Origin of the sequence: Blautia sp. AF14-40 (assembly GCF_003479665.1) — a bacterium.
Taxonomy (GTDB): Bacteria; Bacillota; Clostridia; order Lachnospirales; family Lachnospiraceae; genus Fusicatenibacter; species Fusicatenibacter saccharivorans.
In genome coordinates this window covers 7,622-63,836 of sequence record NZ_QUHK01000001.1, presented here as the reverse complement: position 1 = coordinate 63,836, position 56,215 = coordinate 7,622, and the positions used below count along the sequence as shown (strand labels likewise).

63 protein-coding genes and 2 pseudogenes (1 of these 65 only partly in view) are annotated in these 56,215 nt (G+C 49.6%); 5 read left to right on the top strand and 60 right to left on the bottom strand.

Annotation, left to right across the window (positions count from 1 at the left end):
• Positions 1-357, bottom strand: the 5' portion of a protein-coding gene (gene nrdR / locus DWW13_RS00370) for a transcriptional regulator NrdR (RefSeq protein ID WP_022462512.1). It extends 96 nt beyond the left edge of the window; 357 of the gene's 453 nt are visible here — the first part of the coding sequence; the start codon lies at positions 355-357; its stop codon lies beyond the left edge, outside the window.
• Positions 358-499: 142 nt separating this feature from the next.
• On the opposite strand from nrdR, the gene DWW13_RS00365 reads away from it, so the two are divergent.
• Entirely contained in the window at positions 500-751 is a 252-nt protein-coding gene (locus DWW13_RS00365) for a YlmC/YmxH family sporulation protein (RefSeq protein ID WP_022462511.1), read from the top strand.
• On the opposite strand, the gene DWW13_RS00360 is transcribed toward DWW13_RS00365, so the two are convergent.
• The 3 genes from DWW13_RS00360 to DWW13_RS00350 all read right to left on the bottom strand — a co-directional run bounded on the left by DWW13_RS00360 (position 752) and on the right by DWW13_RS00350 (position 4,985).
• Positions 752-1,057, bottom strand: a complete 306-nt coding sequence (locus tag DWW13_RS00360) for an acylphosphatase (protein ID WP_022462510.1) — start codon at positions 1,055-1,057, stop codon at positions 752-754.
• 27 nt (positions 1,058-1,084) lie between these two features.
• Entirely contained in the window at positions 1,085-2,251 is a 1,167-nt protein-coding gene (locus tag DWW13_RS00355; RefSeq protein WP_118718960.1) for a GNAT family N-acetyltransferase, read from the bottom strand.
• A 193-nt stretch (positions 2,252-2,444) separates the two neighbouring features.
• Positions 2,445-4,985 carry a heavy metal translocating P-type ATPase gene (locus DWW13_RS00350; protein WP_118718958.1) on the bottom strand — a complete coding sequence of 847 codons (2,541 nt, stop codon included), beginning with the start codon at positions 4,983-4,985 and terminating at the stop codon, positions 2,445-2,447.
• Between the two features lie 253 nt (positions 4,986-5,238).
• Between DWW13_RS00350 and DWW13_RS00345 the strand changes: the two genes are divergently transcribed.
• On the top strand, positions 5,239-6,126 hold the full coding sequence (locus tag DWW13_RS00345) for a LysR family transcriptional regulator (protein ID WP_055228469.1): 888 nt from the start codon (positions 5,239-5,241) through the stop codon (positions 6,124-6,126).
• 99 nt (positions 6,127-6,225) lie between these two features.
• Here the strand turns inward: DWW13_RS00345 and DWW13_RS00340 are convergent, their stop codons facing one another.
• The 16 genes from DWW13_RS00340 to DWW13_RS00260 form a co-directional block, all read right to left on the bottom strand.
• Positions 6,226-6,507, bottom strand: a complete 282-nt coding sequence (locus tag DWW13_RS00340; protein WP_055218286.1) for a hypothetical protein — start codon at positions 6,505-6,507, stop codon at positions 6,226-6,228.
• A 35-nt stretch (positions 6,508-6,542) separates the two neighbouring features.
• Positions 6,543-7,235 (bottom strand): YoaK family protein, encoded by a 693-nt coding sequence (locus DWW13_RS00335; RefSeq protein WP_226906306.1) that lies wholly within the window; start codon positions 7,233-7,235, stop codon positions 6,543-6,545.
• Between the two features lie 250 nt (positions 7,236-7,485).
• Positions 7,486-9,384 (bottom strand): ABC transporter ATP-binding protein, encoded by a 1,899-nt coding sequence (locus DWW13_RS00330; protein WP_118718956.1) that lies wholly within the window; start codon positions 9,382-9,384, stop codon positions 7,486-7,488.
• Between the two features lie 2 nt (positions 9,385-9,386).
• Complete coding sequence (locus DWW13_RS00325) at positions 9,387-11,159, bottom strand: ABC transporter ATP-binding protein (RefSeq protein WP_158579729.1); 1,773 nt, start codon at positions 11,157-11,159, stop codon at positions 9,387-9,389.
• The gene (locus tag DWW13_RS18750; protein ID WP_158579728.1) at positions 11,156-11,353 is read right to left on the bottom strand and encodes a hypothetical protein; all 198 of its coding nucleotides are present in this window, start codon (positions 11,351-11,353) and stop codon (positions 11,156-11,158) included. Before DWW13_RS18750 ends, DWW13_RS00325 begins: the two co-directional genes overlap by 4 nt.
• Before the next feature lie 136 nt (positions 11,354-11,489).
• Complete coding sequence (locus DWW13_RS00320; protein ID WP_055267079.1) at positions 11,490-13,016, bottom strand: Na+/H+ antiporter NhaC family protein; 1,527 nt, start codon at positions 13,014-13,016, stop codon at positions 11,490-11,492.
• A gap of 34 nt (positions 13,017-13,050) precedes the next feature.
• Positions 13,051-14,298 (bottom strand): 3-isopropylmalate dehydratase large subunit, encoded by a 1,248-nt coding sequence (locus DWW13_RS00315; RefSeq protein WP_118659114.1) that lies wholly within the window; start codon positions 14,296-14,298, stop codon positions 13,051-13,053.
• A gap of 18 nt (positions 14,299-14,316) precedes the next feature.
• The gene (locus tag DWW13_RS00310) at positions 14,317-14,808 is read right to left on the bottom strand and encodes a LeuD/DmdB family oxidoreductase small subunit (protein WP_118659113.1); all 492 of its coding nucleotides are present in this window, start codon (positions 14,806-14,808) and stop codon (positions 14,317-14,319) included.
• A 45-nt stretch (positions 14,809-14,853) separates the two neighbouring features.
• Positions 14,854-16,104: a 3-isopropylmalate dehydratase large subunit gene (locus tag DWW13_RS00305; RefSeq protein ID WP_118718952.1), complete on the bottom strand. Its 1,251-nt coding sequence runs from the start codon at positions 16,102-16,104 to the stop codon at positions 14,854-14,856.
• A 5-nt stretch (positions 16,105-16,109) separates the two neighbouring features.
• Positions 16,110-16,592: a LeuD/DmdB family oxidoreductase small subunit gene (locus DWW13_RS00300; protein WP_055218301.1), complete on the bottom strand. Its 483-nt coding sequence runs from the start codon at positions 16,590-16,592 to the stop codon at positions 16,110-16,112.
• Between the two features lie 134 nt (positions 16,593-16,726).
• Positions 16,727-17,371, bottom strand: coding sequence for a pyroglutamyl-peptidase I (gene pcp, locus DWW13_RS00295; RefSeq protein ID WP_022462497.1), 645 nt, complete (start codon positions 17,369-17,371; stop codon positions 16,727-16,729).
• Between the two features lie 48 nt (positions 17,372-17,419).
• Positions 17,420-17,692: a hypothetical protein gene (locus DWW13_RS00290; protein ID WP_055228473.1), complete on the bottom strand. Its 273-nt coding sequence runs from the start codon at positions 17,690-17,692 to the stop codon at positions 17,420-17,422.
• 333 nt (positions 17,693-18,025) lie between these two features.
• Complete coding sequence (locus DWW13_RS00285; protein ID WP_117509129.1) at positions 18,026-19,021, bottom strand: asparaginase; 996 nt, start codon at positions 19,019-19,021, stop codon at positions 18,026-18,028.
• 416 nt (positions 19,022-19,437) lie between these two features.
• Positions 19,438-19,653 carry a hypothetical protein gene (locus tag DWW13_RS00275; protein WP_022462490.1) on the bottom strand — a complete coding sequence of 72 codons (216 nt, stop codon included), beginning with the start codon at positions 19,651-19,653 and terminating at the stop codon, positions 19,438-19,440.
• 270 nt (positions 19,654-19,923) lie between these two features.
• Positions 19,924-20,292: a hypothetical protein gene (locus tag DWW13_RS19220; RefSeq protein ID WP_226906283.1), complete on the bottom strand. Its 369-nt coding sequence runs from the start codon at positions 20,290-20,292 to the stop codon at positions 19,924-19,926.
• A gap of 133 nt (positions 20,293-20,425) precedes the next feature.
• A complete protein-coding gene (locus tag DWW13_RS00260; RefSeq protein ID WP_117760423.1) occupies positions 20,426-21,727 on the bottom strand; it encodes an MFS transporter in 1,302 nt (433 codons plus the stop codon).
• A 630-nt stretch (positions 21,728-22,357) separates the two neighbouring features.
• On the opposite strand from DWW13_RS00260, the gene DWW13_RS00255 reads away from it, so the two are divergent.
• Positions 22,358-23,194 (top strand): 4Fe-4S binding protein, encoded by an 837-nt coding sequence (locus DWW13_RS00255; RefSeq protein WP_055218396.1) that lies wholly within the window; start codon positions 22,358-22,360, stop codon positions 23,192-23,194.
• 89 nt (positions 23,195-23,283) lie between these two features.
• Here the strand turns inward: DWW13_RS00255 and DWW13_RS00250 are convergent, their stop codons facing one another.
• From DWW13_RS00250 to DWW13_RS00205, 10 genes are all read right to left on the bottom strand, one after another.
• Positions 23,284-24,318, bottom strand: a complete 1,035-nt coding sequence (locus DWW13_RS00250) for an alcohol dehydrogenase (protein WP_118718950.1) — start codon at positions 24,316-24,318, stop codon at positions 23,284-23,286.
• 4 nt (positions 24,319-24,322) lie between these two features.
• A complete protein-coding gene (locus DWW13_RS00245; RefSeq protein ID WP_118718948.1) occupies positions 24,323-24,973 on the bottom strand; it encodes a vWA domain-containing protein in 651 nt (216 codons plus the stop codon).
• A 189-nt stretch (positions 24,974-25,162) separates the two neighbouring features.
• The gene (locus DWW13_RS20090; protein ID WP_330420938.1) at positions 25,163-25,315 is read right to left on the bottom strand and encodes a hypothetical protein; all 153 of its coding nucleotides are present in this window, start codon (positions 25,313-25,315) and stop codon (positions 25,163-25,165) included.
• A gap of 123 nt (positions 25,316-25,438) precedes the next feature.
• Positions 25,439-26,179, bottom strand: a complete 741-nt coding sequence (locus DWW13_RS00240) for an O-acetyl-ADP-ribose deacetylase (protein ID WP_330425583.1) — start codon at positions 26,177-26,179, stop codon at positions 25,439-25,441.
• Positions 26,180-26,646: 467 nt separating this feature from the next.
• Complete coding sequence (locus tag DWW13_RS19795) at positions 26,647-26,811, bottom strand: oxidoreductase Fe-dependent alcohol dehydrogenase family (RefSeq protein WP_022462483.1); 165 nt, start codon at positions 26,809-26,811, stop codon at positions 26,647-26,649.
• Between the two features lie 138 nt (positions 26,812-26,949).
• On the bottom strand, positions 26,950-28,293 hold the full coding sequence (locus DWW13_RS00230) for an MATE family efflux transporter (protein ID WP_118601192.1): 1,344 nt from the start codon (positions 28,291-28,293) through the stop codon (positions 26,950-26,952).
• A 20-nt stretch (positions 28,294-28,313) separates the two neighbouring features.
• Positions 28,314-28,508: a DUF4224 domain-containing protein gene (locus DWW13_RS00225; RefSeq protein WP_022462481.1), complete on the bottom strand. Its 195-nt coding sequence runs from the start codon at positions 28,506-28,508 to the stop codon at positions 28,314-28,316.
• A gap of 113 nt (positions 28,509-28,621) precedes the next feature.
• Entirely contained in the window at positions 28,622-29,512 is an 891-nt protein-coding gene (locus tag DWW13_RS00220) for a LysR family transcriptional regulator (protein ID WP_022462480.1), read from the bottom strand.
• Between the two features lie 302 nt (positions 29,513-29,814).
• Positions 29,815-30,732 (bottom strand): radical SAM mobile pair protein B, encoded by a 918-nt coding sequence (locus DWW13_RS00215; protein WP_118718946.1) that lies wholly within the window; start codon positions 30,730-30,732, stop codon positions 29,815-29,817.
• A gap of 254 nt (positions 30,733-30,986) precedes the next feature.
• Entirely contained in the window at positions 30,987-31,490 is a 504-nt protein-coding gene (locus DWW13_RS00205) for a flavin reductase family protein (protein ID WP_118601190.1), read from the bottom strand.
• Positions 31,491-31,644: 154 nt separating this feature from the next.
• On the opposite strand from DWW13_RS00205, the gene DWW13_RS00200 reads away from it, so the two are divergent.
• The gene (locus DWW13_RS00200; RefSeq protein ID WP_055218319.1) at positions 31,645-31,998 is read left to right on the top strand and encodes a winged helix-turn-helix transcriptional regulator; all 354 of its coding nucleotides are present in this window, start codon (positions 31,645-31,647) and stop codon (positions 31,996-31,998) included.
• 82 nt (positions 31,999-32,080) lie between these two features.
• Here DWW13_RS00200 and DWW13_RS00195 read toward each other — a convergent pair whose 3' ends face one another.
• The 19 genes and pseudogenes from DWW13_RS00195 to DWW13_RS00110 form a co-directional block, all read right to left on the bottom strand.
• Entirely contained in the window at positions 32,081-32,644 is a 564-nt protein-coding gene (locus DWW13_RS00195; protein ID WP_055218321.1) for a DNA-3-methyladenine glycosylase I, read from the bottom strand.
• Positions 32,645-32,647: 3 nt separating this feature from the next.
• Positions 32,648-32,851 (bottom strand): annotated as a pseudogene (locus DWW13_RS20085) (TIGR04076 family protein); the annotation flags it as partial.
• Positions 32,852-33,025: 174 nt separating this feature from the next.
• Positions 33,026-33,952, bottom strand: a complete 927-nt coding sequence (locus DWW13_RS00185; protein ID WP_118601189.1) for a ketopantoate reductase family protein — start codon at positions 33,950-33,952, stop codon at positions 33,026-33,028.
• Positions 33,949-34,791 carry a class I SAM-dependent methyltransferase gene (locus DWW13_RS00180; RefSeq protein WP_055267097.1) on the bottom strand — a complete coding sequence of 281 codons (843 nt, stop codon included), beginning with the start codon at positions 34,789-34,791 and terminating at the stop codon, positions 33,949-33,951. The genes DWW13_RS00185 and DWW13_RS00180 overlap by 4 nt, the downstream gene beginning before the upstream one ends.
• Positions 34,792-34,802: 11 nt before the next feature.
• Positions 34,803-35,576, bottom strand: a complete 774-nt coding sequence (locus tag DWW13_RS00175; RefSeq protein ID WP_055267099.1) for an alpha/beta fold hydrolase — start codon at positions 35,574-35,576, stop codon at positions 34,803-34,805.
• Positions 35,577-35,586: 10 nt separating this feature from the next.
• Positions 35,587-36,081 (bottom strand): hypothetical protein, encoded by a 495-nt coding sequence (locus tag DWW13_RS00170; protein ID WP_118601187.1) that lies wholly within the window; start codon positions 36,079-36,081, stop codon positions 35,587-35,589.
• The gene (locus tag DWW13_RS00165) at positions 36,081-36,782 is read right to left on the bottom strand and encodes an L-2-amino-thiazoline-4-carboxylic acid hydrolase (protein ID WP_055267104.1); all 702 of its coding nucleotides are present in this window, start codon (positions 36,780-36,782) and stop codon (positions 36,081-36,083) included. Before DWW13_RS00165 ends, DWW13_RS00170 begins: the two co-directional genes overlap by 1 nt.
• Positions 36,779-37,654, bottom strand: a complete 876-nt coding sequence (locus DWW13_RS00160; RefSeq protein ID WP_118601186.1) for an MBL fold metallo-hydrolase — start codon at positions 37,652-37,654, stop codon at positions 36,779-36,781. The genes DWW13_RS00165 and DWW13_RS00160 overlap by 4 nt, the downstream gene beginning before the upstream one ends.
• The gene (locus tag DWW13_RS00155) at positions 37,651-38,259 is read right to left on the bottom strand and encodes a class I SAM-dependent methyltransferase (RefSeq protein WP_117760434.1); all 609 of its coding nucleotides are present in this window, start codon (positions 38,257-38,259) and stop codon (positions 37,651-37,653) included. The genes DWW13_RS00160 and DWW13_RS00155 overlap by 4 nt, the downstream gene beginning before the upstream one ends.
• A gap of 1 nt (position 38,260) precedes the next feature.
• Positions 38,261-38,875, bottom strand: a complete 615-nt coding sequence (locus tag DWW13_RS00150; protein ID WP_117760435.1) for a class I SAM-dependent methyltransferase — start codon at positions 38,873-38,875, stop codon at positions 38,261-38,263.
• 361 nt (positions 38,876-39,236) lie between these two features.
• Positions 39,237-39,659, bottom strand: a complete 423-nt coding sequence (locus DWW13_RS00145) for a flavodoxin family protein (RefSeq protein WP_330425582.1) — start codon at positions 39,657-39,659, stop codon at positions 39,237-39,239.
• 49 nt (positions 39,660-39,708) lie between these two features.
• The gene (locus DWW13_RS00140) at positions 39,709-41,217 is read right to left on the bottom strand and encodes a recombinase family protein (RefSeq protein ID WP_117482846.1); all 1,509 of its coding nucleotides are present in this window, start codon (positions 41,215-41,217) and stop codon (positions 39,709-39,711) included.
• 89 nt (positions 41,218-41,306) lie between these two features.
• Complete coding sequence (locus tag DWW13_RS18930) at positions 41,307-41,483, bottom strand: hypothetical protein (protein ID WP_165483719.1); 177 nt, start codon at positions 41,481-41,483, stop codon at positions 41,307-41,309.
• A gap of 133 nt (positions 41,484-41,616) precedes the next feature.
• Complete coding sequence (locus DWW13_RS00135) at positions 41,617-41,886, bottom strand: hypothetical protein (RefSeq protein ID WP_117482847.1); 270 nt, start codon at positions 41,884-41,886, stop codon at positions 41,617-41,619.
• 441 nt (positions 41,887-42,327) lie between these two features.
• Positions 42,328-42,750 (bottom strand): RNA polymerase sigma factor, encoded by a 423-nt coding sequence (locus DWW13_RS00130; RefSeq protein ID WP_181968500.1) that lies wholly within the window; start codon positions 42,748-42,750, stop codon positions 42,328-42,330.
• A gap of 669 nt (positions 42,751-43,419) precedes the next feature.
• On the bottom strand, positions 43,420-45,912 hold the full coding sequence (locus tag DWW13_RS00125) for an ABC transporter permease (RefSeq protein WP_117482848.1): 2,493 nt from the start codon (positions 45,910-45,912) through the stop codon (positions 43,420-43,422).
• Between the two features lie 14 nt (positions 45,913-45,926).
• Positions 45,927-46,592, bottom strand: a complete 666-nt coding sequence (locus DWW13_RS00120; RefSeq protein ID WP_117482849.1) for an ABC transporter ATP-binding protein — start codon at positions 46,590-46,592, stop codon at positions 45,927-45,929.
• 182 nt (positions 46,593-46,774) lie between these two features.
• Positions 46,775-47,806 carry a sensor histidine kinase gene (locus tag DWW13_RS00115; RefSeq protein WP_118718942.1) on the bottom strand — a complete coding sequence of 344 codons (1,032 nt, stop codon included), beginning with the start codon at positions 47,804-47,806 and terminating at the stop codon, positions 46,775-46,777.
• Positions 47,803-48,495, bottom strand: a complete 693-nt coding sequence (locus DWW13_RS00110; protein ID WP_118718940.1) for a response regulator transcription factor — start codon at positions 48,493-48,495, stop codon at positions 47,803-47,805. Before DWW13_RS00110 ends, DWW13_RS00115 begins: the two co-directional genes overlap by 4 nt.
• Before the next feature lie 228 nt (positions 48,496-48,723).
• On the opposite strand from DWW13_RS00110, the gene DWW13_RS00105 reads away from it, so the two are divergent.
• Complete coding sequence (locus tag DWW13_RS00105) at positions 48,724-49,083, top strand: helix-turn-helix transcriptional regulator (RefSeq protein ID WP_036626676.1); 360 nt, start codon at positions 48,724-48,726, stop codon at positions 49,081-49,083.
• Between the two features lie 169 nt (positions 49,084-49,252).
• Here DWW13_RS00105 and DWW13_RS00100 read toward each other — a convergent pair whose 3' ends face one another.
• From DWW13_RS00100 to DWW13_RS00045, 11 genes and pseudogenes are all read right to left on the bottom strand, one after another.
• Positions 49,253-50,668 carry a relaxase/mobilization nuclease domain-containing protein gene (locus DWW13_RS00100; protein ID WP_118718938.1) on the bottom strand — a complete coding sequence of 472 codons (1,416 nt, stop codon included), beginning with the start codon at positions 50,666-50,668 and terminating at the stop codon, positions 49,253-49,255.
• A 79-nt stretch (positions 50,669-50,747) separates the two neighbouring features.
• Positions 50,748-51,038: a CD1845 family protein gene (locus DWW13_RS00095; RefSeq protein WP_005927606.1), complete on the bottom strand. Its 291-nt coding sequence runs from the start codon at positions 51,036-51,038 to the stop codon at positions 50,748-50,750.
• A gap of 175 nt (positions 51,039-51,213) precedes the next feature.
• The gene (locus DWW13_RS00090; RefSeq protein WP_012741672.1) at positions 51,214-51,555 is read right to left on the bottom strand and encodes a plasmid mobilization protein; all 342 of its coding nucleotides are present in this window, start codon (positions 51,553-51,555) and stop codon (positions 51,214-51,216) included.
• Positions 51,555-51,737 carry a DUF4316 domain-containing protein gene (locus DWW13_RS00085; RefSeq protein ID WP_003500078.1) on the bottom strand — a complete coding sequence of 61 codons (183 nt, stop codon included), beginning with the start codon at positions 51,735-51,737 and terminating at the stop codon, positions 51,555-51,557. Before DWW13_RS00085 ends, DWW13_RS00090 begins: the two co-directional genes overlap by 1 nt.
• A gap of 12 nt (positions 51,738-51,749) precedes the next feature.
• Positions 51,750-52,373: a hypothetical protein gene (locus DWW13_RS00080; RefSeq protein ID WP_118718936.1), complete on the bottom strand. Its 624-nt coding sequence runs from the start codon at positions 52,371-52,373 to the stop codon at positions 51,750-51,752.
• 99 nt (positions 52,374-52,472) lie between these two features.
• Positions 52,473-52,874, bottom strand: coding sequence for a cysteine-rich VLP protein (locus DWW13_RS00075; protein ID WP_118686763.1), 402 nt, complete (start codon positions 52,872-52,874; stop codon positions 52,473-52,475).
• The gene (locus DWW13_RS00070; protein WP_003500082.1) at positions 52,875-53,066 is read right to left on the bottom strand and encodes a hypothetical protein; all 192 of its coding nucleotides are present in this window, start codon (positions 53,064-53,066) and stop codon (positions 52,875-52,877) included.
• A 2-nt stretch (positions 53,067-53,068) separates the two neighbouring features.
• Entirely contained in the window at positions 53,069-53,716 is a 648-nt protein-coding gene (locus DWW13_RS00065) for a DUF4366 domain-containing protein (RefSeq protein WP_032521002.1), read from the bottom strand.
• A complete protein-coding gene (locus DWW13_RS00060; RefSeq protein ID WP_005927622.1) occupies positions 53,703-53,969 on the bottom strand; it encodes a DUF4315 family protein in 267 nt (88 codons plus the stop codon). The genes DWW13_RS00065 and DWW13_RS00060 overlap by 14 nt, the downstream gene beginning before the upstream one ends.
• 22 nt (positions 53,970-53,991) lie before the next feature.
• On the bottom strand, positions 53,992-55,659 hold the full coding sequence (locus tag DWW13_RS00055) for a C40 family peptidase (protein WP_118718934.1): 1,668 nt from the start codon (positions 55,657-55,659) through the stop codon (positions 53,992-53,994).
• 279 nt (positions 55,660-55,938) lie between these two features.
• Positions 55,939-56,215 (bottom strand): annotated as a pseudogene (locus DWW13_RS00045) (VirB4-like conjugal transfer ATPase, CD1110 family); the annotation flags it as partial.

Below are 56,215 nucleotides of genomic sequence, written 5' to 3'. Positions count from 1 at the left end.
CAGGTCTTTTAAGTAATGCATGACCTTCTCTCCGATCACAGAGCTTGGAATCTCGCGTTCCTCGCCGTTGAAAAGCTCCGTCTCCACCTTGTTGACCATCTCGTTGATCTTCTCGGCGGACACCGGCCGTTTGTGGCAGGCGCGCAGGATACCGGTCTCGATTTTCGAGCGGTCATACTGCTCGCGGTTCATATCTTTTTTGATGACGATCAAAGGGATCGTCTCCACTTTTTCGTATGTCGTAAAGCGTCTGCCGCAGACATCGCACATCCGGCGGCGGCGGATCGCATTGCTGTCTTCAATCGGGCGTGAATCCACAACCCGGGTATTATCCTGATTACAAAATGGACATCTCATATCTTTCGTCCTCGTTTCTAAATAAGTATTTCGGAAAGTTTTCTACTTTTACAGTATACGCATTTTTCCGTGAAATTCAAGTCAACTGCAGCAACATTTTCGCATATGTTTTTCCATAGGAATCAGTAAAAAGGAGCACCGCATGCGCGTTGTAGATCTCCGCCAGAAAGAAGTTATCAATATCTGCACCTGCAAAACGCTCGGCTGTCCGATTGATGTGGAATTCAATCCAAAAACGGGACATCTTACCGGACTCGTTCTTCCGGGTCCTGTGAAATTCTGCGGCTTTTTCTGCCACGGCGAGGATTTTGTGATCCCATGGGACCGCATCTGCCAGATCGGCAACGATATCATTCTCGTCGAAATTCCGGAAAAAGAGAAAAAGCAGCCCTGATCAACGGATATGAAAACCGAATTCCGATTCCAGCGGAATCTTCGTCCATTTTGCATCCGTGATTTCGATGTAGCTGGAGGTGCGGATCCTTTTGATCATCTCCGTGATCGTCTCCTCATCACCCTGCACCTCCATCTCCACCGTCTCATCCCAGCAGTTTCTCACCCAGCCGGTCAGTCCGAGCTGGTAGGCAGCATAATACGCCCGGTAACGGAACCCCACGCCCTGCACCTGGCCGTAGAAAATCACATGGTACCGGATTTCTTCTTTTTCGTCTCTTCTGTCTCGTTTCGCTGTCTCGTTCATATTTCTCTGCCTCCCAACAGTCATTGCCTAAAATTCGTCTGCCGTCGCACAGTACAGCGGAAGCGGGAACCAGTCGGATGGAATGTTCTTCCAGATTTCAGATGGAACCTTGCTTCCCTTACTTGCCAGCGGTGAAAGAAGCAGTTCCTGCGCCTGCTCCCGGTTGAGTACATCTGCCCCCGGATGGGCTTCCCCTGTCACGGTCACAGTTCCATCTTTTACCGTCACGGTCACCGGCTGCCCCTCCAGTACAGCAGACCACGTTCCATCGCTGATGCCCATCGTCTCTGCTTTCATGGTCAGCATTGCCTCGATAACGTCCGCAAACTCAAAAATGCGGTACATCGCGGAACCGCAGCGCTCTTTTGTGAAACTCTCGCAGACTTCCGATAACGCTGCTGCTTTTCCGGTCTCATACACCGGAATGGAAATGAAAAGAGAGTCAAGCGCATTTTCTTTTAAATAAGCGGCAAGTGCAGGAACGAAATCCTGTTCCTCCAACACTTCTGCTTCCACAACCTGGTTTCCGCCGCAAAGTGCCAGATATCCGATCCGCTCACCGTTTTTCCAGATTGCAATTGCCTGCTCACCGAATGTTTTCAGGCAGGCTTTCACATCCTCTCTTACCACGTAAAGCGGTTTTTCCTCATTCAGCTTCTTTGCAAAGGCTGCCGCCTCTTCGTCCGCTTCGCCGTTTTCCGGAAACAGCGGCGCAAAGGTATAAGCGGAGAGTTCCCCGTTTTTCCAGGTATGGCGCACATTTGCCACATCCAGGTAAAACGTGTATTTTTCACTTCCCGGCGTAAAGCCAAAGTAGGCATACCGCTGTCTCTGACCGTCCAGTGCCAGAAGATCACACGTTCCTTCCAGATCCGTAATCCAGTCGCCAAGAAGACGCTTCATGTGGCCTTCGCCCCTTGCCTTTGGATGCACGGAAACGCTTCCCACATATCCTGCGCGGAGCAGCTTACCCCCTGCTGCCATTTGCTGCGGAAGCACCGCAATCTCGGCCCGGAGTCTGCCGTTTTCCGCAACAGCGACGCGGTGGATCCGTGCCATTTCCGGTCCTGCCTGATAAACCCTTGGAATTAACTGCTCAAAGTCGTGCGGACGGTGTGCCGTGCTGAACACGTAGTTTGCAAGTTCGATGCAGTCCTCCCACTCTTCCGGCTTTGCAAGTCTGTACTCTGTCATAATGTAAAAACCTCCTGATCCTAAAAACCCTTTTGTTTTTGCTCTTCTTTTTCTCTATCCTAACGGATTTTTGTCCTTTTGTCACGAAAATTCCGAACAAATTGCAATATTTTTGCTATATCTGGTAAAAAAAGGAAACGCGCCCGGAAATTTTCATTCCAGGCGCGTTTCCCTTTTCTCAATGTTTCCTGTTTTACTGGATTCCTTTTACGGTGTAATCCTGTGCCTCTACGGCTGTTTTCAGCACATCGTCTGATACCGGGGCTGTCAGTGTTACAACGGCTGTTCCTTTTTCATGGCTTACTTCTGCGGATGCAACACCCTCGATTGCCTCAAGTGTTTTCTTCACTCTTGCCTCGCAGTGGCCGCACATCATGCCCTCGATTGTCATGGTTTTTACCATTCCCTGTTCTGTTGTCATGTTCAGATCCTCCTTTGGAATTTCGTTTTTGATTCTTTTATCTTTTGACGCGTCGTGCATCCGAAACAGATTCAGACGCAGGGCGTTTGTCACAACGCAGAAGCTCGAAAGGCTCATCGCCGCCGCACCAAACATCGGGTTCAGCTTCCAGCCGAACAGCGGGATCCATACGCCCGCAGCCAGCGGAATACCGATGATATTGTAAATGAAGGCCCAGAACAAATTCTCGTGAATGTTCCTGAGGGTCGCACGGCTTAAGCGGATCGCTGCCGGTACATCGGAAAGGCGGCTCTTCATCAGGACAACGTCTGCCGCATCGATCGCGATATCGGTTCCTGCTCCGATGGCAATACCGACATCCGCACTGGTCAGAGCCGGTGCATCGTTGATGCCGTCTCCTACCATCGCTACTTTTCCTTTTTCTTTCAGGCGGCTGATGACCGCTTCTTTTCCATCCGGCAGAACGCCTGCGATGACTTCGTCCACACCTGCCTGTGCGCCGATGGCACGCGCGGTGCGCTCATTGTCTCCGGTCAGCATCACGACACGGATTCCCATATTCTGCAGCTCTTTCACCGCACGCGGGCTGTCCTCTTTGATGACATCCGCAACCGCGATCATACCGAGCATCTTTCCGTCTTCACTGAAGAACAGCGGTGTCTTTCCTTCTTCGGAAAGTTTTGCTGCCTGCTCTTCCATCTGTTTCGAGAGAACCGCTTTTTTCGTAATCAGTGCGCGGTTGCCTCCGCAGAGCTCTTTTCCGTTCCGTTTTGCCACAAGGCCGTTTCCAGGAAGCGCAGAGAAATCACGGACTTCTTCGCGGGCCAGGCCTTTTTCCTCTGCAAGTGCAAGAATCGCACGGGCCAGCGGATGCTCACTTTTCTGCTCCAGTGCAAAGGCACCTTTTAAAAGCTCCTCCTCACTTACACCGTCCGCCGGGACAAGATCGGTTACCTGCGGCTCTCCGCTTGTGATGGTTCCAGTCTTATCGAGTGCAACGATCTGTGTTTTTCCTGTCTTCTCGAGAGAAACTGCGGTTTTGAACATCGTTCCGTGTTTTGCTCCCATTCCGTTTCCGACCATGATCGCAACCGGTGTTGCAAGGCCGAGCGCACACGGGCAGCTGATAACGAGAACGGAAATACCTCTTGCAAGAGCAAAGCCGACGCTCTCTCCTGCAAACAGCCAGATCACAATCGTAGCAAGTGCAATGCAGATAACGGCCGGCACAAAAATACCGGAAACTTTATCGGCCACTTTGGCGATCGGCGCTTTTGTCGCTGCCGCATCGCTGACCATCTGAATGATCTGGGAGAGTGTTGTGTCTTCTCCGACTCTCGTCGCCTCACAGGTCAGGAAACCGGACTGGTTTAAGGTCGCCGCCGATACGCGGTCGCCGGCCTCTTTATCCACCGGAATACTCTCGCCAGTCAGCGCGGATTCGTTGACGGCACTCGTTCCCTCCAGGACAACGCCGTCCACCGGAATATTTTCGCCCGGGCGGACGATGAAATGATCGCCCTTTTTCACCTGATCAATGCCGACTTCCACTTCTTTTCCGTCTCTTAAGAGAACGGCGGTCTTCGGAGCCAGCTTCATCAGACTCTTTAACGCATCGGTCGTTTTTCCTTTGGAAATCGACTCCAGCATTTTTCCGACGGTAATCAGGGTCAGAATCATGGCTGCGGACTCGAAGTAAAATTCATGCATATAGCTCATGACTGCATCCATGTCCCCCTGTACCTGCGCTCCCGTCATGGCAAACAGGGCGTAGACGCTGTATACAAACGATGCGGTAGAACCAAGCGCTACCAGTGTGTCCATGTTCGGTGCTTTATGCCAGAGACTCTTGAAACCGCTGATAAAGAATTTCTGGTTGATGACCATGACCGCAATGGTAAGCAGGAGCTGTACCAGTCCCATTGCGATGTGATTTCCTTCAAAGAATTTCGGCAGCGGCCATCCCCACATCATATGGCCCATGGAGAAATACATGAGCGGAATCAAAAGAAGAACGGAGCTCAACAGACGGCGTTTCATGACCGGTGTTTCCTTGTCTTTCAGCATCTCTTCGTATTCTGCTGTGGAAGCCGACTGTGATGTGCTTCCCTTCTCGCCTTTTTTCGATGCACCGTAGCCTGCATTTTCCACGGCGGCAATAATCTCTGCCGGGGAGGCCGTTCCCTCCACGCCCATGGAATTTGTCAGAAGGCTGACTGCGCAGGATGTGACACCGGGTACCTTTGACACGGCTTTTTCGACACGGGTCTGGCAGGCGGCGCAGCTCATGCCGGTTACATTGTACTGTTCCATCGTATGTCTTCCTTTCTGTAGTTCTGGATTTTCTATTTCATATACCCTAATGGGGTATCTTGTTTTCTTCTACACTATATACCCTGTCCGGGTATTTTGCAAGTGTTTTTTCAAAAAATTTCCACTTCTCTTCTGCCATCCCCCGCACAATCCGGCCGGACCATCCTCAGAAATCCCTTGACAACCCGGCGCATGTATTTTATATTGAAGCAATCATGGATGATTTTTTCTTCTTCATCCTTCGGAGGTTTTTATGATTACATATGATTATTATCGCATTTTTTACTTCGTAGCACAATATCACAGCTTTACAAAAGCCGCGGAAATTCTGAAAAACAACCAGCCCAACATCACACGGTGCATGAACAATCTGGAAAGTGAGCTTGGCTGCAAACTTTTTATCCGTTCCCACCAGGGTGTCACACTGACAGCGGAGGGCGAAAAGGTGTATGAGCGTGTGGCCGTTGCCTACGAACAGCTCCGCACGGTTGAGGAGGAGCTGGCTCTTGAGCGGTCTCTTGAGAGCGGCCTTATCACAATCGGTGCGAGTGAGACGGCACTTCGTCTGATGCTGCTCTCCCGCCTGGAGCACTTCCACACCCGCTATCCGCACGTCCGCCTGCGCATCTCCAACCACTCGACGCCGCAGGCCATCCAGGCGCTCGAAAACGGTCTGGTCGACTTCGCAGTCGTCACAAGCCCGGTGGAAATCCGCAAACCGCTGCACAAGATCCCGATTTTCCCATTCCAGGAAATTCTGATCGGCGGATCGAAATATGCATCCCTTTCCGCAGAGCCGCATCATCTCGGCGAATTGTCAGAATATCCTTTTATCTCGCTTGCCAAAGACACCGGCACGCGGGAGCTGTACGCCGAGTACTTTCTGAATCACAGCCTCGCCTTCCACCCCGATATGGAGGCGGCGACGACGGATCAGATTCTTCCTATGGTCGAGTATAACCTCGGCATCGGATTTTATCCGGAGGAGCTGGCACGCGATGCCTTAAAGAGCCGTACCGTCTGTCGGATTCCGCTCATCGAGGAGGCCCCCAAACGTGAAATCTGTCTTATCATCAACCCGCGGCAGCACCAGAACGCTGCGGCAAAAGAGCTGATCGGGGAGCTTCTGGAACGCGTATAAGATTTTATGAACTTTTGTTTGAAACAGAAAAAGACCCTGCGTACCGGCGGACGGAACATCGCTGCTCCATCCTTCCCGTATACAGGGTCTCTTTTTTATTTATGCCTGCTGTCTGGAAATCTGCTCTTTTTTATGCGGCATGGCAAAGACCATCGCCGTGTAGGAAAGCATTGCGCCTGTGATGTAGAAGAACATCAGAAATCCGCTCCGGTTCAGCACAGCGATGCGGACGATTCCAATCCAGAAACCGACGTTGGACGCCAGGGAGAACACACGCGCAAACATCATGTTTTTCTCCTCACCCTTTGCCAGGCGGACGATCAGCAGCAGCATGGCCGCTGAAAAGAATAGTGTCATACAGCACTCCAGAAATACTTCCATTTTTTCAGCCTTCTTTCTTCACTCTCTCTTATTTCTCAGCGGTACTTTTCCAGTGACATCAGAAGGAAGCTCACCAGAAGAAGTCCGCAGGAAATCCAGATTACGTGGATTCCATACAGCATGGAGAACACGCCTCCGATTCCGGCGCCGATGGCGAAAGCCAGAATCACGCCGAAATAGTATCCGGCCTGACGGAGCTGTTCTTTTTTCTTATCCCGCAGATACATAGACAGCGCTGCGGTTCCGCTTCGCAGGTTTCCGATGCACATGGTGCTTGCATACGAATAACCGCCGACCTTGCGGAAGGTCTGTACCTGAATCGCGCACGCAAACGATACAAGCATCGCCGCGAGCATATTATAAGAAGACGGAATAAATCCGACGATCGCAAGGATCACAATTTCCGCCGCGAGAAGTACCTGCCGCCAGTGCAGCCTCTTTGCATACCGGTAATGCTCCTGGAAATTTTCTGCCAGAAATACACCCATCGCAAAAAAGAGGATCGGGAAGAGATACCGAAGACCTGCCGTAAAGTTTCCTTCCAGAAAGTTCTGGCTCATCAGCACAACGTTTCCCGTCTGGGCATTTGAGAATACTTCATCTCTGCAATTGTACGTGTAGGCATCCTGAAAACCGCCGGACAGCGCCAGAAACATACTGTTGATAAATGCTTCCGACATCTGATTTTCCGAGAGCAGGCGTCCTACAAGGCTTGCTTTCTTTTCCATAAATTTTCCCTTTCTTTCAACAGACGGCCCGGCTTTCTGGTGCCTGCCGTTTTGCTTCCCTTATTATAACCGCCCGCTTTTTGAGATGGAAAAACGGATATCGTATTACGCTCATATTTTTTTCATATGACTATATTGATTTAAAATCATTTTAATATGATACACCGTAAAAAAAAGGAGAAATTTTGTCACTTTGCACAAACAAAATTTCTCCCTTTTTGTAAATTATCTTTATTGTTCTAAAATTTTCTTACTTTCTTCCTCTCTGTTTCTCACTCTGCTCGCGGTGGTACTGCAGCGTGTAGAGCTGGTAATATCTTCCCTGCGCTGCTAAAAGCTCCTGATGCGTTCCATGCTCCACGATTTTTCCGTGGGACAGTACGATAATCTCATCCGCATGCTGGATCGTCGAAAGACGGTGCGCTACGATCAGCATCGTTCCGATGTTCTTCATCTTTTCCATGGAATCCTGGATCAGAAGCTCGGTTTCGGTGTCGATGTTTGCCGTCGCCTCGTCAAGGATCATGACCGAAGGCTTATGGATGATGGTACGCGCAAACGAGAGAAGCTGGCGCTGTCCGGCGGAGAAGTTGTTTCCTCTCTCCCGCACCGGCTCGTCGAGGCCGTGATCCAGCTTGTTGATAAACTGGTCAGCATTCACGTAATGGCAGACGTCCATGATCTCCTCATCGGAAATCCCCTCCTCACGGAGAATAATGTTGCTACGGATCGTTCCCGAGAACAGGAAGACATCCTGCAGCATCTGGCCGAATTTTTTCCGCAGGGAATCGATCTTGATCTTTCGGATGTCGATGCCGTCGATCAGAATCTCACCCTTCTGGAACTCGTAGTTCCGGCAGATCAGGGAAAGAATCGTCGATTTTCCGGAACCGGTGGAACCCACAAATGCGATTGTCTCTTTCGGGTTGACGTGGAACGAAACGCCTTTTAACACCCACTCGCCCGGGATATAGGAAAACCATACGTCGCGGAACTCAATTTCGCCCCTGATGCCGGTAAGCTCGATCGCATCCGGCGCATCCTGCATTTTGGGCTCGAGATCCAGAATCGAGAATACTTTCTCGGCGGATGCAAATGCGGACTGCAGCCAGTTGAACTGCTCCGCCAGGTTCTGGATCGGGTTGAAGAATTTTGAAATATACATGTAAAAGCTGACGATCATACCGCTGGTAAGCGTCTGGCCGAGGAACGACGTTCCATCCAGATAGCCCTTGCCGCCTAAATACAAAAGGCAGAGCACGGAGCTGATATACAGCATGTAGACGAGCGGACGGAAAATACCAAACACGAAAATCTGCTCCTGCTGTGCGCGGCCGAGTGCGTTGCTCTTATCGGTAAACTCGCGCATCTTGGCATCCTCGCGGTTGAAGATCTGTGTGATTTTCATACCGGAAAGGTTCTCCGACAGATACGTGTTGATGTCCGTAGTACAGTCTTTTACTTTCCGGTGTGCTCTTCGCGAGAATTTGCGGAAAATAATCGAGAACAGCACGATAAACGGCACGAAGCAGAGCACCATCAGCGTCAGCTCATAGTTCAGAAACAGCATCGCAATCAGAATGCCGATGATCACGAAGAAGTTCTTCAGAAGATTGACCAGAAGGTTGGTGAACATCAGCGAAATCGCGTTCGTATCGTTTGTCGTTCTCGTGACAAGCTTTCCGACCGGAATCTCATTTAACTGCTCGTGGGAAAGGCGCTCGATGTGGACGAACAGATCCTCCCTCATATTGGAAATGATTTTCTGACCCGTCTTCTGCAGAATCACGGCCTGGAAATACGTGCACGCCATCGAGACAAGAAGGATTGCCGCATAGCCCGCTACCCACAGAAACAGGGTATTCAGCGCGAATTTTCCAACGACGAGCTCCTCAATTTTGCCGACGATCAGCGGCGAAATGATATCGTACGCGATCGAAAACAGCATCAGAAAACCAACAACGATAAACTGGCGGTAAAACGGCTTTGCGTAATCCATCAGACGCTGCATGATTTCACTGTCTTTCATGTTCCGCTCAAAGCCGGTTTCTTTTTCTCCATCTTTCACTACAAACGCGGCCACAATCAGCAGGGTGGAAATCACGCCGATGATCGCGCCGACCCAGAGAATCGGATAATAATTGTGCATTTCTACTCCTCCCCCGCTTCCTCTTCAAGTTTCTGCAGATCGACCATCTTGCGGTACGCCGTGCAGGTCCGGTACAGATCCTCGTGTTTTCCGACTGCATGGACTTCTCCGTCCTCGACGAACACGATCTTGTCCATCTGCTCCACCGTTGAAATCCGGTGTGCGATCAGAATTGTCGTCAGTCCCTCACGTTTTTTGAGATTGTCGAGAATCGTGCGCTCTGTTTTGGTATCGACCGCAGAGACGGAATCGTCGAGAATCAGAATCGGTGCGTGTTTCATCAGCGCACGCGCAATCGAGATTCGCTGCTTCTGTCCGCCGGAAACCGTCACACCGCGCTCGCCAAGAACGGTGCGGTAGCCCTCTTTGAACTCTGCGATATTGTCATGGACATCGGACATCATCGCCGCATCCTCAATGGCCTCCTGGTTTTCGTCATCAAAGGCGAAGGAAATATTGCCGGAAATCGTGTCGGAGAACAGGAAGTTGTCCTGCGGCACGTAGGCACAGCCCTCACGCACGGAGTGGATGGAAACGGTGTTGACATCGTGGTCATCAATGAACAGTGTTCCGTCCGGCACGTTGTAGGTGCGGAGCAGCAGATCGACGATGGTCGTTTTTCCGGAACCGGTCTTTCCGACGATGCCGACACTCTCGCCCGGCTCAATGGTAAACGATACGTTTTTCAGCACATCGTACTCCCCGTCCGGATAGCGGAAGGTCAGATTGCGGAACTCGATTTTTCCATGGATGGACGGCAGATCCTGCACACCGCCGCGGTCCTTCACATCGACTTTTGCGTCAAGCAGTTCCGTAATACGGTTTAAGGACGCTTTTCCACGGGATGTCTTCTCGATCAGCATGGAGACCGCCATGATCGGCCATACAACGGCCGAGAAATAGCCGATATACTCGACAAGCTGGCCGGCGTCGAAGCTTCCGCAGTAAACGAGATAGCCGCCGTAGCCTAAGATTACACAGATAACGGACTCAACGAACAGCGTTACCATAATGTTCAGCAGTGTGGAAATTTTGGTATATTCTACGTTGATGTCCTCGTTCTCGCGGTTCAGTCTACGGAACATCATCAGCTCTTTCGTCTCTTTGACGAATGCTTTGATGACAGCAAGACCGGAATAGTTTTCCTGCGCGAAATCGGACAGCTCGGAAAAGGCCGCCTGGCGCTCTTCCCACTTTTTCATCAGGTATTTGCCGAGCGTTGTGCCGGCGGCCATCAGAAATGCCATCGGGATCATGGAAAGGCCGGTCAGGAAGTGGTTCATGCGCCACATTTTGATCACGGCAAGCAGGCCTAAAAACAGCGCATCGCAGAACATCAGAATACCGTCGCCGAAGCACTCCTGCACGGTATCGAGATCGTTCGTGTAAAGACTCATCAGGTTTCCGACTTTGTTGACCTGATAATACTCCTGGGACAGCTCCTTGCTGTGCGCGAACATGCAGGTACGAAGATCGGTCACCACGCGGATCGCGGAGCCGAAAAAGCAGACCCGCCACAGGAAACGGCCGACTACCATGACGATAATGGTAATAATCATGGGCCGGCAGACCTGATCCAGCAGAAATTCCATATCAAACACCGCCGCCTGGCCGTTGACCAGAACAGAGTCGCCGTTCATGCCGTTGATGACCATGCGGTACAGCTCCGGTATGAAAAGCTGGAAATAATCTACGAGAATCAGCGCTGCAAGACCGAGAATCAGAATGGGCGCATTCTTCAGGTAGTATTTGTTAATGTACTTTCCAAATATCATATATTTTCTCCCTCTTTTTGTTTTTGCCATTGTCTGCTATGATCTTTCTGACCATAACAGTCCTTCCCTTTTCCAAAGCGTTTTCGCCCCGGAATGCCTCCTTTCTTCTCCTGCATTTCACAGCTCCGATGCAATTTTAGCAGAGATAAACAGAAGGAACTGGACTTTAAAAAATCCAATTCCTTCTGTTCCAATTCACATTCCTGCTCCAAAAGCGTTCCGCTTCTTCTTTGCAGGACACCGTTGTCCTGTGAATGTTTGTTCTATTTTTTAGTATACGGTTCTTTTTCTCTCCCGTCAAGCATTTCACGCGTTTTTCTGTTTTCTTTTTTATTTTTTGCCGTTTTCCGCTTTTTTTGCGCAAAATCTGCGCATTCCGGTTAAAACAGCCAAAAGAAGAAGAAGGCTGACGCCAAGTGTGATCCACCACGTTCTGGTCACGGCTGCAATCAGATATCCCACCAGGCAGACACACGCCGTAACGGCCGCATACTGCATCTGCGTCGATACGTGGTTCAGATGGTTGCTCTGCGCACCCGCACTTGACATAACCGTCGTATCCGAGATCGGCGAAATATGGTCACCGCAGACCGCCCCTGCCAGGACGGCGGATACCGAGATAATCATCATCTCCAGATTTGTTCCGGCGGCGAACATGCCCGTTGCAATCGGCACAAGAATCGCGAACGTTCCCCAGGAGGTTCCCGTCGAAAAGGAAAGGAACACCGCCACGGCGAACAGCACCACCGGGATAAAAATACTTGCGGATGCATGGTCTCCCACGACACTTCCGACAAACTGGGCCAGGCCCATCGCATCACCGACGCCTTTTAAGGTCCACGCAAAGACGAGAATCGTAACCGCCGGAACCATCAGCTTGAAGCCCTCGGACAGGCTGTCCATAAAGCTCTTGAAGGTGATGACCTTCCGCGGCAGATACAGCGCCATCATAAACAGGATCGTCACGACGGAGGCAAAAATCAGACTCGTCTCTGCATCACACCCTGCGAACGCGGAAATCACATTGTCCGCGCCGCCGAGGAAGCCAGTGTAAACCATCGCTCCGATCGCTGATACAATCAGTACGGCAACCGGGAGCACGAGGTCGATGACTTTTCCGTTCGGATTGACCTCCTGCTCGGAAACCTGCTCAAACTCCTCGCCTCCGGTCGTGAAAAGATCACCTTTGGCGGCATTATCCTCGTGGAGCTTCATCTGACCAAAATCAAAGCCGGTGTAGCAGATGTAAAAGACCATCGCAATTGTAAGGATCGCATACAGGTTATACGGAATTGTCCGTAGAAACAGCTGGAATCCGCTGATTCCCGCATCCGCCGGCACATACGAGTTGACGGCTGCCGCCCAGCTTGAGATCGGCGCGATAATGCAGATCGGCGCTGCGGTGGAGTCGATGATGTATGCGAGTTTCGCGCGGGAAACCTTGTGGCTGTCCGTGACCGGGCGCATGACAGAGCCGACTGTCAGACAGTTGAAATAGTCATCCACAAAAATCAGAACACCAAGCCCCATCGTTGCCAGAAGCGCACTCCGCTTCGTTTTGATCTTCGTCCCCGCCCATTTTCCATACGCCGCCGAGCCGCCGGATTTCGCCATCAGCACGACAACCATGCCAAGCAGGATATCGAAGATCAGAATGTTGATGTTCATGCTGTTCCGTAAAATTTCAAAGAAGCTTGTGAACGCATCCCACGGATGGAAGCCGGTGTACAAAAGGACACCGACTGCCGATCCGATGAACAGGGAACTGTAAACTTCTTTTGTTACAAATGCAAGCAGAATTGCAAGCAGCGGCGGGACGAGTGCCCACCAGGTTCCGATAAACATTGAACCATTCATGTCGTCTGTTTTCCCTTTCTGCTGTTAAGTTCGTTTACACTTCCGGCGTCACAATTTTTCCAGCTACTGCACATGCTGCCGCTGTCTTTGGAGATGCCAGATAAATTTCAACTTTAGAAGTACCCATTCTTCCAAGAAAGTTTCGGTTGTTCGTTGCTACAACACGCTCTCCGTCAGAGAGGATTCCGCCCGCTCTTCCGCAGCACAGGCCGCAGCCTGGATGTGTAATCATGGCGCCTGCCTCTGCCAGTGTATCGAGAATGCCCATTTTGCTTGCCTGCAGATAAATCTTGCGGCTTGCCGGTGTTACGATCAGTTTTACGTAGTCGGCTACTTTTTTGCCTTTTAAAACCTCGGCTGCCGCCTGCAGATCCTCGAGACGGCCGTTCGTACAGGAACCGATGAAGACCTGATCGATCGGGGTTCCCTCGAGAACGCTGGTATCACGGATCTTGTCTACCTGGGACGGGCATGCCATCACCGGCACGAAGTCCTCAGCACGGTAAGTGATAGTGCGCAGATATTTCGCATCCTCATCGCCTTTTAAGCTCTTCTGATAGTCATTGAGTTCGATCTCGCAGTATTCTGCGGTCTTCTCATCCGGGGTAAAAAGTGCACATTTGGCACCTGCCTCGATCGCCATGTTGGCAATCGTCATACGGCTTGCCACGGTCATATTTTCTACGGTGTTTCCTGAGAACTCCAGTGCGCGGTACGTTGCGCCGTCTGCACCGAGGTCACCGATCAGACGCAGGATAATGTCTTTTGACATCACATTTTTCGGCAGCTCGCCTTCGATGACAACTTTGATCGTCTCCGGCACTTTGATCCACATCGTACCGGTTCCGAGGATGCTCGCCATCTCGGTGTAGCCGATTCCGGAAGAGAATGCACCGACACAGCCGTATGTCGTCGTGTGGCTGTCGGTTCCGAAAACAACGTCGCCCGGTTTTACGTAACCTGCCTCTGTCATTAACTGATGGCAGATTCCGTCGCTTCTGTGTACGTTTTTCATGCCGTATTTCTTTGCAAATTCATCGCCTTTGTGGAAATGTCTCGTATCGTCCACCTGGCTTGCCGGAACGAGGTGGTCGTAGATCAGAACGACTTTATCCGGGTCCCACAGTTTGGTAAAGCCCATCTCCTCGAATTTATCGCCGACAAACGGGATGAAGATATCATGAATCATGACTCTGTCCACGTTGACCGTCACAATGTCGCCCGGTTTTACGTCTTTTCCGGTGTTGTGGCGGATGATTTTTTCAATTACTGTATTGCCCATCGTTTCTTCCTCCCGCTCTTAATCCAATCCGTTGCGCTTGCGCATTGCCTTTACCAGGCCGCCTGCCTGAATGATATCCATCAGGTTCTCCGGCAGAGCTGCGATCGGGTATGTTTTTCCGTTGTAATCAACATGCTCATTCATCTTGACGGTGATGGCGTCGCCCTCTTTGATATCGTCGTGCAGATCCGGCTGCTCGATCAGAAGAAGGCCGTTATTGATGGAGTTGCGGAAAAAGATCCGAGCAAAGGATTTCGCGATAACGCAGGAAATGCCGAGCGCCTTGATGATCTCCGGTGCCTGCTCTCTCGAGGAGCCGCAGCCGAAGTTCTTTCCTGCCACGATGATGTCGCCCTTTTCAATCTGTCCGGCCAGTTCCGGGCGGAGCGGGGAAAAGCCGTACTGTTTCATATCGTCAATTGTCTTTAAAGCAAGATACTCGGTCGGGATAATGATATCGGTATCAATATCGTCTCCAAGCACCCATACTTTTCCTGTAAATGCTTCCATATGTTTATTCTCCCAAAAATATTATGTATCTCTCAAAGAAAATGGTCAGATCTGGTCTGCGGTCGCAATCTTTCCGGCAATTGCAGATGCGGTTACGGTTGCGGCAGAGCCCAAGTATACTTTGGAACTTGGATGACCGGCACGGCCCTTGAAGTTACGGGTTCCGGTGCTGATCAGCACTTCGTTCTCGCCGATGACACCCTGGCAGCTTCCCCAGCAGACGCTGCAGTTCGGGTTCATCACAATGGCTCCGGCCTCCATGAAGGTGTCGATGATGCCTTCTTTTAATGCCTGGCGGTAGATCGTCTGGCTTGCCGGAACAACGAGGAAACGGACGCCCTCTGCGACTTTCCTTCCGCGGATGATCTCTGCGCCGACGCGGAGATCTTCGATTCTTCCGTTGTTGCAGGATCCAAGGAATGCTTCATTGATCGGCGTTCCGCAGGTCTCTTCTGCCGGAACAACGCGGTCTACGAAATCCGGTTTTGCAACAACCGGGCGGACTTTGGAAAGGTCAAAGGTGTACTCTCTGACGTATTTTGCGTCCGGATCGCTGTGAAAGATTTCTTTTGGCTCTCTTCCGTGCTCTTTCAGGTACTCGATGGCTTTCTCATCTGCCTCAAAGATACCGGTCTTGGCGCCGGCCTCAACTGCCATGTTGCAAAGTGCCATACGGTCGCTGATGCTTAAAGTCTTTGCACCCTCACCGGTAAACTCCATCACCTGGTAGTTGCATCCGTTTGCGCCGACCTCGCCGATGATGGTGAGGATCAGATCTCTCGCATAAACGCCCTCCGGCAGTTTTCCTACAAGATTGAATTTTACGCTTTCCGGTACGAGTACCCAGGAAGTTCCCGTTACCATGCCGTACAGGAAATCGGTACAGCCGACACCGGTGCCGAATGCGCCGAGTGCTCCGTAAGAGCAGGTATGGCTGTCAGCGCCGAAGATCAGCTCGCCCGGGCGGACATAGTTCTCAATCATCACCTGATGGCATACACCTTTTCCTTCCCAGAAGTCAATGTTGTTCTCTCTTGCAAAATCACGCATCTTTTTCTGGGATGCTGCTGTTTTCGGGCTGTCGGACGGAACGTTGTGGTCGACGATGAAAACGAGCTTTTTCGGATCCGCAATGTGCGGGTGGTTTAATTTGTTGCGGTACATATCAACCGTCAGATGGGTGGTTCCGTCGTTGCTCATCAGACGATCCAGTGTTACGGTGTGGATATCTCCCGGCTTTACTTCCGGAACGCCGGCTGCAGCGGCGATAATTTTCTCTGCAATTGTCATTCCCATGGTTCTTACTCCTCCTCGCGGTTCAAAGAAGCAATCAAGCCTCCCTGATTCAGTATGTTCTGCATATATTCCGGCAGTTTGGTGCAGGTGTACGTTTTGCCGTTCACCTCTGCGGTTCCCTCGGACATATGGAGGACCATGGTGTCCCCGTCTTCTACGGCATCCGGCAGGTCTTTACAGACAATCGCCGGCAGACCGATATTGATGGCGTTGCGGAAAAAGATTCTGGCGAAGGATTTTGCGATAACTGCCTGCACACCCAATGCTTTTAAAACACCCGGCGCCTGCTCTCTTGAGGAACCACAGCCAAAGTTTTCTCCTCCTACAACAAAATCTCCCGGTTTTACTTTTTTTGCAAAGTCCGGATCTAACGATTCAAACGCATGGCCTTTCATCTCATCCAGATTCGGCAGAAGCAGATACTGGGACGCGATGATCTGGTCTGTATCAAGGTCATTATGAAATTTAAAAATTTTACCCTGTTCCATTTTCTTTCGTTCCTTTCGCATAAAAATTCTGACAAAATCTATTGTAACACAAAAGATATGGTTTGCAAAAGGAAAAAAAGCAAAAAATATAGGCCGCCTCACCTTTTTCCGGTAAGACGGCCTGAAATGCTTCTTTAGTGGGTCGTTCCCATTGCCTCTTTTACTTCTTCTTTGTTGGTTACGACTGCCTCGATGCAGTATTCCAGAGATTTTGCAATCGTTTCCAGCGGCATGCTTGCCATGGTGCTTGCTTTTCCGACTACCTGCTCGCATGCGAACGGTACGTGGATGAAGCCTGCGCGGATGTTCGGATATTTCGTTGCGCACAGGTGAAGCACATTGTACATGACGCAGTTGCATACGTAGGTGCCTGCGGTGAAGGATACGTGGCACGGAAGGCCGTGTTCGCGGACGTTCTGAACCATTGCTTTGACCGGAATCGTTGCAAAGTATGCGGTCGGGCCGTCTGCCTGCAGCGGTTCATCGGACGGCTGCTCTCCGGCGTTGTCCGGGATTCTTGCGTCTGCAAGGTTGATGCCGACTTTCTCTACGGTTACGCATGCGCGTCCGCCTGCCTGTCCGACATCGATGACAACGTCCGGATTGTGCTCTTTGATGGCTGCTTCCACGCAGGAAATACTTCTGGTAAACTCGGTCGGGATCTCAACTTTTACGATCTCTGCTCCGGCGATGGTATCCGGCAGAAGTTTGATGGCCTCGAATGCCGGGTTCACACTCTCTCCTCCAAATGGGTCAAATCCTGTTAATAAAACTTTCATCGTCTTTTCTCCTTTTGTCTCTTAATTTTTGTCTCCTGGTTCTGTCCTTTAATATAACACAGGCTCGGGTGCAATAATCTTTCCCCGGTCCATAATCTGACGGTTATCGGTAAAAATATCGGGTTCCCGGCAGACCAGGTCGAAGTGGCCTTTCGCATTCTGCACGCCGCCGAGCGCGATATTGCGTCCAAGCCCTACGTGGAAAGTTCCATACGCGGATTCATCCTCAATGTAGCAGTTGCCGAGGCAGTTCGAGCACGAATTCAGTCCGATGCCAAGCTCTCCTGCGATATAAATCCGTGGATCGAAATATTCCTCCATATACTTCTTTAAGCGGATGCCGGTCGGTGTCTCCTCGATATCGACATATGTTGTAACTGTAACCAGCGGTTGGATTCGTCATCCAAAATCCGCCGTTTTCCGCACTGCATCATGAATTCAATTCTACTAAAATATTCAAAAGATATCAACCTGTTTCTGATTTTTCTATGAAATTTGCACAATTCTTCCAATAAAAATCAATTTTGCGTCCATACTGTCTGAAAATTTTGTAGAAAATTTCTTTTTCCTCAAAAAGAAAAAGAGGCGTTCACAGCCAGCAGAAACATTTCTTTCCTGCGGACCGTGACAGCCTTTTTGCCGTCTTTCTTTTTCTTATTTCCAGACCGTATCGTAGTTGATCGGTTTATAGAATGCTTTTTCCCGGCTCTCATGATCATCCGGACGGTTGCCGAGAAGCCACATGGTTTTAGTTGCGACTGCCTCCGGGGTCATATCGTATGACTCGAGAATGTTGCACAGGGTTTTCATCTCATGGCCGACTTCATAGACGGTCATATCGCTTCCCTCGTGAGAAACCTGGGTACACATGATGATGAGTTTTTCCGGGTACTTCTGGCAGAGCTCGTAAAACGGCTCCTTGATGCTCGCCGGAATACCGCCGACACCGAAGCTCTCCACAATGATCGCATCGTAGTGCTCAAAAATCGCCGGAAGCAATACCGGGCTGATTCCCGGGATCAGTTTCAAGAGAAAAACGTTATCGCTTAAGTTTTCATAAAAACGAACCGGCTTTTCATACGGCAGCATCGGCAGATACCGCAGAATCCGGCGGTCCTGTATTACCGCAAGGTACGGGAAATCGATGCTGGAAAAGGCATTGTAGCTCTTCGTCCGCACCTTCTTCGCGCGCGTTCCCGCGATGACTTTTCCGTCGAACACAATCTGCACACCCTGGGATGCATCATCACAGGCGTAATAAAAGCTGTCGGACAGGTTTGTCTTTGCATCCGTGATATCCAAATTGATCGGCCGCTGTGCTCCGGTGATGACGATCGGCTTTTCCGAATTCTGAATCATATAGGAAAGCGCCGCCGCGGTGTACGCCATCGTATCAGTTCCGTGCGCGATGACGAAACCGTCGTAATCCTCGTAATGCTCCTTCGCCACTTTCACCAGCGTGCTCCAGTTCTCCGGAACCACATTCGAGCTGTCCAGATTAAACGGATTCACCGCCGTAATCTCACAGAGGCCTTCCACCTCCGGAATATAAGACAATAACTCCTCCGGCGTAATCTGCGGAGTCAGACCATTTTCCGTCTTCTTCGAAGCGATTGTGCCGCCGGTTGCGATAAATAAGATCTTTTTCAATGTAAATCACTCCTGTTTTCTCGTTTGGTAACAAGTTTTCTTTATCTTAGCAGACTTTGGGGACGGCGTAAATGATGAATTTGGAAATCGAGAAACCAATCCTTTCCATTGACGCGAAAAATTCCGTTTGCTATACTGAATTTTAGACACAGAAAATCCTTATCTACGAATTTTACATTCAGAAAGCCAGGCTTCCTATGAATCATGAAAATCATCCCGGTCATCCATATCTTTATTCTTTTCTTCTTGTTTTCGGTCTGACGCTGATCTGCGCTCTGCTTGCGGGATCTTCGTATTGATCGGAGCGTGAAAAACAGGAAGCTGCCGAACAGCGCAGAATCCAGGAGCTGCATAATGAATTTCTGACTCAGAAAGATTAAACACATGTTAAACATACGTGAAACGCCCTTTACCGGCTACGCCTTCAGCAACACCTTCTGCCCGCAGACCGGGATTTCCTCGAGATACTTAAAATACCACTTCTTCCTCCGCGCCGAATACCGCACCACCACCGGAATCCAGCAATTTTCCACTTTCAGATACACATACTGCCCGGAAGCCACTTCCACCTCGCCGTTCTGCTGCTCTACAAATGCACGGTTTTTCTTTATTTTTACAATGCCTTTCGTCATAATGATCATCCTTTCTGAACGGGTTTGAAAAGATACTCTACCTGTATTGTATGCAGAGGGGATAGGAAATTTCCACTTTTCAGGGGCAAAAAAACAGGACACGGGATTCCCCCATTGTCCTGTTCTCCTTTTATCACACACCTGCTTACCCCTCAGCATCGTTCTGCTGCCAAACTTTATCGCTCGAATCAGAACAGCTGCCCCAGCAGTTTCAGCTTTTCCTTTTTGGGGAATGCGGCTTCAAATTTTTCAAAAGCTTCCGGGTTCTTGTCACAGATAAAACTCCAACGCCAGCTGCATGGCCGTTTCATCAGAATCCGCCAGCTTACGAAAAATCACCGCCATATATTTCAATGGTCCGCCCGCCAGATAATCATGATGAAGCTGCGCAAGTTTTGAATCGCGGTATTGTTCCAGCGTCAGCATTTTGCGAAAATTGGCAGAGAATGTTTCTTTCGTCCAATGCTCAAACTGCGCCATGCTGTAATCATGAATCTGTGCAATCGGGGTCTGCAGATAGAAGTGTAATGGGGTCTGGTACCAATGTGCAGCTCCTCGGTGTCCAGAAACGCATCCTTGTGATCGACTCTTCCGGCTTTCCGGATCTGGCCTGTCTGTGCTTTTTTCAGGCAGCCACATTCCCGGCAGCCCGACTCACTGATTATCGTAACACGTAACCTCTCTTTGTGAAACCCCGGAGTCAAAAACAAAAAATCTCAAAACCAGTTGCTCTTGTTCTCCTGGTTTTGAGATTTTTTATGCTGTGTATCTTTTATTTTTCACCCGCCATCGGCTGATGGTCTGCAATTTTCAGAAAAACAAATCCAAGCGCAAAGAAAACCGCCAGACATGCAACCGCTACGTTGATCGTTCCTCCCGCCAGCTTTACAACTGCAATGACTACAGATCCAAGGAAGGAAGCGCCCTTGGCAAAAATATCGTAGATGCCAAAATATTCTCCCGAATTCTCCGCCGGAATAATTTTGGAATAATACGACCGCGACAACGACTGAATTGATCCCTGAAAGCATCCCACTCCAAATGCCAGAATCGCAAAGTGCACCAGCGTCCGCAGTGTCAGCGCATAGAGGCAGATGACAAAATAGCCTGCGATACAGATCAGAATCAGGGATACCGTGTCTTTTTTCCGCGACAATTTTGCAAAAAACAGAGATCCTCCAAAAGCGACAACCTGCGTGGCAAGCAGGAAAACAACCTGTCCGACCGTATTCAGATTCAGATCGGTTCCGATGTTGATGCAGTTGTCAATGATAGTTCCAACCCCATCAATATAGAGAAAGAATCCAATCAGAAAGAAAAATACTTTCCGGTCCGAAACTGCGATTTTTTTCAGGGTTCTGAATATTTTTCCAAATGTCTGACCGACGGTAACCGTTCTCATTTCCACGTAATTCTTCTGCCGATACTCCTTCAGCAACGGCAGCGTCACCACCAGCCACCAGAGAGCCGTCACGCAAAAGCCAATCATCTTAGAGACAAAATCCGGCAGCACCCCGACCATATCCGGCCCCAACACGTAAGCAATCAGTGCTACAAGAAACGGAATGCAGGATCCCAGGTATCCCCACGCATAGCCATAGGAGGATACCTCATCCATACGTTCCTCCGTCGTCACGTCATTCAGCATGGAATCGTAAATCGTCAGCGATGCATTATAGCAGACTCTTGTCACAATATAAATGACCAGAAACAGCACCCAGCTCGTCGCAACGCCATTCAGCACACATCCTGTGATGCCAAGACCTGCCGTTGTGGTAAAAAAGATCTTTTTCTTATCCTTACGATCCGCCAGCACACCGCAGACAGGACCGATCAGTGCCACCACCACCGTAACAATTGAAATGGCAATCGAATAATACGCCGTCGCCTGATCCGAACTGATTTTTCCCGGCCCTGTACCGATTGCCAGACTCTTAAACCAGATCGGAATCAGCGAACAGGCAAGCATAATAAATGCCGAATTTCCCACATCATATAAAACCCATGCAAACTCCTGCTCCGTCAGATTTCGAAACACTTTTGTCCGATGAAGAGCACGAAACAGACCACTCATACTCCAATCCCCACTTTCTTTTATTTTGTCATGCAGTATCAGTGTAGCATAGATTTCTTGATATTCAAAGTATTTTTTTGTATGAAAGTAGCCAAAATCATTTGCGAAACGCCAGTTTTCCCATCCTTCCATGATCCGCCGGAAATTTCACAGCAGATCATTTCGATTTCTCAGATTAATGCCGGTGTCTGCGCCAAAACGGAAAGGATCGCAATCACCGCAAAAATCACAGCAGCTGCCACTGCAGCAATCATAATTTTTCTTTTCATAGCATACCTACTTTCTCTATCATGTTTGCGGAATATTTTGTTTTCGTAATCATATCTTTTTTTCTAAAGACATTATACCCTATGCATAGGAATACATCAAACTTTTCCAGTCCAGGCCATTTCCAGACAGCTTTTAAAAACAGTCTGGCATGACTCCAAACGATTACAGGCGCAGGCGGTCATAACCGTCTGCGCCTGTAGTCGTTTCACTTTTTTTGCAGATGTTTTATAAGAATCTGATTACTATTTTTTTATTTCTCTGCTATACTTATGCTAAGATACCAGACACGCTCTTGCACCGGCCTGGCAGTCCGTGCATTGAGAAAAAATAAGAAAGCAGAGGATCAAAGAGATGACGAAAATCCCAAACAGACTTCACAAATACGTGCCATCTATGCTGCTGTTTCTGCTGTTTGAAGCAGTGGCAGTTACGCTGTGGCTCACAAAGGACAATTTTTTCTATCTGCTGAATTTCAGCTACATCGGAGCCTGCCTTGGGCTTGGAACGGCACTGTTTACCGCCGGGAAACGGTATGCCCGGCATTTCGTCCAGTTGGCGGTGGGCAGCTATATGTTGCTGTACCTTGGCGTGATTTCCCGTGAAAATATGCAGATCGAAGGGTTCTGGTACTACCTGTTTCTCGGCGTTTTCGAAGCAGCAACTATCCACTACGCGGTTGCAAAAATTTTCGGACCGTTGCTTTTTGGGCGTGGCTGGTGCGGTTACGCCTGCTGGACAGCTATGGTGCTGGACTTTCTGCCCTACAATCAGCCGCAGAAGCCACGAAAAGAAAAGCTGGGCTTCCTTCGCTATGTGATGTTTCTTCTGTCTCTGGCGTTGGTGTCTGGGCTGTTTCTGATGCAGGTGGCACATCTGGAGCAAATCATGTTCTGGCTTTTCCTGGCCGGAAATGCGCTTTATTACCTTGTCGGTATTGTGTTCGCCTTCCTGTTTCAAGATAACCGGGCATTCTGCAAGTACCTGTGTCCCATTACGGTTTTTCTCAAACCTATGAGCTATTTCTCTCTTCTGCGCGTCCACTGTGATGAGGATAAGTGTGTCCATTGCAGGAAGTGTCTGCAGGTCTGCCCCATGAACGTGGAGGTTAATAAGGAAACCCGCAAGCGGAAAAACGGAACAGAGTGTATTCTCTGCTATGAATGCACGAAAGTTTGCCCCTCAAAAGCACTGCATTAACCGTTTTTCCTCATCCGTAAGTTTATTCCTCGCTTCGGCTGATTGATCATATATAGTACATTAATGATTGGAATTATCTATATCTTCTTTTAGCATTCTACTGCTACCTTAATTACACCATCTCTCTTACCTTCAAAGAGTTCATAAGCTTCCTCTATCCTTTCTAAGGGATAGGTGTGGGTGATAAGCGGCTCTGTGTTCAGTTTTCTCTCTGCAATCAACCGTAATGTTTCTTCACAGTCACAGCCATCCACCCCTCCGGTTTTAAAGGTAAGATTTTTTCCATACATATCCGGAAGCGGCAGGATCTGTGCCTGATCATAAAGAGCAACCACCGTCACCAGACCATTTGGTCTCGCGCATTCCCAGGCCAGACGGAAAGTAGCTTCCGCCCCCGCAACCTCCAGCACAACGTCAGCTCCCCCATGATCGCTGTTTGCCCGTACAAACGCTTCACACTTCTCCGGAGAAACCAACAAAATCTCCGGATAATGCTGTCGGATAAACTGCAGACGATTTTTATCCTTTTCACACACAATAATCCGTCTTGGTTTTTTCAGCATTACCGAAAGCAGGGTACAGATACCGGTGGGGCCGGCTCCGATGATCAGCACCGTGTCCTGCTCTGAGATCTCTGAAATACGCGCTGCCCAGTAACCGGTAGCCAGAACATCGCCCACCAGCAATGCCTGTCGATCTGTAACGCCATCCGGAATCTTATTCAGTCCCTGATCTGCAAAGGGCACACGCACATATTCCGCCTGGCCGCCATCAATCCGGCAGCCCAGCGCCCAACCGCCATTTTCATCTGTACAGTTATTCACATACCCTTTCTTGCAGAAAAAGCATTCACCGCAGAAGGTCTCCACGTTTACTGTCACCCGGTCTCCCGGTTTTACCTTGGTAACTGCCTTTCCAACCTCTTCCACAATCCCCACCATCTCATGGCCAACCGTGATCCCGGGTACTGCCCGCGGAACGCTGCCATGTTTGATATGCAGATCGCTGGAGCAAATGCTGGCGAGTGTCACTTTGACAATAGCATCCCGCTCCTGCATCAGGGTCGGTTTTGGCTTCTCTCTTAATTCGAATTTTCCTTTTGAAACGTAGGTATACGCCTGCATATTTCTATTTTCCTCCACGTTTTTTATAATCCTCATCTATACGTTTTTTCCAGTCTGCGTTCAACGGGGCACTGCACCGGACAGAGCTGATTGCTTCGCTGACCACCTCATAATTCAACGCAGTTCCTTCGCTGTCGCACTGATAGTTGACTGCACGGTCTGCACCGATTCCGAACTGGCTTGCGGTCTCTACCGCGTCAATATTAGCACCGAGGAACAAAAACTCCCAACCGTATTTCGCTTTCTGCCGCTCGATCATCTGCCTCACTTTTTCGCTGTTGTACCGGCGGCTGGCATTTTCCATTCCGTCCGTAGTGATTACGAACATGGTGTGTTCCGGTACATCCTCCGGTCTTGCATACTTATGAACATTTCCAATGTGATGAATCGCACCGCCGATGGCATCTAAGAGCGCTGTGCATCCGCGAACTGTATAATCCCGGTCGGTCATCGGTCGGATTTTCTTTACATCTACACGGTCGTGCAGGACTTCACTCACATTGTCAAACAGTACCGTTGAGATCAATGCTTCGCCCTCTGCTTTTTTCTGCTGCTCAATCATAGAATTGAATCCGCCGATGGTGTCCCGTTCCAGTCCGTTCATGGAACCGCTGCGGTCTAAGATAAAAACGATCCCTGTTAAATTCTTTCTCATATGCTTGTCCTCCTCCAAAAAGATCTCGCCCTTGCGGGCTCGCTGTCGCGGTATTCGCCAAGGTTTCGAGCAAGCTCGAACTTTGGCTCATTACACGCGCATATGGCTGCTCGGTTTTGTACCTTACAGTCATAGTATAGCGATTTTCTTTTGTGGAGTGGTCGCATGGAAAGCGACATTTCTTTGTTCTTATGCTCCGATCAGACTCTGGTCAAAGGCAAACAGTGCCTCGTTAATTTCATACACATTATAGTTTCCCCGTTCGACAAAATATTCTACAATGATGTCAAATTTACTTGAATGGGACAATGTGAATCCTGCCTTGCCGAGCATCTCCTGCATCTGGGCAAGCGGTAGCTCCAAAGCGAGGGCAAATGCCAGCACCGTAGGTTTGGATGGCTTATAGAATCTATCCGAACGGATTTTTGAGAAGAGCTTTCTGTCAATATTTGCTTTCTTGTAGCACTATGCATCCGTCATACCGCTTTCCTCAATCTTTCGAAGCAGCATTTCTGAAAAGCTCTCATCCATCTGCCCCAGCGCCTCTTCCAGAGACTGACTGCTGCAGGATTTACAGATTGCTTCGGGCGGCAGCGGGACAGATGCAGCTTCAAAGCAGGATTCCTCTTGCCATGCTTCGGAACACCGACTCTGTTCTGCCCTCCTGTCGGTATGTTCTTCCACATACCTGTCATCTATGTACACTGCGATGTCATCAAACAGCTTTCCGCTAATCTGATATGTCTTTCGGTCAAAAATAACGATATAGACCATCATCTCGTTTTCCAGCAGAAATTCGCTGATGGTATCGACTGCAACCTTCAGAGCCTGGTCTTTTGGATAGCCGTAAACACCGGAAGAAATCAGTGGAAAGGCTACAGACTGACAGCCATTTTCTTTCGCCAGATTCAAAGATGTCCGATAACAGGATTCCAGAAGCTCCTGCTCCCGATGCCTGCCATCCCTCCAGCGCGGACCGACTGCATGGATCACATATTTGCAGGGCAGGCGGTATCCCTTTGTAATTTTTGCACTGCCGGTTTCGCAGCCATGCAGCGTACTGCATTCTGCAAGCAGTTCCGGTCCGGCCGCACGATGAATGCAGCCGTCCACACCGCCGCCGCCCAAAAGGGACGTGTTGGCAGCATTGACGATTGCGTCAACGTTCATTTTTGTAATATCGTTTCTGATCATTTGCAACGGCATGAAGCACCCCTCCCATTCGTCCAGCAGTTGAAAATCAACATTAGTAAATAAAATATCCCATAACATAAGCTTCTTTAAAAACACTTTGATTCTTGACTCCAGGAACTTTATCGAGATATTCCATGTCATTACTTGCAATCTTAACTCTTTTTAAGTTAAGATGCAATATTTGAGTTAAAAGTAGTTGAAAATCAACATTATTAAAAATCATTTTCGAAAAAAGTCCGGTGTAGCATGAGCATTACACCCACACTGCACCGGACATTCCACATCATCAACTGCTCTGTCTATTTTCTTCTTCCTGCTCATGCAGCTGCTCTTTTTTCTACTCGTCCCCTTTCAGGATTTCTTTGCCACAATGTCAAGTGATGAATTAAAAAAAGACAAGCAACATCAAAGAAAAATTTCTTTCACAGCACTTGCCTTTTTCTATTATATTATCGTTATAAAAGCTCCTACTTGAATGCTTACAAACTGTTCTTCAAAATCTCCAATACCTCATCATGATTCAACACCTTATATCCACCTTCCATGATGATGGTTCCATTTGCAATACCATGTAACATTTCTTCTGTTGCCCCCAACTCATGGAGATTCATTGTAAGTCCCAGTTCTTTCATCCAAACTTCCATACAGGAAAGCCCTTCTCTGGCAACCTGTTCATCAGCTTTTCCAGCAGGATTGACCTCCCACACATTCACAGCAAAACGGCAAAACTTGCTAAGACCATAAGGCATAATATACCGATATTGAACTTATTATAAATGAATCTATATCACCTGAAATGTTTTCCATTTTCCGGACTTCTGCCTCCAGAAGAAAATGACCGCCCGAATGCTCCAGTCACAAACCATTGCAATAGCAATCCCGATCACGCCCATTTTCAAAACAATTCCCAAGAGCCATGATAAAAGCAGACGCACCGCTATCGTGGAGATAACCGAAACATACATGGTAAATTTCACATCACCCGCTGCCCGCAGCCCATTACTAAGCGCACCGGAAAAGGGATATGCTGCTGCATTAAACACGTTATGGATTAAAACCAGCCAGATTACAAGCCGTTTGGTCTCCGGCTGCAAAGCATAAAATTTCATAAAGAATGGAGTCAGAAGAAAAATCAAAAGATTCCATGCCGATGAAATCAGCAATGTGATTCTTGTCAATCTCTTAAAATAATGCTCCGCAGCATCTGCATTCCCATTTCCCATACACTGTCCAATGACCGTTATAAATACGGGACCCATAGCGACTCCCGCCAGCGCAGCCAATGACCAGATACTTTGTGCAACACCATTTGCAGCAATCTGATATGTTCCAAAAAGTGCAACGATACCGCTTAATGCTACTTTGACTAACTGGAATATACCGTTTTCCATCCCATTTGGAATAGCGATTTTTAGAATTTGTTTCATGAAATCCACATTCCACCGGAAAATCCACTTGCAGCGATAGAACACTTCATTTTTTCTCTGAAAACAAAGTACTGTAATCATCACGGCTGAAAATGTCCGAGCGATCAGTGAAGGGTATGCAACACCTGCAACACCTGCACGCAAAACAAATACACCAATGAAATTTCCAATAACATTGATGATATTGGAAATTACCGACAAATACATGGTCACACTGGTTTTTCCAATACTGCGAAAAAGGGCAGCGCCAGCATTGTAAACCGCCAATGCCGGATAGGAATATGCAGAAATCCTAAGGTATGTAATACAAGAGTGCATCACAGAATCTTCCACTTTACCGAACATCAGACGAAGCATCCCTTCATTTCCAATTAGAACCATCACTGCGATCAGTATGGAAAAAATCGCAGAAAATGAAAGAAGCTGACTGGCGGATTCTCCAGCGTCATCATTTTTCTTTCTACCAATATACTGGCTGATCACAACCGCCCCTCCAGATGCCAATGCTGTAAACAGATAAATAAAAATAGTATTGAACTGATTTACCAGTGAAACACCGGATACTGCCGCTTCTCCTGCGTAGCTGACCACCAGTGTGTCCGCCATCCCTACAAGCATTATCAGCAGCTGCTCTAAAAACAGGGGAATAATCATAGCCATCAACTTCTCGTTTGAAAACAGAGTTGTTTGCTGATTCACGCCTTTTCCTCCTCTTATTGTTATTTTTTTGTTTTACAGATCATATAATCGATTGCATCAAGTGACTGCTGCTTTTCATGTACCTCATCAAGCAATTTGTACCGATATTTTCGCAACATCCTTATCTGCATTTCTTGATCTTCGCATCCTGAAATTTTTGCGATTTCTTCTTTGCTTAATCCGGCGTTTATACGGGAATCATAATCCGGTTTCATGAAATGGCACTCCCTCCTCAATAAAAAATATAGGTGCAGAAATTAAAGCTGTTTGCTTTATCTCTACACCTATATTATAATTTTCTAATTGAATTATATCAAATACTTAGTTTTTATGGTTTGTCCATGCCTAAAAAGCATTGAATATGTTTGATGAATTTTGTGGTTGCTAAGCTAAACGGCTGACCACGTTTCCATGCTAATACACTTGTTGCTGTAAGTGGCGGATCAAGCGGTCTGAATGTAACCTTTGATTGATTCCAGAACGGTACAGCCCCTTCAATCACCAATGAATATGCCAAGCCTCCATTCACCATAATTGCGCTGTTCGTACTTAAATTGCTGGTAAAAACAATATCCAGTTTCTCATAGTAGTTACCAAACCAACTTGCCAACTCACTCTGCACATTCATACGCCTAGGAAGAATCAAAGGCAGTACAGACAAATCTTTTGCGCTTACCGTTTCTTTCTTGGAGAGTGGATCATCCGATTTCATCAGAACCACCCATTTTTCCCTTATATTCAAGCGAATAAATTCATATTTTTCCATATCAACCGGCTCAAGAAGCAAACCAATATCCAGTAGTCCCTTCTCCATTTGTTCCTTTACCAAATCTGCTGTGGCTGTAAAAATGTCAAAAGTAACACGGGGATATTTCCGACGAAAGGACTCAATTATTTTAGGAAGAAGTTGTACAGCAGCAATTTCTCCACACCCAATGGAAATTTTACCTTCCACCTGTTCCTCTTGCTCCACTAATTCTTTTTCTGTCTTATCTACAAGCTGCAAAATTTCTTCCGCACGACGGCGAAGAAGTATTCCTTCATTTGTCAATTTGATTTTCCGTGTCCCTCTATCAAACAGCTTTACACCAATATCTTCCTCCATCTGTGCAAGCTGACGTGAAAGTGTCGGCTGCGTGATATGTAAAACTTCTGAGGCTTTTGTGATACTTTCTTCCCTTACTACAGTCAGAAAATATCGAAGAACTCTAATTTCCACGAAAAATACCTCCCAAATTCATCATGCTTAATAAGTATATTTTAACGTATCTATACTCGAAAGGCAATAAAAAACATTTGCTCATCGTATGCTTACCGGTAATATAATTTTATGTAAAACTTGATAAACCCCTATCATTTAATCGTTCTGTCTACATTGTAGAGCGGGGAAAATCGAAAAACAATGGACGGAGTACAAGTCCTTCCAAGAGGGATAAGAAAACTTCTGAATGGGTAAACAGTGCTAAAAAAGGTTCTGACATTGAAGCACAGCTCCATGTCAGAACCCATTTATTTCACAAATTATTTTTTGGAGTTGCGTCTCCCAGTGTTTTCCGAGCCACGCACTTCCTCATGGTAAAAGTAATCCACAATGACCGGGTGCCCAGGCTCTGCCCGGCCGTAGGGCAGCTCGTTGTCCACGAAGGGACAGCTGTTTTCTTTCGCCAGCCGTTCCGCTTGATCCTCCAAACCACGGAAGTAGCTTCTGTCTCTCTTGTTGTAGATAGCGTTGTACAGCGGAACCAAGTCAGGATGTTTTTTACGTATATAGTCAAGGATGTCTTTTTTGAATCCGCCTCGCAGGTTTAGATTTTCCAGCCACACCAGGTCGCACTGATTTCTGACCTGATGGAAGATAGCCTCAAAATCCGTGATACCGGGAAAAACCGGAGCGATAAAGCATACGGTGCGGATACCTGCGTCATAAACCTGCTTCATGGCATCCAGCCGTCGCTTAATGCTGACGGCATTGTCCATATCGTTTTTGAAATCCTCGTCCAACGTATTGATCGACCAGGAAACCGTGACCTTTCCCAGTTCTTTCAGGAGGTCGATGTCACGGATTACCAAGTCTGACTTGGTACAGATGAGAATTTCTGCCTCACTGCCCCGGAGCTGTTCAAGAAGCTTTCGGGTGTTCTGAAACTGAGCCTCCTGGGGCAGATATCCATCGGTCACTGAACCGATGACTACGCGCTGCCCTTTGTATTTTTGCGGATTTTTGATTGCCGGCCAATGTTTCACATCCAGGAATGTACCCCACGGTTCGGTGTGCCCGGTAAATCTCTTCATAAACGAGGCGTAGCAGTATTTGCAGCCATGGGTACAGCCCACATAAGGATTGACGGAATAGCCTCCCACCGGCAGGGTGGATTTTGTCATAATATTTTTGGTTTCTACATCCTGAATCAGAATGCCGCTCTCTTTTACTTCTGCCATGTCTTTTGTTCCTCCAATACCCGGTAAAAAGCCGTGGGAAATTCTTGTACCATCTGTGCCTCTCCCATGATAGGTAGCAGATCTTCTTTCATAAATACAGGGATGCCAAGCGCATGGGCCTGATGTGTCAGGTTCCACACCCATTCCGGTTTCGATACGGCTTTGCCCTTCCTATGTCCGGTCTCAGTCCCAATGACGATCCACTCAATTTAATACAAACAGCCACCGCTGATGCCTCCTTACCGTTTTAAGATTTAGCCTTCTGCCGCAGGTGCAACTTTCCCGAAGCCGTTCCAGGCATACAGGCCCTTCTTGTCCTCATCGCCCAGGAACTTGTCCACCTGACAGATGTGCAGGATATGGTCGCCCACCTCCACCGACTGCTGCAAGGTAGCCACCATCGCCAGCCGGGTGTCCGCCGGAATCTGGATGTCGCTGCCCTCCACAGCCATCATCTCGATGTTGTTGGCGGCCGCCTTGTCGGTCTCGGCTCCGGTAGATGCTCCGCAGGCCATTACTGCGCCAGCCAGACTCTCGCCGGGAACAGTGACGACGACTTTGCCGGTCTCACGCACACGCTTGCCGGTGTGGGACTGTTTGCCAGTGGCGAAGCCCACCATAGGCGGATTGAAGGAGAGGTAAGACACAAAGCAAATGGGAGCCAGGTTCGTAGAACCATCCTCCTTTTTAGAGCAGATCAGTGTCAGCGGATTGGGGGAGGTCAGAACAGTAGCCTCCATAATGTTCAGTTCTTTCATAAAATTCAGACCTTTCTAAGAGATTTCAGTCGTTGACTGTATGGCCAACCAGTGATATATTTATTATATCTGATAGCAATTTTTGTTCAAGTACGCAAATTATTTATACCTGGTATCAAAAAATATACTGCAAAAGACGAGGAACGATCCAATTATGACTTATGAAGAATTCAAAGAAAAGGTTGGCAGTGTCATTCTAACCGGCGAGGGAAACTGCCCGGTCACGCCGGTGGTTCAAATGCTGCAGGGCAAATGGAAACTCCAAATTCTCTATGAACTGTGCATCAAGTGTCCTATGCGGTTTGGGGAACTGAAAAAGATGCTAAAGCCAATTACAAATACGGCGCTGACAAATGCCCTCAAAGAGTTGGAAGCCGATGATTTGATACAGCGAATCCAATACAACGAGATGCCCTTGCGGGTGGAATATTTCCTTACTGAGAAAGGTCGTGACCTGCTGCCGGTCTTTTACGCCATTTCCCAATGGGGAATGAAATATATACCATGATTCTAACTATATTAATATCTGTATGATAATAGCCGGGAGGCATTGACAATTTGAGTCAACTTCCCGGCTTTTTATGCATTCTCTACTGCTGCAAAGGATTCAGGAAGCAACCTGATTCATGAGAGTTGATAACTCCCACCGCCTGCAAATAGGCATAGATGATTATGGTCCCAACAAACTTCATGCCCCGCTTTTTCAAATCTTTTGAGACGGCATCAGATAATGGTGAGCTAACCTTGTCTACTTCTTGGATGATTTTTTTCTCTGTCCAATGCCATAAGTATCGGTCAAAACTGCCCCACTCTTGCTGTATCTTTTGAAACACTTGTGCGTTGACCACTGCAGCTCGTATTTTCAGCCGGTTACGGATGATTCCAGAGTCAGCTTGCAGAGCCGTCAATTTTTCTTCGCTATAAGATGCCACTTTCCGTAAATCAAACCCATCAAAAGCACGGCGAAACGCTTCCCGTTTATTTAAGACACATTCCCAGGTGAGACCTGCCTGAAAATTCTCCAAAATCAACATTTCAAACAGCATATGGTCATCGTGGACCGGTCTGCCCCATTCCTCGTCATGGTATCGCAGATAAGTGGTATTAGTTGGGCTCACCCAATGGCATCGAATCTTTCCGTCTGCCCATTGCATTTCTTACTCCGCCTCCAAGAGAAAAATAACAGGTCGGATGCCGTCTGGACATGCAAACACACCAATCGTATCATCATTGAGCCAAGTGCCAGACGGCTGAACCAGTTCCCCCAAGGATAACTGACGCACCATGGGAGCAATCACCTGCCAAGCAACGCCACACATCCCATCCGGCGGATTGATGCCATCGCTGTACAGCACTTGACCTTTCTGATGAAAAGGACGTTAGTGAGCAAGATAAATCGCCGGACATCCCACACGCAGTTTTAAATCTTTGTATGGCTTTTGCAGTGTCTGCATCATAGCACAGCACCGCGATCAGCTGCTTTTGAAAGGAACCGGCAAACAACGCCCACATTCCAAAGGGCATTCCAGCGTATTTCATTGCAGATACCTCCCGGCTTCCGCTTCCAGTGCCTGCCATACTGGGTAGGCTGCGCCGTTCGCATCGAAAAATTTCTTGAGATCCCGGTTCAGCGCACTCATTTCATCGATGGCGTTCATTGCGTGGTCGGAGGCGCAGAGCTTGCCCAGCGAGGTGACACACATCAGCTTGAAAAAGCGCAGGCAGGTCTTGCGGTATTTCTCCCCTTCAAAGTCTGCATCCTCCTTGGGCAGAATGGTGTGCCCGGCATCTCGGATGGCGCGGTATCCCTCGATGTTGGCATCCAGCACACGGTTCAGGTACGCGGTATCTCCCCTGAGCTTTTTCAGGTCGCCGTCTGTCTTATAGCAGGCGAAGGCCGCAGGCATCACAAACGCGGCATGGCAGAGCAGATAGTCCTCCATGTTCGGCTCGTAAACAACCTTATATTTTGTGCCATGGAAGATGCGCCCGATCAACTGTTTATTGGAGGTTGCACCCGTCAGCTGCCCGATGGTAATCTTTTTCAGGTCGATGGAGACCACCCGGTCAGCCTCCCGATGCCCGGCAGAAAGCGCAAAGGCAAACAGGACGTTCTTTTCCGGCAGTGCCGCCGCCTGCGCCCTCGCCTGCACATTGTTCCCCACAAAAACGATGTTCTTCGTCCGGTTCACCCGCAGCGTGTCCAGAACGGAATCCAGCTGTGTATAGCGCAGGACTACAAAGATCACATCGTACATTGCATCCGGTGCAAGTTCAGTCACCACCGGAATGCGGCTGACCGAGGTGCGGAGTGAAAATTTGTCCTTGATCCGCAGGCCGTTCTGCTTGATCTCCGCAGCCCAGTTTTCCCGCGCAAGCAGAGTGACATCCTTTCCGGCGCGCAGCAGATTTCTTGCCAGATTGCACCCCAGAACGCCTGCACCATATACCAGAATTTTCATAGCTTGCCTCCAAATCCGATCTTCACGATCTGCATTTTCATCCCGTTGTCCCCGACCTTGGCGAGAAATCGGAAAAAGCCGCTGACGGAAGGGTCTTTCAGGTCGTTGTAGCCCATCATATAGCCCCTGCTGGATACCCGTAACCGGCTGTCCCACTCGCCAATCTCCTTGGGAGCATCCGAAACCGCGAAATATGCCCCTACATCCTTGATTTTTGCCGTTCTGAGCCATGTTTTTGCGATCATCTTCACCGCCGTACGGTTGGCAGCATCAAAGACCAGCACTCCGCCTGGGAAAGCGTCCGCCATCCCCTGCACCAGTTCCCGAACCTGCTCCGTCAGGAAGTAATAGAACACCCCGGAGGCAAAGAACACCGCCCCGCCGGAGGCATCGATCTTGTCAAACCATGCGGGGTCTTTCAGGTTGCAGGGGATGTTTTGCTCCCGCTCCCCGGCGGGCAGCAGCTGCTGCCGCAGGGCAATCACATCCGGGAAATCCAGATTGTAGATCTTGTATCTGCCATTGTCGCAGGCTCTACCGGTGTTATCCAGCCCGCAGCCCAGATTGACCACTGCCGCGCAGGGGTGATTTTTCAGGTACGCCTGCACTTCAAAGGCAAGGTCATTCTGCCGCATGGCGACCTCCAGCGCACCGAAACGCTGCATCAGGCTGCGGGAATTTTTCTCTGCCTCTGAAAAGTCGTAGTCGATCTGGTCGATCAGACGCACCGCCGTTTCGTCCCGGTAAAGGTTCGGATACAACTCCGTACACAGCTTCCGTGAATACAGCGGGAGGATCAACGTCTCCTGCACGGTGTTTTTCTCGATTTTGTATTTCATATCGGGTCCTCTCACTTTCTGATAAACGGCAGCTTCGGCATACCGTCCTGTTCAGCGATAAATGCCAGCATCTCAGCAAAGCCCTTCGGATCACGAATCTGATATTGCATGTGATCGTATCCCTCAAATACGGGATAATTGCCGCAGGGATAGGCTTCTATCACCGCTTGACGGTATTTGAAATGATCTTCTATGCTGCCAAACTCGAAATAGAGATGCTTTTGCAGTTCTTCGGAAAGTGCTGGAAAGGGTTTATCCTCCAGGCTGTCCAGAATCTGTCGCCGCAAATTTGTGTAGGTCAGATTTTTCCCAGCGTCTATAAAATACGACTTTATGGAATCGTCGTCACACCACAGTATCTTTTTCAGCGTACCGCCCTTCGACCAATATAGGCTCTTGATGGCAAAATACAGAAACGGCGTCATGATACGGCGCGTGCCCTTTCCGATTTGGGCGAACTGCCCGCCGTCAAAGAAAGCGTGCTCCACAGGCAGCTTCGTCTGCGTCAGAAACGCCATGGCAAGGTCTGCACCGATGGAAGAAGCGACCACCATCGCCAGCCGCTCCACGCCCTGTCGATGCAGAAAGTCCTCCACCTGCCGTATTTCGTCCTGCTTGCTGACATATTTCTGCCCCTCGCAGTAAACGGTGGAGGTGGGCAAGATGCAGAAATATCGATCCTGCAAATACCTCGCAATCGGTTCGCTGCTCGCTCCTGTCACACCCATTGCATGAAAGAACAGCACGGCAGGATTCCTCCTGTCGCCATATGTTTGAAGCAGCATTTCTATCACCTCATATTTTCATAAAAAGCATCATAATCGCCGCCAGTACTGCCGAAATGACCGCCATACCAATTGTGCCGAACAGCCACTTTTTGCCCTTATCCTTGGCTGTAATGTAGGGTTTCAGGTCTTCCGTTCCCGGAATTTCCCATGCGTTCGTATGTCCTACCCAATAGCCGTCAACCCAAAATCGGTCTATGAGATTCATAACGGACAGTATGACCAGCAGCTGCCAGAAGCCCTGAACGAAGCCCTTTGCGCCGTTGAGCGCATAGACGCAGACCAGCACATAGGCGATGTATCCGGGGACGCAGACAGCTTTAAAAATCAAAGCATTTCGCTTGATTTTCGCGTGTGTTGTAAGTCCCAGCGTTACGCACCGCTCCTGCACCTCCTGGCTGTAAAGATGCACCATGCCCACCGCGCCCTTGCAGATACCGATGGCGCAAACCAAAATGAGCAGAACGCCCAGCCCGATGCCTTCCAAAATCACCTGTAAAAGCATTACCGATTCCTCCTGAATCCCGCCTCATCCCGGTATTCGGGATGTCCCTTCAAGTACGGGTCTTTATCGCCGCAGATGGTGTAGTCGCATCGGCAGCCGTCCACGCAGGTGGTCGTTCGCACCAGCTTGGCATGGAGCAGTTCCATGGACGCATAGTCCACATTGCACAGGGCGGGCATGATGTCCGTAAGACCGTGCCGGATGGCGAACTCCGCCGCCGGACACGACGTAAACTCATAATAAATAGGCTTGCCGTTTTCGTAAGGCGCAACCGACATCTCGTAATCGTGCCATTTGTCGCAGCCGCTTTTCGCACGAACAAACGCCCTGTACATCAGCTTCCTCCAGAACGGCTTGTTGCAGTCCACGAATTTCAGCTTGCGGAAGGTCGGCAGGATCAGATTTTCCTCCATCTCTTCAATTTCACGGAACGAAGTAATTGCTTTGCAGACCACATAATAGCTCATGATGGCGATGCAGTCGTAGGTGCCGCCTACGCCGTTGTGAAAATTCTTTTTACCGCCGAGGTCGGTGCGCCACTTGGAAAGAAGCTCTGCGTATCTCAGCTGCACCTGCTCCCAGACCGCCTCGCGCTCCACCTCCGGATAGTGCAGAGTGATTTTCGCCAGAATTTCCTTTTTGCAGGGTTTGGAATATAGCACATGGCAGCTACGGTCAATTTGTAATTCGCTGTCCCTCATCTTCCCACGCCTTTCAGAAAACCGCTCTTTGCATTTTCTTCGGTGTCGTCCGATTCGTCGTAGGCATCATAGGGTGCCGATGGGTCATGTACTCGTTTTTTGAATGGTGAACAGTGCTTGTCTTTGTGGGCAAACGCAAAGGCAAAATTGTCCGTCCATCCCGTGTGACCGGTGATGAAATATGGATGCAGCCCACGTGCGCGCAGTTTCCGCTCCAGCTCCGCCAGTGACTGCACAGCCAGCTTATTGTCCTCCGCCAGCGAGGAAATGAAGCTGTAGCCGCCGTCCGCGCCAAACCACAGCGTGTCGCCGGTAAAAAGGTACTTATCGTCAATGAGGTAGACCATATGTCCCCATGTATGACCAGGAACCAGAAAACACTCGATCCTGACGCTGTCAATATCAAAGACCTCTCCATCGTGAAGCAGCTGCTTTTCGTTGTAGATGGTCACTTGCGGCAGCTTATAGAGATGATAAATAACCTTGCGGCGTGTTTCTCCGATCAGATACCGGTTCTCGATCTCGCCGATGTACAGATTCGCATTCCGGAACAGCCCCGGACTGTCTGCTTCCACCGCACCCACATGGTCGGTGTCCTGATGGGTGATAAGGATATGGTGTATCGACTTCGGATCAATCCCAAGCCAGCTCATTTTTTCGGCAAGGCGGTCGTAGTTATATCCCGCATCGACCATAATGGTCGTATCGCCTTTGTGGTAGAAGAAGATGTTCGCCACCCATTCGCGCACGCAGGCAACATTCTCGTCGATCCAGCCGGTGTTCAAAGGCTTGAAGATTTCCTTGCCCCGGTACATCCAGCTCATTGCTTTTCTTTGAAATTCCGTTGCCTTTTCGACATGATCGCACCTCATTTCTGTGCTGTGACACACAGCCAGCCCTTTTTATTTTTGTGACTCTGAACCCTGCCAAAGCCTGCTTGCTCCAGATACACTTTCAGATCAGCATCCGTATAGATGGTCATACCGTTAATGATTTGCGTCCATTTGTCGTCTTTTGCTGTTTCACCGTTTGCTTCGTTACAGATGAAAAAAGTCCCGCCGGGCTTCAGCACCCGATAGACCTCTCTGAAATTCTGCGCAAGTTCCGGCCAGAAATAGACCGTTTCAAATGCGGTCACTACATCAAACTGCTCCGCTTCAAACGGCAACTCTGCTACACTTGCCTGCTGCACAGTACACTGCCCTGCTGCAATGGCACCTGCATTGACCTTTCGCGCTTTTTCTACACTGACTGCTGAATAGTCGATGCCCTGCACCTTGCCCTTGGGACACAGCTTCAGCAGCGTTTTGATGTTCGCTCCACCGCCGCAGCCGCAGTCCAGCACCATGGCATCCGGGGCAGGCTGCAAAAAATGCAATCCCCACGCTGCCATTGCGCTGTGCCCAAAGTTCATCATAGCAACCATGATCTTTCCGCTAAAGCCTACGGGCTTGCGGGTGTTTTCAAAGAAGGACATATCACACCTCCGATTTCACACATTCCGTATAGGTCAGCGGAAAAGAGGCCTTTAGAACAACACTTTTTCGCACTGTCCAATCATTCTGTTGCAGAAATTTTAGGTATTCTTCACTCGTCCACTTGCTGTGGAGAGGAAAGCCTGCCAGATTCATGAAAAAGGCTTTGACCTTGCCGGGAAATGAGTTTTCTGCGTGCGTAAAGGTAGGCGCGATCAGCACACCGTCATCCTTCAGCACCCGTTTGATCTCTCGCAATGATTTTTCTGGCTGAGGCACAATGTGCAGTGCGTTTGATACGATTACCACATCGAATGATTTGCTCGCGTATGGCAGAGAAAACATATCCTGCACGGAAAAACGCAGCTTCGCAGAGTAATTCCCCCGTTTGGCCTCTGTAATCATTTCCGGAGAGGCATCCGTCGCCTCGATGTGTGCCGCTGCTTTTACGATGTGCTTGGCGATCAGTCCCGTTCCGGTAGCCACCTCCAGCACTGTTTTGTCTTTCACGACCGGACGGATCAGCTCATACATTTTCTCGTATACTGCCCTGTCTTTTCGCATAAAGCAGTCATACAGACCTGCATTTCTGTCCCAGAAATTCTTGTGTTCTCGCATTGCTGTCTCTCCTTTTATAGTTAGATTTATCTAATCAGCACGTGCACGCTGATACGTTAGGTTCGGCTAACTCACGTATTTAGGAAAAGCCGCATTTCTGCGGCCTTTCGGCTTATACAAATAGCTTGCTGCAAGCATCTCACATCTGTATTTTCAGCCACTGAGGATAACGCCTCTCGATCTACTCCTTATGGAAACAGCCAAAATCTATTTTCACACCATTGCGGTGACTTTTGCTTTCTTATCCATATTATATCATGCTCACTTCTTTTTTGCAAGGACGGTCATGCCAAGATCCACGATGATTTTTCCAATCGTTTTGCTTTGCATTGGGGTTGACCTCCTATCCTTTATTGGTTCCTTATCGAATGAAATTTGTCATTTCCCACGGTTCTTCCGGGGGCAGAGGCACCAGCTTGCTGCCTACCTCTTTGCACTTGAGATAATAAGCCATATTATGACCCAGTGTTCGAAGAGTCGCAAGGCCCTCACGGTCCTGCATTACTTCCTGCGGTGTTGTTCCATGCATCATGTTCCAATAACGAGACGTAATAATAGGCATCTGCATCAGACCAAAATACTTGTTCAGCTGATCCCATGTAGCCGTCGTTCCGGCTCGTCTAGCCGACATAATCGCCGCTACAGGTTTCAAATAGAATCGTCTGCCGCCTCCGTTTAAATCGGCATAAAAAGCACGGTCCAGAAAAGAAGTGATTGCACCGGCAGCTCCTGCCCAGTGGACCGGCGTTCCAAATACAAAGCCATCATAAACATCGGTGTACAAGGGGTACAAACAAGATAAAATAGAAATGAGGGGCGATAGAGCGGAAATGTCAGATTTTCCACTCTATCTGAACACGGTCGCTGGTGGCCTTGATCGTAGAGATCAAACCATCGGCGGCTTTTCTTTTGTCGTCAAAATCTATGCTGTCCCAGTTGTCGAGATAATAGGATAACTTCTTTATCTGCTGGGGAGATATGATTTCAACGCTCAATTCAGCGATTGCCTTTGAAATGGTCTGGCGTCGGGTGTCCAGTTCTTCAATTTTTTTATTAGCGTAGGCAAGCAAGGTCGCATTGGCTCCGGTCAGCGTATCAAGCAGCTTTTCAATTTCTGACTCCACCTGTGCCAGCTCCACTTGATAGGCGGTCAGCTTCGGATTGACTTTTTCCTCTCTGCCGTGGAGTATCTGAAAGTCTTTGAACTTTTCCTGCATGGCCGAGAAAATGAATTGCTCAAATTCTTCTTTGCGGATTTTCCCGCAGCCCGGACAGCCTTTGTTTTCCGTCCGTTTGGTACAGCGGAAATATCCGGTGCTGTTTGGTACATGGGTGGCTTTCAGAGCATACCCACAATACCCGCATTTGATTTTTCCGGCCAGCCAAGTATTTTTCGGTTTCCGTCCCTGCTGGAAGGTGGTATTTGCCATAAGTTTTTTCCGGCATTTAAGCCATGTGTCAGAGGAAATGAGTGCTTCGTGGGGAGCGATAACAAGTATCTGGTCTTTTAAGCACCTGTCCTTGTCCTCCTTCACATCCCGCCCCTGATAGAGATAGCAGCCGTTTGTTCCGGCAAAGTCGGAAGCGTCATTGACAATCGCTGCGCCCTGGCTCTTGAAAAATTCGTACAGCTCCAAATCGGCCTGTGCGTAAACGGGGTTTCTTAAAAGCTGGGAAAGAAATGTACGGAACATGGATTTGCCATAAATTTTTATGTCATGTTCCTCGAAGTATCGGGTAATATCTCCGAAGGAGGTTTCCGGTTCAGCGTACATTTCAAACATCAGCCGAACATGGTCGGCGGCTACGGGGTCGGCAACCATTTTCTTTGTGCGGATACCCTCTACCACAGTAGGCTCTAACTGATAACCGTATGGTGCCTGTCCGCTCATGTGAAAGCCTTTCAGGCACCGTGAATAGTAGGCGTCTGTGACACGCTTCTGAATTGTCTCACGTTCAAGCTGGGCGAATACAATGCAGATATTCAGCATGGCCCGGCCCATCGGGGTCGAAGTATCAAACTTTTCTGTGGATGATACAAACTCCACATCATACTCTTGAAACAGCTCCATCATCGTTGCAAAGTCCAGAATAGAGCGGCTTATACGGTCCAGTTTATACACGATGACCCGCCTGACCTTTCCCTTGCGGATCTCGCCCAGCAGCTTTTGAAACTCCGGCCTGTCCGTATTCTTACCGGAATAGCCTTTGTCCTTGAATACCCGGCAGCTCCCACCTTTCAATTCATACTTGCAAAAGTCGATCTGACTTTCAATGCTGATACTGTCCTTGCGGTCTACTGACTGTCTTGCGTAAATACAATCTTCTCTGATAAATTCCATATTGGGCTCCTTTCCTTGTTGGAATGGAGCTACCAACCTTACAACTATATTATACCATCAGCAGCCCCGGACAACAATGTTGCGAATGATTAGGGAAATCTGTCTCCATATTTGCGGAACACCTCATAAAGACAACGCTCAATTTCTTTTTTGCGCTGTGCTTTCTCCTTCGGGGGAAGTACCGGCGTGAGGCTTTCCAGCACAATGATCTTCCCTTGAAATGCGACAGACTTTGTTTCTCGTTCATAAGTGACAGCTTGCGTCATTGAAAACCTCCTTTGCGAAAGTGCGTGTATATGCCTGCCTTTCCCACTTGTCCCGTGGGGAAATGTCAAAAGACGGCACCCAGCAGGTGCCGCCCTTTGAGCTTTCTCCACTTCGGGTCAATGTGGCCCGAGGTCAGCAAGGACTGGAAAGGTACTTTTCTTTGGCGTCCTCCACGCTGTTGAGGTCAAATATTTCATAAAGTTGCCCCACAACTCGCCGTATATCCTTCTTTGAAAATCCGCAGTTCTCCATTGCCATAATGACATAACCACGGCAGGCGTCATTGCTCCATTCGTCCGGTTCCAAGCCGGGGATTATTCCAAACGCATTTCCCATAAAGTGCTCCTCTTTTGAAAAGATGGGGAGCCACGCCGGATCGGTTGGCCTATCATCAGACAGCATTGCCGGGGGCTCCCCATAGGTTTTCATTTCATTTCAGACACACCGGACGGACATAGGCTTCATGCCCCATAGTATTTCAACTCTCCCCATTCTGATGGCAAGGCGTTCTCATTGCCTGCGACGGCTCACGGCTTGCAAGACCGCTTCAACGCTCGGACTGTGACTAAACGCAAGTATCCGGGTTCTGCGCCTGTTCCGGTGGAGCCAGCCTTGCCCCACCTATGGCATGGACCTGTTCGCTCGCTCAGTTTTACAAAGACTGTATTCTCTGAAATCTGAGGTCATGGCGGGTCTGTCACACAGCGCGTTCCCCTTCGTATCCGGGTGTCTTTTTATTCAATTTTCAATCTGCATGAGGCTTGTCTGAACCTCGGGCCATTGTGACCCGAAGTGTTTTACCTCTCATAAGCCATTTCATTTTCCGGCCTAAATCGGTACGCCTTACAAAGAATTTTTCAAAATTTTTTCTAAGCGACGCAGACCTCGCTCGATTGCGACACGAATCACTTTTTCATGGACGCCCTCTGCCCGGGCAATGTCCTGTTTGGTCATGCCGAGAATGAAATGGGCGTAAATCCGTTTTGCCTGTTTGTCTGGCAGACTGGTAATCGCTGCGTGAAGTTCCTGCATGGTCACTTTCCGCTCATACAGTTCATGGGGAGATAAAGCGACAAAGACAGCCTCATGCTCCAGCCCGTCATCCCGATCAAGGGAATAGTAGGCTTTGTGGCGGTATGTACGCAGCCGATAAGCAGCCTCTTTACGATCAAACTCTTTGAACATTTCTGCAACTTCTTCCGATACTTCCATGAAGCAATCCGATGTATAGAATGGGTAATAGTCCCGCAAATTGATAATAGCCATATTGACCTCCGTTTCGGTTGTTGGTTGACGAGTGACCGAAACGAAGGCGGCGGGGAGCGGCACCGGGGAATGACTTCGGGCCAACATGACCCGAAGCAGCCCCATAAGAACGCAAAAGCGCCCGGGCGGCATGAAGCCACACGGACGCATGAAATGACATAATAGTTAAGGTTCCAACAAATTTCGCATACATAGCCGGAATAACCCGGAGGCGGGGCTATGCTTTTTTTAACTGATGTAGGTCATGGGCACTGTGAAAAAAGGCAAAGATAGACACGGCGGCAATCCTCCTATATGCCGCCGTGGATTTACACGGTGTTAGGTCGTCGTTGGTTTAGGGGGCGAAAAGAAACGGCGGCTCTGATTTCTCAAAACCGCCATATCGTCAGTGATATAGGAAAGCACACGAAATCCTCTGCCCGTCAGCGGTTTTTTTCTTTTCCCCGCTGTGGGGGCAGATGTTTCTTAATTGATTTACCACAAGCATAAACTACAAATGTTACACAAATGTCCGAGGCGTCTTTGATTTCGACAGAAAAACAGGCTGAATTGTTACAAAGCTCGGACATTTCAAAAGAATTTTTTGAAAAATACTAAAGAAGCGGAGCCGCTAAAATCTGCTCCGCTTCGATATGATTGATCTAAGGATGTTTTGCTATTTGATTAAACTCACTCTGTCAACCGCAATCGCTCCACAACTGGAAGGTTAACGTCAGTTTTGTAGACCCATATAGGCACAATAAGGCAGATTAGCAACACCAGTCCAGACACCAGCACCAGTGGGATAAATGGATAGGAGAAAACAGCATAATAGGCCACTTTACTAAAAATCATATATAGCAAGATGAAGATTGCTGTTCCAATGGTGACTGCAAGGGAAAGGGAAACGCCCCAATAATAGAAACCTTCCATAAATAGCATTCGTTTGATTTGTCGCTTTGTCATTCCAATGCTTTCAAGAACAGCTAATTCATAGCGCCGAGTATTTACATTGACAACCATTGTATTGACAAAGTTCATGACACCAACAAGCAGCAGGATCACGGACAACCCTGTTCCTAAAACCTTTGCTGTAATGAGATATTCCTGCATTTCTTCTCGCCGTTCATATCGGGATATAATATCAATGTTAGCTTGTGATGCGGTGATTTGCTTTAATTCTTGCAGTATACTTTCGTCATGTTGACCATCCGTATCAAAGGCCACGCGGAACACTCTATATTGCGGAAAGAGTTCTTTCAAAGCTGTTTGACTAATATACAAATCAGGAGCCGTCCCTCTCTCATTGCCTCCTCCTGCTCGAAACCCTTCATTCAAATAACCGTTCGCTACAATAAAGGAATGCTGTCCGTTCTGCGTCTGGATTGTTATTTCCTGCCCTGGCTGAATAAGGCCTTCTACTGTTTTGGACAGCAGCACAACCTTTCCTTGTTCAAAGGCAGACGTGTCAATAGGCAAGTTTAAGGTTTTATTGATTTCTTCCAAATATGCACTGTCAATTCCAAAAACCCCGCTAAAAAAGTTTTGCTGATAATTTTCTAATTTTGCCGGATCAGAAAAATCAATGCCGTTTACTCCGTCTAATGACGCAAGAAACTCGTGAAATACAGCATCGTCATATACAACATCTGCTGCTACTTGAGGATAAGGTGCATAGGTCAACCTCAAATTCTCAATGCCGTCAAGCTGACCAATCTCTGAAACCATTTCGCTGGAAATTAAATCTTCTCTTTCGTGGATACTATATGTGAGTGCAAAATCGCTTACTCCCCATTGGCTCACATAATTCTCCGGGCTTAAACCATGTAATAGCCCTGTGACGACAAGGAACAAGGAAAGGCCGAAAAAAAGCGATGCAAAAACAAGGGTTGTACTCTTAGCATTACGAAAGACATTGTTCCATGCCATTCTGGACAACTTCATTTTGCTACAATTTCTGGCGCTGCTCTGTGTGCTGGCTGCTGTATATTGGAGTGCTGCTATTGGTGAAACACTTCCGGCAATTTTGGCGGGCTTCATGCTTGCAATCATAACGGTAATGAACGTAAATATGGCCGCTCCTATGAAAATAAACGGCGAAAAAGATACTTTTGTTCCCACATCAGAATTTGTTGAATACATCATATTCAGGAAGTAAGGAACAATGCCAAAGGAAACAACCGCACCAAGTAACAGACCAATCGGAATACCAATACAAGAGATTCTGATTGCCTGCTTATAGATAATTCTCTTTATCTGCCTTTGGGTCGTTCCAATCGTTTTAAGACGGCCATAGAATTGCACATCTTTTACGACAGAGACATAAAGAATATTATAAATCAGCAGATAGCCGCTAAAGGATATAAAAACTGCTAAAATTATTACAGCTAAAATAATAGTTCCACCATTTGCCTGTTCTAATGGTACAATTTCAAATGTTTGCCCTTCTGTAAAGTCAATCTCACGCCGCAATCTTTCACAGTTTTTGTCAGCATTATCATTGCCTTGAAAACGGATCATTGCCGTAACACTATTATCCAGTGATACATTTAAGCTATCCTTAAAAGCGGATGAAACATAAACATAACCACGATTATTTGTGCGCATTGGAATGTAGTCCGTATAGTAGCCCGACAGCAAAAAGGTGTCCGTGACATAATCATAGCTATCGCCAATTTGGTATGACAACACAATCTCCATCCCTATTTGCGGATCAGAAATGCCCATCTGTTCAAGCACCCATGTAGGTAGCATAATTTCGTTTTTACTTGATGGGTAATTTCCTACAACACCTGATATAGTAGGAAGACGGTGGTGTTCCCACTCTGTATCATTTATCCATACTACACCTAATCTTGCGTTTCTCAGTTGTTCTGTATCAACACTACCTAAACGCTGCTGTATACCTACGTCAAGGACAAGGTTTGATTTTGAAATTTCAACCAACTGATTTTCTGTTACATTTGTGATTCCGACATCAGCGGTAGTTCCCATTAACCGAATTTGTTGCATTTGGTAGGTTTCAAAATAACTAAAACCAATACTGAATGTCGCAGTTATCATAAATGCAGTTAGCACAAGAGCAATGATTGCAAATAAATTACGCTGCCGTTCACGATGCAAACTGCGCTTTGCCAGCTTCTTTTCAATGTCACTGGTATCATTTTCAAAAGGCCATGTCATAGCTTGCCACCTCCTTATTCCACAATCCTGCCATCCTCAATGCGGACAATCCGATCTGCAAGACGGGCAATATCGTTGTTGTGGGTAATCATCACAACGGTTTGCCGGAACTCCGCACTGGTGCGCTTGATAAGCCCCAGCACCTCAGTGCTGGTCTTGCTGTCAAGATTGCCGGTCGGTTCGTCCGCCAGCACGATAGCCGGTTTGGTAATCAAGGCGCGGGCGATAGCCACACGCTGCTGCTGTCCGCCGGATAGATTGTTCGGCATATTTTTCAGTTTATCTTCCAGCCCCAGTAGGTGAACAATTTCGTCCAAAAACTTCTGATCCACCGTGTCCCCGTCCAGCTCCACCGGCAGGACGATGTTCTCATACACATTCAGGATGGGAACAAGGTTATAGTTCTGGAAGATAAAGCCGATGTTGCGGCGGCGAAAGATGGTAAGCTGCTCGTCGTTCTTCTTTGCCAGTTCTTCGCCTCGGACAATCACGGTTCCGCTGGTGGGAGTGTCCAACCCGCCCATCATGTGAAGCAGGGTGGACTTGCCGCTACCAGAGGTTCCCACAACAGCCACAAACTCGCCGTCCTCCACGGAGAAATTTACGCCGTCAAGGGCGCGGGTAATGTTCGGTTCTGTACCGTAATACTTTTTCAGGTCAATCGTCTGTAAAACGCTCATATTCAAAACTCCTTTCAAGGCTTCCTACCTGTTGATAAGTGTATTGTAAAACCCAAATGTCCGCGAAATGTTACAGCGGCTAAAAAAATTCATTGAAAATTGAGGTGAAATGTTACAACGCTCGGACATTTCATTTTATCTCTGCACTTCAGGCCAACTTGACCCGAAGCAGAAAGTTTCTCTCAACGCAAGGGAAGCATAATGGAAAATTCCGAACCCTTGCCCGGCTCCGAAACCACTTTGATATAGCCGCCCTGCCGCGTTACGATCTCGCGGGCCAGATACAGGCCAATGCCCACACCCTGCTGTTCGTGTACTTCTTCCTCACGATAGAAGCGCTGGAAGATAGCGGCCTGATTGCTTTCGGAAATGCCCTTGCCAGTGTCGGTCACTTTGATTTCCACATACATTTCCCACAGCACCACAGACACAGCGATTTTCCCGCCTGCCGGGGGGTACTTCACCGCATTGTCCAGCAGGTTAAAGAGGGCTTCCGATGTCCCCTGGCTGTCATGGGAAACGGTCAAATCCTCCGGGCAGTCCACGGACACGGCGATTTCCTTTTTCTCCGCTGCATACACGATCCCACTCATGGCCTGTGCCACGGTATCAAAGAGGCGGCCCGGTTTCTTGTCCAACTGGATTACGCCTGTTTCCAGACGGGAGGTTTTCACAAGGGCCTGAAAGAGAAAGTCCAGCTTATCCGTCTGGCTGCGGATTCCCCGGATAAAGTCGGTGCGCTCCGCCTCGGTCATAGGCTTTTCCAGCAGGGTGTCCGTCGCCATTTTCAGATTGCTTACCGGCGTTTTCACCTGATGGGAAATATCCGATACAAGGGTCTGTAACTCCTGCCGTTCCTCGTCCACCCGGCGGCGGTTCTCCTGCATGATCTGGTAAAGCCTTGCCAGCCGGTGTCCGATTCTGGCAAGCTGGGTTTCGCTGTCCTCTGGCCGCTGGGGCGCTTCATTTCCGGCAATCATGTGGTCTAAGGTCTGGCACAGGTCAGCGGTAAACTGTGATAACCGTTTTCCAAACGCCTGCGTCAGTACAAAAATCCCTACAAGGGCGCACAACAGCAGCGCCCCGCCCGTCAGCAGCACCGCCGTCTGTTTTGTCACAAGAAAAAGGGCTATGGTGATCCCGGACATGGAGAGGGCAAACCCTATTGCCACCCGGCCAAACAGCCGCTTTACCGAGAGGTTTTGAAACTTCATTTTGCCTCGCCTCCCGTCCATTGATAGCCCATGCCGTAAACGGTCTTGATGTAGGGCGCGCCGCCGTCGGATTCAATCTTGCTGCGAATCCGGCTGATAGAAGTTGTCAGGGTGTGTTCGTCTACAAACCTTTCGTCTATATCCCACAGCTTTTCCAAAAGCTGCCCACGGGTCAGCACTTGCCGGGGATTTTTGCGGAACAGGTTCAGCATTTTGTACTCCATCGGGGATAGGGTCAGGGGCTTGCCGTTTAAGGAAGCCGTCTGCTCCGAGAAGTCCAGAAACAGCCGCCCGTCGTCGTAAATGTCCTTGGCCGGTTTGTGGTGTTCCAGCATGGCGAACATGGCTTTGATTTTTCGCTGCAAGGCCCCGATCACAAAGGGCTTTGTGATGTAGTCCACCGCGCCCACCTCATAGCCCCGTATCTGGTCGCTCTCCTGATCGTTGGCGGTCAGGAAAATCACGATGGTATCCGGGTGCTGGGGCTTTATCAGCTTGCACAGTTCAAAACCGTTCCCGTCCGGCAGGTTGATGTCCAGCAGAACTAAATTAAATTCCCGCTGGCGGATGGCTTCGGCTGCGGTTCTGGCATTTAGGGCAGAAGTCACGCCGTAGCCGTCTGCGGTCAGGTTATAGGCCACCATCTTATTCAAAAAACTGTCGTCCTCGACAATTAAAATCTGCTTCATATCCTCACTTCCTTTGCTTTTTGCAGATAGTATAACAGGCAAATGTCCGTGAAATGTTACAGCGGACGAATTTTTGAAAAAATTATTTCTTCATAAATTATATAGCCTGTTGGCTTTTACATCAAGATTTTACAAGTGAATAGTGAAATGAAATACTACCTTACATAAAGTTTCATTACATTCTCATAATCCAACCAGAAATGTACAATGATATAGGGTGATATGAGAATGAACCAAGATGAAAGAAGGTTTGACTTTCACGGCCTCGGGGCGGCTCTCAAACGAGCCAGAGAAGAAAAGGGATGGACACAAGCCTATGTTGCGGAATTAGTAGACCGTGACTCCCGTACCATTATGAATATTGAGAACAAAGGTCAATATCCCAGCTTCGACCTTTTTGTTAAACTCATTACTATGTTTGACGTTTCAGTTGACCAGTTTATTCATGCGGACGGAGGGGCAAGGTCAAGCTCTTGTAGAAAGCACATTGATGTACTTCTAAACTCCATGAATGAAAAAGAGCTTGTCGTGATAGAAGCCACAGCCGAAGGCATTAAGAAAGCCAGGGAAACGGAGGTTCCAGAATAAGGGCCTCTGTTTTTTTGCGTCATTTTAGGGGCTGTCGCTAAGTGGCAAGCAATGCCTCTGTGGCCACAAGTGGCACAAAGGCGGCTTGTTGGGGCTCGCCCCAAACCCGTATCTTCGGGCCAACATGGCCCGAAGTGTCAGCGTCGCTTTGCTCCTTATTTTCATAACCTTAACGCTCCTTTTCCTGCTTTCTTCCCGGCTCGGTGTAGCCCATCAGAGTGTCAATGTTCGCCTTGATCGTGACGATCTCCTGCATATCCCGTCGTGCCTTCTGGTATTCTCCATAGAGCTGTTTTTTCTTTGCTGTGAGCTTGCGGCCTTCCTCCTTCAGCACATCCATTTTAGGGAGCTTCGCCCCGCCCAGCAGAGAGCGCATTTCCGCTTGTGCAGCCCGGTACAGTTCAAGGTCGGCCTCATGCTCCGCAAGGAATTTCCGGCTGTACTTCGTCGCCTTATACTGCTCAAAGACTGGGCGGGTTTTGGCATACTGAACCGTTGCGGCCTTTAGCCCGGCATTGGTTTTCATGGCCTGCTCCGTCTGCTTGACCTGTTCGGAAATAACATGGAAACGGTCTGCCGCCTCGGTGGCTTTCTTCGCCAACTGCTCATAATCGGTCAGGTTATTGTCCTGTATATAGGCAAGAGCGGCGGCCATCTGCTTAATGTTAAATACCTTCGCCCAGCGTTCATATCCCGGCCCCTTACCGGCAGCCAGCTTTGCTTGAATATCCACCGCCAGACTGATTTTCCGCTCCGAGTGCCCGGGGCGTTTTTCTTTGCCCTCAATGGCGGCCAGAACATCTTGCAAGTCGTAGCCGTCCCCCAGCGTGGAGGCGCGCAGACGGGTGAAGCGTTCCTGTCCCTGCCCGGTCAGCCGGAAGCTGATACCGCCGCCCCGAACCGTCTTGACCTCATACCCGGCCCGTTTCATCAGGGCAAGAAATTCATCCAGATCGGCGGGGCGTTCCGCCAGTACAGTATCAATGGTAAGGCGCAGCCTGTCTTGATAAGAAAGCGGCCCTTTTCGTTCTTTCTGCCATTCTCCATAATTCCGATACTTACCCTTGCTCCGGGGCTTCGGGTTCTCCACAATGGACAGCCCGTTTTCAAGACACAGCCTGTCAGAGAGCCGACGGAGGGCAAAGCTGGAGCCCCAAAAATTTCGGAATTTCCGGGTGCAGTCAAGGGTGGTGGAGTTGTAATAAATGTGACAATGGATGTGCTGCTTATCGGTGTGCGTGGTAACGATAAAAGCGTGCCGCCCCTTTGTCCAGCGCATAGCCAGCTCATAGCCGATACGGTTCGCCTCCTTCGGGGTGATCTCGCCCGGATAGAAGGATTGTCGTATCTGATAGCACAGCACATTATTTTCTTTCTTCTGTTCCCGGCCCGTCATAGCGGCATAGCTGGCCTTTGCCAAAAGGAACTCGTCCGCCACGGTGGCCGGATCACATTCATAAGCGGAGATATACTTTCCGCTTTCTGTTTTCTCCGGGTCCTTGCCATAGTCCAGACAATCCCGGATAGCCTCAGCAATCGTTTCGCCTTCGCCCGCATGGCGCTGTAACAAAGTTGTGGTAGCCAAAAATCATTCCTCCTTTCCATGAGAAAGGGGCGGCCCATTCAGACCGCCCCGACTTCGGGCCAGTATGGCCCGAGGCTGCTTAACTTGCCAGAAACCGGTACAGAGCGGATTTGCCTCCGTCCAGCGCCCAAAGAAGGGAGCCCGCCGCCGCTTGCAGTCCATACGGCGAAAGAAGGAAGGCAAGAAACAGAAATACAATCCCGCCTATGGGCGTCGGCGTGAAAAAGAGAGCGACACCCAGCACCGTCAGGATCACAGAGGCAATCGTCAGCAGGACGGCACAAATATCAAATAGGAACACCAGCAGAGCCGCCAGAAGGGACAACGCTAAAGCAAAGGGAGCAACCAATATTTTCAGCAGTATCTTCATCTTCAAAACCTCCTTTATCTATCCTTCCTACCTCTATTTTATCATGCCTGCCCGGGGACATAAATGTTGCGAAAGATTAGTAAATCCTGTCCCAAACTTTCGGGTCATACTGGCCCGAAGTGGTAAAAAAAGAGCAGGGCGGCAAGCCCCGCAACGGAAGCTTGCCGCCCTCGTCTTACTTTGCCACCAGCTCGGAGAGCTCCCGCAGTACCTTTGACACCTCGCCCCACAGTTTTTCATAGTCCCGCTTCAATCCGTCGATTTCCTCCGGGTACACGCCATAGGTATGTGCGTGTATGGCAACCTGATTGAGATTGTTAGAACAGCGCCGTTGCAGAGAGATCAACTCTTTTACAGGTGCAAGGTCGATGTGCAGGATATATCCATTCAGAGCCATTTTCCGCACATAAGCCCCGGCGTTGGAAATGCCCGCCTCAGCCATCCGTTCATGGATGGCTGCCAGCTCGTCCGGCGTTACCATAACGTGCAGATGGACATTCCGCTTGCGGTTCTCCATCAGCGTTCCAACTCCCGGCCTTTCCGGCGCTCTTTGGGCTCCTTTACCTTATCAAGCGGTTTTGCGTCCAACTCCGGGGGCGTGGGTGGGATAGGCGTGTTGTTGGGTACGCCGTCGATCATGTTGCAGTTCTGCTCCGTGGAGAGCTCGGCGGTTTTCAGATAGTTGTCTTTTTCGTGCATGGCGATCCTCCTTTATCGTTCCTCATGGTTTTTATGGCTCCGCTTCTGGCCGGGCTCCTTTTGGGGTTCCTGCCCTCTGGTTCCTTCTTTGAGCCGGGCGGTAATGGATGGGCGCACCCGGTCAGGATTGCCCGGTGCTGGTTTCAGTTCATAATCCTCTATCTGCTTTTCGGTCAGCGGCTTTGCGTAGGTCAGTTCGCCCCATGCCATCAGCCTGCCGTCTGCCACAGGACGCCGCCTGTCGTCATCGTAGTTGACGATGGAAAGAGGCTGGTTATCCGGCGGCTTCGGGTAAGTTCCTATGTCCACGGGCCGCTGGGTGGAATAATAGCGGTAAACGCCCTCCGGTCCCAGCTCGGTATGCTTGACCGCCGCATGGTAAAACTGCTGATAGTCGTCCACCCGGCGGTCAAAGTCCCGCTGCGCCCACGCCTGACTGGTTCCATAGCGGCCCCAGTAGTAATCCCGATGGCCGTTTTCCCCCTCGGTAAACTGCCAGGTCACAAAGGGGCTCGGCGCTCCCGGATTATGCCCCAGCGCAAAGCCGTGTCCGGTTTCAAAGGTGGCAGCTTTCAAAATCACATATCCTTGTACTGTCTCCAAGAGATTCCTCCTTTCTGTGCCTCGGGTCAACATGACCCGAAGTGCTGGATGTTACGAAATAAGAGGGCAGACCGGGGAGGAATGTAATAAGATATTCCCACCCCGGAAACACCCTCAAAAAAGCCCGGAATGTCAAGCCTTTGGAGGCGGCAAATCGTAACAGCCGCCCGGCCTTTTCTCCCGCATTTTCCTCATGCGTTCCCGGCTTTTTCGGCGGTTCCCTTCGGCCTTGCAGGCGTCGGAACAGTAGGCTTGACGCCCCTCGGGCAAAAACGCCTTTCCGCAGACCGCACAGGCCCGCAGCTCCGGGGAGATGCCTTCCGTTGTCAGCGCCGCTTGAAGCTCCGGGTTAAGGGGCAGGACAGCCTCACGGAAATAACGGCAGTATGCCCCTGTCCAGCACTTGTGCAGCATATAGCAGGCACAGTCAAGAGGAAGGCACAGGCCGCTTTCCCGGTCATAGTTGGCGCACATCCCCGTGACCAGAGAACGGATTTTTTTCTTCTCGTCACGGGTCAGCTCCCGGGCGTCCATTTAAGACTTCGGGCCACGATGGCCCGAAGGGCGGGGCTCCACGATCAGCGCCCGGAACTTCTTCCGGCACTGTTTTTTCTTTCCTTTGCACTCCTTGTAGTAACGGCATCCCTTACAAGGATCGTCATTGTCCCAGCCGGGGTGCGGTACTTCCTTCATCATTCGTTCAAAAGGGCTGCTTGTAAAATTCATTCTCATTCCTCCGTATCTTCCTCCCACGGCGGGGTATCTTCGTCCTCGGGTTCCTCTGCGATCTCCTCCAGCTCCCCGTCCTCATATTCGCAGTAATCATCTTCCAAATCCGGGGCCTCATGCTTTGGCTTGTAAATCTTGAAATAGTAACCAATCCCACCGCCGGCCAGCACCACCGCACCGATCAGGAGCAGAGAGAGAAGGGGGCTGTCCTTTTTCTCCGGCTCGGGTTCCGGTACTTCCTCCACCGGTTCGGTCGGCTTTGGCTCTGGCTCAGGGGTCACTTCTTTGGGCGGTTCCTTACCCTGTTCAGCAAGAGGCAGAAGGTCGTCTGTGGTAACGGTATTGAGGAAATAGACGTTCTCGCTGGTTTTCTGTTTGTCGATCACCAGATAAAACACGCTCTCGTCTGCTGTGGTGATGGTGTAGAACTCCTTTCCATCCTCGTCGGTGGCGTTGTCCACCACGGTTCCCGTCCCGTCCGGGGTAAAGGGGTTCTGGGTTTCCGGCTCCGCTTCGGTTTCTGCCGGGGAGGGAGCTGTCTCCGGCTGCGGCTCGCTGCTCTGTGCATAAGCCGGGACTGTAAAGATCAGGCAACACAAAAGGCTGGCAGCCATCGCCGCCAGCCTGCGGTATTTAATTTTCTTCATGGGCTGTGTCCTCCTTTTCGGGTGCCTCCGGCTTCGGGTCAGTATGACCCGAAGCGGTAAGGCTGTTTTTGGGGTCATTCAAAAAAGCCATAAGCTGGGCGGGCGTCAGTTTGAGGGAGCGCACCGCCTGCACGATCTGGCTGTTTTCTTCCTCCTGTTTCTGCTTTTCCAGCTCCCGGATTTTGGCCTGCCACTCGGCAGCCTTCTCCCGGGCTTTTTCCAGTTCCTTATCGAGCTTGTCGATCTTGTTCATGCAAGGACTCCTTTCCTCTGGCTCACAAACGCCCGAAGGCATAGAAATGTGTCTGCCAGTAGCTTGAATTGATGTTTGCGTATTGGATGGGCGAACCACAATGGAGCATCATCCCGTCGCCCACATAAATCCCCACATGGGACACAGGGCCGGGGCTGTCATAGGTTCCCGTGAAAAAGATAATGTCGCCGGGCTTTGCCTCGGAGGGGGAAATGATAGCGCACTGGTTATAAATGCCCTGCGCCGTGGTACGGGGCAGGTTGTGGACGCCGCTGGCCGTGTACACCCAGCAGACAAAGCCCGAACAGTCAAAGGAGGTGGACGGGCTGGAGCCGCCCCACACATAGGGCCAGCCGATGTACTTTGTGGCTTCTTCCATGAGCGCCGCAAAAGCCGGGTCATCCAGCGCCTCGCCGGGTATCTCATAGCTGGGGCCGGTATCTTCGCCGCCGTTGTAAATCCCTTCCCACAGATAGGGTTTGTTGCCTTTGAGCTGCTGCATAACGGTGTAGATTTCCCGCTGCTGTTCGTTAAGCCTCGGCAGGATCACGGCGGGCAGCGTCTTGTTTGTGAGGGTCACATTGAGAATGTAATACTCATAGGGGACTTCCTCGGTGGTGGTTTCCCCGGTCTCCGGGTCGGTGCTGGTTTCGGTGCGGTAGCGTATCTCGACTTCCTCCGTCAAGGTCAGCTCATACTGTGCCTCGAAGATCTCCCGCAGTTCGTCCTGCACCTGTTCCCGGAAATACACATGGTACTTTGCCGAGAGATAGGACGCCAGCTCATAGGGGTTATGGCCGATCTCGTCCACGGAATAGCGGTACTCGTCATAGCCGGGATGGGTGCTTTCGATGTTCGCTACCGTCTGCGCCAGCTCGTTTTCCAGTGCCGTGTAGTCCTCGTCCACGCCCAGCAGGTCCGTATCCTCCGAGGCGTAGGAGGTGCCGGATAACGCATTGGCAAGGCCGCTGCCAAGCGTGGGAAAGATAGAGCTTACCGCCGACACAAGAAAACAGAGCAGCAACAGCAGGAGCAGGACCAGCACCGCCACGGGATGACGGGTCACAAACTGCGCCGCCCGACGGGTCGCAGTTCCCGAAGCGGCAGCGGTTTTCTTTGCGGCCTTTGCGCCCTGTTTTGCAGCCGCCTTTGCTTCTTTGGAATACCGGCGTTTCAGTTTCCATTTCTGCTGCACACGGGAAAGCGGATTGCTGGCAAGTTCCGGGTGCTCGGAGGCCATCTTTTGAAAATCCACATTGGCCCGGGCTTTTATGTCCTTCCGTTCCCACTTTGCTACCTTCCGGGCTGGGTGTTCCCGCCAGCGGCGTTTGGCATAGCGGGTCAGTTTCCGGGCTCCGGCCTCTGCGGCCAGCTCGGATTTATGGGCTCCTTCCACACCCACATTTTCATGCTCAACCTCGTGTATCTTGTTGTGGACATAGAACCACGCTTCTGTACGGGCTCCCCGGACTGCCTTTTTTGCAAGCCCCGGCGGCTTCTTCGCTGCCCGTTTTGCCTCGGTCTTGTCCAGTTTCTCCCGGGCCTTTCCCAGCTTATCCCCGGCGTGTTCCGCTTTTGCCTGTGCTTTCTGGTACTTGTCCTTTTTGCTCCCGGCCTTCTCGGCGGAGCCCTCCGGCTCCTGTGCCTTGCCGGTATCCTGCGGCCCGCCCGCTTCATCTTCCTGCCTCATGCGGTCAGAGGGACGGCTTTTCCGGCTGTCCTCTTGAAACTTACCGCTTTTGGACTTCGGGCCATCATGGCCCGAAGGGCTGTCCTGTCCGGTATCCTCGTCCTCAAACCGCAGACGCCGGGATGGTGCGGGGGAAGGTCCTTCCCGTTCAGCCGGTCCGGGGCGATTGCCCCCGGTATCCTCCGTCGGCCCCGGCCTTTGAAAATTCCGTTTGTCCGGTTTCTTTTCGATGATGTATCCCTCCTTTCCAAACCTCGGGCCAGCATGGCCCGAAGTGTGTTATGCCCGGTTCATTTCCTGTTTTTTGTCCTCCGGGCGGGTGGTCATAATGGCGTACAGCTCGGTATTCTGCGGGAAGCGGTCAACAAACGGGATGGTGGTGTTCCCGAAGAACAACAACCCTTCGCCGGAATTGGTGTGGGTCACATAAGAAAGCTGGTGGGGGCTGATACCGAGCTGTTTGGCTAAAATCTGCCTGTCGCCCTGCGCCTGCGAGAGCAGCACAAGGAAGTCCGAGTTTTCAAAGATGTTCTCGATCTCCGGGCTTGCCAGAAAA

Coding starts and splice junctions, on each gene's coding strand:
- DWW13_RS00140 (WP_117482846.1), bottom strand. CDS start 41,217: ATGGAATTTATCAGAGAAGATTGTATTTACGCAAGACAGTCAGTAGAC.
- DWW13_RS00150 (WP_117760435.1), bottom strand. CDS start 38,875: ATGCGAGAACACAAGAATTTCTGGGACAGAAATGCAGGTCTGTATGAC.
- DWW13_RS00350 (WP_118718958.1), bottom strand. CDS start 4,985: ATGGAACAGTACAATGTAACCGGCATGAGCTGCGCCGCCTGCCAGACC.
- DWW13_RS00165 (WP_055267104.1), bottom strand. CDS start 36,782: ATGAGGGACAGCGAATTACAAATTGACCGTAGCTGCCATGTGCTATAT.
- DWW13_RS00245 (WP_118718948.1), bottom strand. CDS start 24,973: ATGAGAAAGAATTTAACAGGGATCGTTTTTATCTTAGACCGCAGCGGT.
- DWW13_RS00130 (WP_181968500.1), bottom strand. CDS start 42,750: ATGGCTATTATCAATTTGCGGGACTATTACCCATTCTATACATCGGAT.
- DWW13_RS00115 (WP_118718942.1), bottom strand. CDS start 47,806: ATGAAGTTTCAAAACCTCTCGGTAAAGCGGCTGTTTGGCCGGGTGGCA.
- DWW13_RS00175 (WP_055267099.1), bottom strand. CDS start 35,576: ATGCTGCTTCAAACATATGGCGACAGGAGGAATCCTGCCGTGCTGTTC.
- DWW13_RS00055 (WP_118718934.1), bottom strand. CDS start 55,659: ATGAGGCAGGAAGATGAAGCGGGCGGGCCGCAGGATACCGGCAAGGCA.
- DWW13_RS00365 (WP_022462511.1), top strand. CDS start 500: ATGCGCGTTGTAGATCTCCGCCAGAAAGAAGTTATCAATATCTGCACC.
- DWW13_RS00340 (WP_055218286.1), bottom strand. CDS start 6,507: ATGGAAGTATTTCTGGAGTGCTGTATGACACTATTCTTTTCAGCGGCC.
- DWW13_RS00160 (WP_118601186.1), bottom strand. CDS start 37,654: ATGAGGTGCGATCATGTCGAAAAGGCAACGGAATTTCAAAGAAAAGCA.
- DWW13_RS00080 (WP_118718936.1), bottom strand. CDS start 52,373: ATGTTGACCCGAGGCACAGAAAGGAGGAATCTCTTGGAGACAGTACAA.
- DWW13_RS00135 (WP_117482847.1), bottom strand. CDS start 41,886: ATGCTGTCTGATGATAGGCCAACCGATCCGGCGTGGCTCCCCATCTTT.
- DWW13_RS00310 (WP_118659113.1), bottom strand. CDS start 14,808: ATGGAAGCATTTACAGGAAAAGTATGGGTGCTTGGAGACGATATTGAT.
- DWW13_RS18930 (WP_165483719.1), bottom strand. CDS start 41,483: ATGACGCAAGCTGTCACTTATGAACGAGAAACAAAGTCTGTCGCATTT.
- DWW13_RS00205 (WP_118601190.1), bottom strand. CDS start 31,490: ATGAAAGAACTGAACATTATGGAGGCTACTGTTCTGACCTCCCCCAAT.
- DWW13_RS00095 (WP_005927606.1), bottom strand. CDS start 51,038: ATGAAGATACTGCTGAAAATATTGGTTGCTCCCTTTGCTTTAGCGTTG.
- DWW13_RS00065 (WP_032521002.1), bottom strand. CDS start 53,716: ATGAAGAAAATTAAATACCGCAGGCTGGCGGCGATGGCTGCCAGCCTT.
- pcp (WP_022462497.1), bottom strand. CDS start 17,371: ATGAAAGTTTTATTAACAGGATTTGACCCATTTGGAGGAGAGAGTGTG.
- DWW13_RS00200 (WP_055218319.1), top strand. CDS start 31,645: ATGACTTATGAAGAATTCAAAGAAAAGGTTGGCAGTGTCATTCTAACC.
- DWW13_RS00305 (WP_118718952.1), bottom strand. CDS start 16,104: ATGGGAATGACAATTGCAGAGAAAATTATCGCCGCTGCAGCCGGCGTT.
- DWW13_RS00185 (WP_118601189.1), bottom strand. CDS start 33,952: ATGAAAATTCTGGTATATGGTGCAGGCGTTCTGGGGTGCAATCTGGCA.
- DWW13_RS00120 (WP_117482849.1), bottom strand. CDS start 46,592: ATGAGCGTTTTACAGACGATTGACCTGAAAAAGTATTACGGTACAGAA.
- DWW13_RS00325 (WP_158579729.1), bottom strand. CDS start 11,159: ATGATATTTGGAAAGTACATTAACAAATACTACCTGAAGAATGCGCCC.
- DWW13_RS00085 (WP_003500078.1), bottom strand. CDS start 51,737: ATGCACGAAAAAGACAACTATCTGAAAACCGCCGAGCTCTCCACGGAG.
- DWW13_RS19795 (WP_022462483.1), bottom strand. CDS start 26,811: ATGGAAGTTTGGATGAAAGAACTGGGACTTACAATGAATCTCCATGAG.
- DWW13_RS00090 (WP_012741672.1), bottom strand. CDS start 51,555: ATGGAGAACCGCAAGCGGAATGTCCATCTGCACGTTATGGTAACGCCG.
- DWW13_RS00360 (WP_022462510.1), bottom strand. CDS start 1,057: ATGAACGAGACAGCGAAACGAGACAGAAGAGACGAAAAAGAAGAAATC.
- DWW13_RS00075 (WP_118686763.1), bottom strand. CDS start 52,874: ATGGACGCCCGGGAGCTGACCCGTGACGAGAAGAAAAAAATCCGTTCT.
- DWW13_RS00060 (WP_005927622.1), bottom strand. CDS start 53,969: ATGAACAAGATCGACAAGCTCGATAAGGAACTGGAAAAAGCCCGGGAG.
- DWW13_RS00355 (WP_118718960.1), bottom strand. CDS start 2,251: ATGACAGAGTACAGACTTGCAAAGCCGGAAGAGTGGGAGGACTGCATC.
- DWW13_RS00240 (WP_330425583.1), bottom strand. CDS start 26,179: ATGCCGTTGCAAATGATCAGAAACGATATTACAAAAATGAACGTTGAC.
- DWW13_RS00290 (WP_055228473.1), bottom strand. CDS start 17,692: ATGGAGGAATATTTCGATCCACGGATTTATATCGCAGGAGAGCTTGGC.
- DWW13_RS00345 (WP_055228469.1), top strand. CDS start 5,239: ATGATTACATATGATTATTATCGCATTTTTTACTTCGTAGCACAATAT.
- DWW13_RS00330 (WP_118718956.1), bottom strand. CDS start 9,384: ATGCACAATTATTATCCGATTCTCTGGGTCGGCGCGATCATCGGCGTG.
- DWW13_RS00110 (WP_118718940.1), bottom strand. CDS start 48,495: ATGAAGCAGATTTTAATTGTCGAGGACGACAGTTTTTTGAATAAGATG.
- DWW13_RS00335 (WP_226906306.1), bottom strand. CDS start 7,235: ATGGAAAAGAAAGCAAGCCTTGTAGGACGCCTGCTCTCGGAAAATCAG.
- DWW13_RS00275 (WP_022462490.1), bottom strand. CDS start 19,653: ATGACGAAAGGCATTGTAAAAATAAAGAAAAACCGTGCATTTGTAGAG.
- DWW13_RS20090 (WP_330420938.1), bottom strand. CDS start 25,315: ATGCAGGAGATGCTCGGCAAGGCAGGATTCACATTGTCCCATTCAAGT.
- DWW13_RS00125 (WP_117482848.1), bottom strand. CDS start 45,912: ATGACATGGCCTTTTGAAAATGATACCAGTGACATTGAAAAGAAGCTG.
- DWW13_RS00155 (WP_117760434.1), bottom strand. CDS start 38,259: ATGTCCTTCTTTGAAAACACCCGCAAGCCCGTAGGCTTTAGCGGAAAG.
- DWW13_RS00300 (WP_055218301.1), bottom strand. CDS start 16,592: ATGGAACAGGGTAAAATTTTTAAATTTCATAATGACCTTGATACAGAC.
- DWW13_RS00250 (WP_118718950.1), bottom strand. CDS start 24,318: ATGCAGGCGTATACCTACGTTTCAAAAGGAAAATTCGAATTAAGAGAG.
- DWW13_RS00320 (WP_055267079.1), bottom strand. CDS start 13,016: ATGAATGGTTCAATGTTTATCGGAACCTGGTGGGCACTCGTCCCGCCG.
- DWW13_RS19220 (WP_226906283.1), bottom strand. CDS start 20,292: ATGTGGCTGCCTGAAAAAAGCACAGACAGGCCAGATCCGGAAAGCCGG.
- DWW13_RS00225 (WP_022462481.1), bottom strand. CDS start 28,508: ATGAAACCGGATTATGATTCCCGTATAAACGCCGGATTAAGCAAAGAA.
- DWW13_RS00180 (WP_055267097.1), bottom strand. CDS start 34,791: ATGAAATACAAAATCGAGAAAAACACCGTGCAGGAGACGTTGATCCTC.
- DWW13_RS00170 (WP_118601187.1), bottom strand. CDS start 36,081: ATGCTTTTACAGGTGATTTTGGAAGGCATCGGGCTGGGCGTTCTGCTC.
- DWW13_RS00260 (WP_117760423.1), bottom strand. CDS start 21,727: ATGAGTGGTCTGTTTCGTGCTCTTCATCGGACAAAAGTGTTTCGAAAT.
- DWW13_RS00105 (WP_036626676.1), top strand. CDS start 48,724: ATGAACCAAGATGAAAGAAGGTTTGACTTTCACGGCCTCGGGGCGGCT.
- DWW13_RS00195 (WP_055218321.1), bottom strand. CDS start 32,644: ATGCAATGGGCAGACGGAAAGATTCGATGCCATTGGGTGAGCCCAACT.
- DWW13_RS00070 (WP_003500082.1), bottom strand. CDS start 53,066: ATGAATTTTACAAGCAGCCCTTTTGAACGAATGATGAAGGAAGTACCG.
- DWW13_RS00315 (WP_118659114.1), bottom strand. CDS start 14,298: ATGGGCAATACAGTAATTGAAAAAATCATCCGCCACAACACCGGAAAA.
- DWW13_RS00215 (WP_118718946.1), bottom strand. CDS start 30,732: ATGGCAGAAGTAAAAGAGAGCGGCATTCTGATTCAGGATGTAGAAACC.